General features: G+C 51.5%; 64 protein-coding genes and 4 pseudogenes (1 of these 68 only partly in view). 53 read left to right on the top strand and 15 right to left on the bottom strand.

The window, feature by feature from the left end; genetic code table 11:
* Both SD71_RS16990 and SD71_RS16985 read left to right on the top strand, forming a co-directional pair.
* Positions 1-528, top strand: partial view of a response regulator transcription factor gene (locus tag SD71_RS16990; RefSeq protein WP_041065771.1) — the 3' portion only. 177 nt of this gene lie to the left of the window's left edge; only the last 528 of its 705 coding nucleotides appear in the window; the start codon falls outside the window, past its left edge; its stop codon occupies positions 526-528.
* The gene (locus tag SD71_RS16985; RefSeq protein WP_041065768.1) at positions 525-1,904 is read left to right on the top strand and encodes a HAMP domain-containing sensor histidine kinase; all 1,380 of its coding nucleotides are present in this window, start codon (positions 525-527) and stop codon (positions 1,902-1,904) included. The genes SD71_RS16990 and SD71_RS16985 overlap by 4 nt, the downstream gene beginning before the upstream one ends.
* 73 nt (positions 1,905-1,977) lie before the next feature.
* Here the strand turns inward: SD71_RS16985 and SD71_RS16980 are convergent, their stop codons facing one another.
* Positions 1,978-2,469: a C40 family peptidase gene (locus tag SD71_RS16980; protein ID WP_041065765.1), complete on the bottom strand. Its 492-nt coding sequence runs from the start codon at positions 2,467-2,469 to the stop codon at positions 1,978-1,980.
* A 267-nt stretch (positions 2,470-2,736) separates the two neighbouring features.
* On the opposite strand from SD71_RS16980, the gene SD71_RS16975 reads away from it, so the two are divergent.
* The 4 genes from SD71_RS16975 to SD71_RS16960 are packed head-to-tail and all read left to right on the top strand — an operon-like array spanning position 2,737 to position 5,793.
* On the top strand, positions 2,737-3,591 hold the full coding sequence (locus tag SD71_RS16975) for a carbon-nitrogen hydrolase family protein (protein ID WP_041065762.1): 855 nt from the start codon (positions 2,737-2,739) through the stop codon (positions 3,589-3,591).
* A gap of 13 nt (positions 3,592-3,604) precedes the next feature.
* Positions 3,605-4,285, top strand: coding sequence for a GNAT family N-acetyltransferase (locus SD71_RS16970; protein ID WP_041065759.1), 681 nt, complete (start codon positions 3,605-3,607; stop codon positions 4,283-4,285).
* 24 nt (positions 4,286-4,309) lie between these two features.
* Positions 4,310-4,981, top strand: a complete 672-nt coding sequence (locus tag SD71_RS16965; protein WP_041065756.1) for a hypothetical protein — start codon at positions 4,310-4,312, stop codon at positions 4,979-4,981.
* A 38-nt stretch (positions 4,982-5,019) separates the two neighbouring features.
* A complete protein-coding gene (locus SD71_RS16960; protein ID WP_041065753.1) occupies positions 5,020-5,793 on the top strand; it encodes an MBL fold metallo-hydrolase in 774 nt (257 codons plus the stop codon).
* On the opposite strand, the gene SD71_RS26015 is transcribed toward SD71_RS16960, so the two are convergent.
* A complete protein-coding gene (locus SD71_RS26015; RefSeq protein WP_326998779.1) occupies positions 5,790-5,930 on the bottom strand; it encodes a hypothetical protein in 141 nt (46 codons plus the stop codon). The genes SD71_RS16960 and SD71_RS26015 overlap by 4 nt on opposite strands.
* Before the next feature lie 110 nt (positions 5,931-6,040).
* Positions 6,041-6,442, bottom strand: a complete 402-nt coding sequence (locus tag SD71_RS26010) for a thiamine diphosphokinase (RefSeq protein WP_326998770.1) — start codon at positions 6,440-6,442, stop codon at positions 6,041-6,043.
* A 178-nt stretch (positions 6,443-6,620) separates the two neighbouring features.
* On the opposite strand from SD71_RS26010, the gene SD71_RS16950 reads away from it, so the two are divergent.
* Genes SD71_RS16950 through SD71_RS16940 form a run of 3 tightly spaced genes read left to right on the top strand, consistent with a single transcriptional unit; the run spans position 6,621 to position 8,255 of the window.
* Positions 6,621-7,256 (top strand): trimeric intracellular cation channel family protein, encoded by a 636-nt coding sequence (locus SD71_RS16950; RefSeq protein WP_041065750.1) that lies wholly within the window; start codon positions 6,621-6,623, stop codon positions 7,254-7,256.
* Positions 7,257-7,258: 2 nt separating this feature from the next.
* Positions 7,259-7,735, top strand: coding sequence for a low molecular weight protein-tyrosine-phosphatase (locus tag SD71_RS16945; RefSeq protein WP_041065747.1), 477 nt, complete (start codon positions 7,259-7,261; stop codon positions 7,733-7,735).
* A complete protein-coding gene (locus tag SD71_RS16940; RefSeq protein WP_052476350.1) occupies positions 7,728-8,255 on the top strand; it encodes a hypothetical protein in 528 nt (175 codons plus the stop codon). Before SD71_RS16945 ends, SD71_RS16940 begins: the two co-directional genes overlap by 8 nt.
* A 54-nt stretch (positions 8,256-8,309) precedes the next feature.
* Here SD71_RS16940 and SD71_RS16935 read toward each other — a convergent pair whose 3' ends face one another.
* A complete protein-coding gene (locus SD71_RS16935) occupies positions 8,310-9,062 on the bottom strand; it encodes an alpha/beta hydrolase (protein WP_041065744.1) in 753 nt (250 codons plus the stop codon).
* Positions 9,063-9,309: 247 nt separating this feature from the next.
* On the opposite strand from SD71_RS16935, the pseudogene pdhA reads away from it, so the two are divergent.
* From pdhA to SD71_RS22450, 13 genes and pseudogenes are all read left to right on the top strand, one after another.
* A pseudogene (gene pdhA / locus SD71_RS16930) lies at positions 9,310-10,401 on the top strand (pyruvate dehydrogenase (acetyl-transferring) E1 component subunit alpha); the annotation flags it as partial.
* 42 nt (positions 10,402-10,443) lie between these two features.
* On the top strand, positions 10,444-11,421 hold the full coding sequence (locus tag SD71_RS23225) for an alpha-ketoacid dehydrogenase subunit beta (protein ID WP_082034323.1): 978 nt from the start codon (positions 10,444-10,446) through the stop codon (positions 11,419-11,421).
* Between the two features lie 17 nt (positions 11,422-11,438).
* Positions 11,439-12,778 (top strand): annotated as a pseudogene (locus tag SD71_RS16925) (dihydrolipoamide acetyltransferase family protein).
* 3 nt (positions 12,779-12,781) lie between these two features.
* Positions 12,782-14,203: a dihydrolipoyl dehydrogenase gene (gene lpdA, locus SD71_RS16920; RefSeq protein WP_041065741.1), complete on the top strand. Its 1,422-nt coding sequence runs from the start codon at positions 12,782-12,784 to the stop codon at positions 14,201-14,203.
* A 174-nt stretch (positions 14,204-14,377) separates the two neighbouring features.
* Positions 14,378-14,857: an acyl-CoA thioesterase gene (locus SD71_RS16915; protein WP_052476375.1), complete on the top strand. Its 480-nt coding sequence runs from the start codon at positions 14,378-14,380 to the stop codon at positions 14,855-14,857.
* Positions 14,858-14,899: 42 nt separating this feature from the next.
* Complete coding sequence (locus tag SD71_RS16910; protein ID WP_041065736.1) at positions 14,900-15,694, top strand: thymidylate synthase; 795 nt, start codon at positions 14,900-14,902, stop codon at positions 15,692-15,694.
* A 148-nt stretch (positions 15,695-15,842) separates the two neighbouring features.
* Positions 15,843-16,838 carry a COG4315 family predicted lipoprotein gene (locus SD71_RS22465; protein WP_052476349.1) on the top strand — a complete coding sequence of 332 codons (996 nt, stop codon included), beginning with the start codon at positions 15,843-15,845 and terminating at the stop codon, positions 16,836-16,838.
* The gene (locus SD71_RS22460; protein ID WP_052476348.1) at positions 16,835-17,482 is read left to right on the top strand and encodes a plastocyanin/azurin family copper-binding protein; all 648 of its coding nucleotides are present in this window, start codon (positions 16,835-16,837) and stop codon (positions 17,480-17,482) included. The genes SD71_RS22465 and SD71_RS22460 overlap by 4 nt, the downstream gene beginning before the upstream one ends.
* A 5-nt stretch (positions 17,483-17,487) precedes the next feature.
* Complete coding sequence (locus SD71_RS22455; RefSeq protein ID WP_161793411.1) at positions 17,488-18,435, top strand: anti-sigma factor domain-containing protein; 948 nt, start codon at positions 17,488-17,490, stop codon at positions 18,433-18,435.
* 68 nt (positions 18,436-18,503) lie between these two features.
* Positions 18,504-18,995: a dihydrofolate reductase gene (locus tag SD71_RS16890; protein WP_041065734.1), complete on the top strand. Its 492-nt coding sequence runs from the start codon at positions 18,504-18,506 to the stop codon at positions 18,993-18,995.
* A gap of 106 nt (positions 18,996-19,101) precedes the next feature.
* Positions 19,102-20,592, top strand: a complete 1,491-nt coding sequence (locus SD71_RS16885) for a glutamate synthase subunit beta (RefSeq protein ID WP_041065732.1) — start codon at positions 19,102-19,104, stop codon at positions 20,590-20,592.
* An 85-nt stretch (positions 20,593-20,677) separates the two neighbouring features.
* Positions 20,678-21,019 (top strand): hypothetical protein, encoded by a 342-nt coding sequence (locus tag SD71_RS16880; RefSeq protein ID WP_041065730.1) that lies wholly within the window; start codon positions 20,678-20,680, stop codon positions 21,017-21,019.
* Positions 21,020-21,112: 93 nt separating this feature from the next.
* Entirely contained in the window at positions 21,113-22,162 is a 1,050-nt protein-coding gene (locus SD71_RS22450) for a hypothetical protein (RefSeq protein ID WP_052476346.1), read from the top strand.
* A 53-nt stretch (positions 22,163-22,215) separates the two neighbouring features.
* Here the strand turns inward: SD71_RS22450 and SD71_RS16870 are convergent, their stop codons facing one another.
* Positions 22,216-22,968 carry an HAD family hydrolase gene (locus SD71_RS16870; RefSeq protein ID WP_041065728.1) on the bottom strand — a complete coding sequence of 251 codons (753 nt, stop codon included), beginning with the start codon at positions 22,966-22,968 and terminating at the stop codon, positions 22,216-22,218.
* A 191-nt stretch (positions 22,969-23,159) separates the two neighbouring features.
* Here SD71_RS16870 and SD71_RS24245 point away from each other — a divergent pair, with 191 nt between their 5' ends.
* Positions 23,160-23,297 carry a hypothetical protein gene (locus SD71_RS24245; protein WP_165418319.1) on the top strand — a complete coding sequence of 46 codons (138 nt, stop codon included), beginning with the start codon at positions 23,160-23,162 and terminating at the stop codon, positions 23,295-23,297.
* A gap of 39 nt (positions 23,298-23,336) precedes the next feature.
* Here SD71_RS24245 and SD71_RS16865 read toward each other — a convergent pair whose 3' ends face one another.
* Entirely contained in the window at positions 23,337-23,567 is a 231-nt protein-coding gene (locus tag SD71_RS16865; RefSeq protein WP_041065726.1) for a hypothetical protein, read from the bottom strand.
* A gap of 134 nt (positions 23,568-23,701) precedes the next feature.
* Here SD71_RS16865 and SD71_RS16860 point away from each other — a divergent pair, with 134 nt between their 5' ends.
* The 7 genes and pseudogenes from SD71_RS16860 (at position 23,702) to SD71_RS16835 (ending at position 30,192) form a co-directional block, all read left to right on the top strand.
* On the top strand, positions 23,702-24,430 hold the full coding sequence (locus SD71_RS16860) for a phosphonate ABC transporter ATP-binding protein (protein WP_041065723.1): 729 nt from the start codon (positions 23,702-23,704) through the stop codon (positions 24,428-24,430).
* Positions 24,431-24,447: 17 nt separating this feature from the next.
* Positions 24,448-25,104 (top strand): MOSC domain-containing protein, encoded by a 657-nt coding sequence (locus SD71_RS16855; protein ID WP_235427195.1) that lies wholly within the window; start codon positions 24,448-24,450, stop codon positions 25,102-25,104.
* Positions 25,105-25,452: 348 nt separating this feature from the next.
* Complete coding sequence (locus SD71_RS16850) at positions 25,453-26,088, top strand: ChbG/HpnK family deacetylase (protein ID WP_235427194.1); 636 nt, start codon at positions 25,453-25,455, stop codon at positions 26,086-26,088.
* The gene (locus tag SD71_RS25135) at positions 25,986-26,369 is read left to right on the top strand and encodes a ChbG/HpnK family deacetylase (protein ID WP_326998778.1); all 384 of its coding nucleotides are present in this window, start codon (positions 25,986-25,988) and stop codon (positions 26,367-26,369) included. The genes SD71_RS16850 and SD71_RS25135 overlap by 103 nt, the downstream gene beginning before the upstream one ends.
* 141 nt (positions 26,370-26,510) lie before the next feature.
* The gene (locus SD71_RS16845; RefSeq protein ID WP_041065721.1) at positions 26,511-27,515 is read left to right on the top strand and encodes a 2-oxoacid:acceptor oxidoreductase family protein; all 1,005 of its coding nucleotides are present in this window, start codon (positions 26,511-26,513) and stop codon (positions 27,513-27,515) included.
* A gap of 55 nt (positions 27,516-27,570) precedes the next feature.
* Positions 27,571-29,879, top strand: a pseudogene (locus SD71_RS16840) (thiamine pyrophosphate-dependent enzyme).
* A gap of 19 nt (positions 29,880-29,898) precedes the next feature.
* Positions 29,899-30,192, top strand: a complete 294-nt coding sequence (locus SD71_RS16835) for a hypothetical protein (protein ID WP_041065718.1) — start codon at positions 29,899-29,901, stop codon at positions 30,190-30,192.
* A 39-nt stretch (positions 30,193-30,231) separates the two neighbouring features.
* Here SD71_RS16835 and SD71_RS16830 read toward each other — a convergent pair whose 3' ends face one another.
* Together SD71_RS16830 and SD71_RS16825 are read right to left on the bottom strand one after the other, a co-directional pair.
* Positions 30,232-31,164, bottom strand: a complete 933-nt coding sequence (locus tag SD71_RS16830) for a serine hydrolase domain-containing protein (protein WP_052476345.1) — start codon at positions 31,162-31,164, stop codon at positions 30,232-30,234.
* A 25-nt stretch (positions 31,165-31,189) separates the two neighbouring features.
* Entirely contained in the window at positions 31,190-31,591 is a 402-nt protein-coding gene (locus SD71_RS16825) for a hypothetical protein (protein ID WP_052476344.1), read from the bottom strand.
* Between the two features lie 111 nt (positions 31,592-31,702).
* On the opposite strand from SD71_RS16825, the gene SD71_RS16820 reads away from it, so the two are divergent.
* The 10 genes from SD71_RS16820 to glpX all read left to right on the top strand — a co-directional run bounded on the left by SD71_RS16820 (position 31,703) and on the right by glpX (position 41,226).
* Positions 31,703-32,227 (top strand): hypothetical protein, encoded by a 525-nt coding sequence (locus tag SD71_RS16820; protein WP_041065715.1) that lies wholly within the window; start codon positions 31,703-31,705, stop codon positions 32,225-32,227.
* Positions 32,228-32,278: 51 nt separating this feature from the next.
* Positions 32,279-34,246, top strand: a complete 1,968-nt coding sequence (locus SD71_RS16815; RefSeq protein WP_041065712.1) for a tetratricopeptide repeat protein — start codon at positions 32,279-32,281, stop codon at positions 34,244-34,246.
* Between the two features lie 64 nt (positions 34,247-34,310).
* Positions 34,311-34,628 carry a YbjQ family protein gene (locus SD71_RS16810; RefSeq protein ID WP_041065709.1) on the top strand — a complete coding sequence of 106 codons (318 nt, stop codon included), beginning with the start codon at positions 34,311-34,313 and terminating at the stop codon, positions 34,626-34,628.
* A gap of 173 nt (positions 34,629-34,801) precedes the next feature.
* Positions 34,802-35,401, top strand: coding sequence for an ArsR/SmtB family transcription factor (locus SD71_RS16805; RefSeq protein ID WP_041065706.1), 600 nt, complete (start codon positions 34,802-34,804; stop codon positions 35,399-35,401).
* The gene (locus SD71_RS16800) at positions 35,398-35,619 is read left to right on the top strand and encodes a hypothetical protein (protein ID WP_041065701.1); all 222 of its coding nucleotides are present in this window, start codon (positions 35,398-35,400) and stop codon (positions 35,617-35,619) included. Before SD71_RS16805 ends, SD71_RS16800 begins: the two co-directional genes overlap by 4 nt.
* A gap of 17 nt (positions 35,620-35,636) precedes the next feature.
* Entirely contained in the window at positions 35,637-36,221 is a 585-nt protein-coding gene (gene clpP / locus SD71_RS16795; RefSeq protein ID WP_041065699.1) for an ATP-dependent Clp endopeptidase proteolytic subunit ClpP, read from the top strand.
* 55 nt (positions 36,222-36,276) lie between these two features.
* Entirely contained in the window at positions 36,277-36,732 is a 456-nt protein-coding gene (locus tag SD71_RS16790; protein WP_152619501.1) for a GNAT family N-acetyltransferase, read from the top strand.
* Positions 36,733-36,860: 128 nt separating this feature from the next.
* Positions 36,861-38,810 carry a copper amine oxidase N-terminal domain-containing protein gene (locus SD71_RS16785; RefSeq protein WP_052476343.1) on the top strand — a complete coding sequence of 650 codons (1,950 nt, stop codon included), beginning with the start codon at positions 36,861-36,863 and terminating at the stop codon, positions 38,808-38,810.
* A 134-nt stretch (positions 38,811-38,944) separates the two neighbouring features.
* Positions 38,945-40,096 carry a metallophosphoesterase gene (locus SD71_RS16780; protein WP_326998769.1) on the top strand — a complete coding sequence of 384 codons (1,152 nt, stop codon included), beginning with the start codon at positions 38,945-38,947 and terminating at the stop codon, positions 40,094-40,096.
* Between the two features lie 158 nt (positions 40,097-40,254).
* A complete protein-coding gene (gene glpX / locus SD71_RS16775; RefSeq protein ID WP_041065692.1) occupies positions 40,255-41,226 on the top strand; it encodes a class II fructose-bisphosphatase in 972 nt (323 codons plus the stop codon).
* Positions 41,227-41,289: 63 nt separating this feature from the next.
* On the opposite strand, the gene SD71_RS16770 is transcribed toward glpX, so the two are convergent.
* Together SD71_RS16770 and SD71_RS16765 are read right to left on the bottom strand one after the other, a co-directional pair.
* A complete protein-coding gene (locus SD71_RS16770) occupies positions 41,290-41,952 on the bottom strand; it encodes a flagellar brake protein (RefSeq protein WP_041065690.1) in 663 nt (220 codons plus the stop codon).
* Between the two features lie 352 nt (positions 41,953-42,304).
* Entirely contained in the window at positions 42,305-42,493 is a 189-nt protein-coding gene (locus SD71_RS16765; RefSeq protein ID WP_041065687.1) for a hypothetical protein, read from the bottom strand.
* Between the two features lie 134 nt (positions 42,494-42,627).
* Between SD71_RS16765 and SD71_RS25670 the strand changes: the two genes are divergently transcribed.
* The 6 genes from SD71_RS25670 to SD71_RS16740 all read left to right on the top strand — a co-directional run bounded on the left by SD71_RS25670 (position 42,628) and on the right by SD71_RS16740 (position 47,285).
* Positions 42,628-43,395, top strand: coding sequence for an SgrR family transcriptional regulator (locus SD71_RS25670; RefSeq protein WP_052476342.1), 768 nt, complete (start codon positions 42,628-42,630; stop codon positions 43,393-43,395).
* A 34-nt stretch (positions 43,396-43,429) separates the two neighbouring features.
* The gene (locus SD71_RS25665; protein ID WP_052476341.1) at positions 43,430-44,443 is read left to right on the top strand and encodes an ABC transporter substrate-binding protein; all 1,014 of its coding nucleotides are present in this window, start codon (positions 43,430-43,432) and stop codon (positions 44,441-44,443) included.
* A gap of 27 nt (positions 44,444-44,470) precedes the next feature.
* Entirely contained in the window at positions 44,471-45,787 is a 1,317-nt protein-coding gene (locus SD71_RS16755) for a deoxyguanosinetriphosphate triphosphohydrolase family protein (RefSeq protein WP_041066189.1), read from the top strand.
* Positions 45,788-45,862: 75 nt separating this feature from the next.
* Positions 45,863-46,195, top strand: a complete 333-nt coding sequence (locus tag SD71_RS23220; protein WP_082034303.1) for a four-helix bundle copper-binding protein — start codon at positions 45,863-45,865, stop codon at positions 46,193-46,195.
* A 32-nt stretch (positions 46,196-46,227) separates the two neighbouring features.
* The gene (locus tag SD71_RS16745; RefSeq protein WP_041065681.1) at positions 46,228-46,428 is read left to right on the top strand and encodes a copper ion binding protein; all 201 of its coding nucleotides are present in this window, start codon (positions 46,228-46,230) and stop codon (positions 46,426-46,428) included.
* A gap of 23 nt (positions 46,429-46,451) precedes the next feature.
* Positions 46,452-47,285 (top strand): pirin family protein, encoded by an 834-nt coding sequence (locus SD71_RS16740; RefSeq protein WP_041065678.1) that lies wholly within the window; start codon positions 46,452-46,454, stop codon positions 47,283-47,285.
* 2 nt (positions 47,286-47,287) lie between these two features.
* Here SD71_RS16740 and SD71_RS23715 read toward each other — a convergent pair whose 3' ends face one another.
* The 4 genes from SD71_RS23715 to cdaS all read right to left on the bottom strand — a co-directional run bounded on the left by SD71_RS23715 (position 47,288) and on the right by cdaS (position 49,176).
* Complete coding sequence (locus SD71_RS23715; protein ID WP_235427210.1) at positions 47,288-47,734, bottom strand: MFS transporter; 447 nt, start codon at positions 47,732-47,734, stop codon at positions 47,288-47,290.
* Positions 47,661-47,912 carry a hypothetical protein gene (locus tag SD71_RS25125; protein WP_235427223.1) on the bottom strand — a complete coding sequence of 84 codons (252 nt, stop codon included), beginning with the start codon at positions 47,910-47,912 and terminating at the stop codon, positions 47,661-47,663. The genes SD71_RS23715 and SD71_RS25125 overlap by 74 nt, the downstream gene beginning before the upstream one ends.
* Positions 47,913-47,937: 25 nt before the next feature.
* Positions 47,938-48,483 (bottom strand): MFS transporter, encoded by a 546-nt coding sequence (locus SD71_RS23710; protein WP_235427191.1) that lies wholly within the window; start codon positions 48,481-48,483, stop codon positions 47,938-47,940.
* A 72-nt stretch (positions 48,484-48,555) separates the two neighbouring features.
* Positions 48,556-49,176, bottom strand: coding sequence for a sporulation-specific diadenylate cyclase CdaS (cdaS, locus tag SD71_RS16730; protein WP_041065676.1), 621 nt, complete (start codon positions 49,174-49,176; stop codon positions 48,556-48,558).
* Between the two features lie 128 nt (positions 49,177-49,304).
* Here cdaS and SD71_RS16725 point away from each other — a divergent pair, with 128 nt between their 5' ends.
* Positions 49,305-50,141 (top strand): phytanoyl-CoA dioxygenase family protein, encoded by an 837-nt coding sequence (locus SD71_RS16725; RefSeq protein WP_235427189.1) that lies wholly within the window; start codon positions 49,305-49,307, stop codon positions 50,139-50,141.
* Between the two features lie 46 nt (positions 50,142-50,187).
* The gene (locus SD71_RS16720; protein WP_041066183.1) at positions 50,188-50,619 is read left to right on the top strand and encodes a GNAT family N-acetyltransferase; all 432 of its coding nucleotides are present in this window, start codon (positions 50,188-50,190) and stop codon (positions 50,617-50,619) included.
* Between the two features lie 45 nt (positions 50,620-50,664).
* Here SD71_RS16720 and SD71_RS16715 read toward each other — a convergent pair whose 3' ends face one another.
* Complete coding sequence (locus tag SD71_RS16715) at positions 50,665-51,222, bottom strand: CGNR zinc finger domain-containing protein (protein WP_041065674.1); 558 nt, start codon at positions 51,220-51,222, stop codon at positions 50,665-50,667.
* Positions 51,223-51,374: 152 nt separating this feature from the next.
* Here SD71_RS16715 and SD71_RS16710 point away from each other — a divergent pair, with 152 nt between their 5' ends.
* The 5 genes and pseudogenes from SD71_RS16710 to SD71_RS16690 all read left to right on the top strand — a co-directional run bounded on the left by SD71_RS16710 (position 51,375) and on the right by SD71_RS16690 (position 55,139).
* Positions 51,375-51,869, top strand: coding sequence for a DinB family protein (locus tag SD71_RS16710; RefSeq protein ID WP_041065671.1), 495 nt, complete (start codon positions 51,375-51,377; stop codon positions 51,867-51,869).
* Between the two features lie 136 nt (positions 51,870-52,005).
* Positions 52,006-53,545: pseudogene (locus tag SD71_RS16705) on the top strand (FAD-dependent oxidoreductase).
* A complete protein-coding gene (locus SD71_RS16700) occupies positions 53,538-53,768 on the top strand; it encodes a hypothetical protein (RefSeq protein WP_041065668.1) in 231 nt (76 codons plus the stop codon). Before SD71_RS16705 ends, SD71_RS16700 begins: the two are co-directional and overlap by 8 nt.
* A 115-nt stretch (positions 53,769-53,883) precedes the next feature.
* Positions 53,884-54,393, top strand: a complete 510-nt coding sequence (locus tag SD71_RS16695) for a hypothetical protein (RefSeq protein ID WP_041065666.1) — start codon at positions 53,884-53,886, stop codon at positions 54,391-54,393.
* 128 nt (positions 54,394-54,521) lie between these two features.
* Positions 54,522-55,139, top strand: coding sequence for a TraR/DksA C4-type zinc finger protein (locus SD71_RS16690; protein ID WP_082034302.1), 618 nt, complete (start codon positions 54,522-54,524; stop codon positions 55,137-55,139).
* The last annotated feature ends 199 nt before the right edge of the window (positions 55,140-55,338 follow it).

The following is a 55,338-nucleotide window of genomic DNA, read 5'->3' as shown; positions in this document are numbered from 1 at the left end:
CCTGAATTGAACGGAATAGAGGTCCTCCGGCGCTTAAGGCAGAACGATTCGGCCGTGCCTATTATTTTGCTGACCGCGAGAGATACGGTCCCTGATAAAGTCAGCGGCTTCGAGCACGGCGCCAACGACTATATCACGAAGCCTTTCGCAATGGAAGAACTGCTGGCGCGTGTCCGGAATTTGCTGAGAATTTTCAAGGCATCGCGGGAGGGGGAAAGCGATGATGTCCTTCGGATCGCAGACTTGTCGATCGAGCTGATGACCCGCAAAGTGTATCGGAAAGACCATTCCATCGACTTGACCCCTCGTGAGTTCGAGCTGCTGCTCTATTTGGCCCGCCACAAGAATATAGAAAAAACCCGCGACGAAATTTTGTCCGACGTGTGGGGCTACGAATACATCGGGGATACGAACGTGGTGGACGTTTACATCCGATACCTAAGGCAGAAGATGGACAAGGGCTATCGCCATAAGCTGCTTCACACCGTGCGGGGTGTCGGCTACATGCTGAGGGAGCCCGACGCATGACACTGCGATCCCGCTTCACTCTATTTACGGTTTTTTGGTTAATTTTTATTTTAATTTTGTATAACGTGTTCGTTTATTTTTTCGTTATTCGCGTTACGACTCGCGGAGAGACACAGCTTATCGCAAGCAAGGCCGATCTGGTAATCGAATCGCTGCGCAAGCAAGACATGCGCGGCTATGAAGATCCGAAGCTGCTGGCGGAGCTCTATAATCCTAACGAAATGATGCGAATCGTCACCGTTGACGGCAAGGTGGTCAATGCGGTTGGCGACGACAAGCTGCTGTTGTCGATCCAGCCGCAATCGCAGTCGCAATCGAGATCATTCCAATCGGAGACCAGGCAAGTCGAGGGACAGAGGATTATTTACTTGACGATGCCGTTCTACGATCAAGGGCACCTGATCGGTTCGGTGGAGGCTGCTCGAAGACTGACGATTCTGGACAGCTATTTGCAAATATTAGTATTCGCTCTAAGCATAACCAGTCTGGGAGCGATCGTGTTCGCGATTTTCGGCACGTATTGGTTCACTTCACGTCTAACCGGACCGATCGGCCAAATGGTGCAAACGATGAGGGAGATTGACCGGAGCGGAAAACTCCACAGGGTCAAGCTGCAGGGCCGGGAAGAGTCGGTGGAGCTTCAACAGATGGTCCGGGCATTCAATCAAATGATCGAACGGCTGGATCGGACGATCGAACACCAGAAGCATTTCGTGGCGGATGCCTCTCATGAACTGAAAACCCCGCTGACGGTCATTTCCAGCTATGCCGACATGCTGAAACGGTGGGGAAGAGACAATGCCGAAGTGCGGGATGAAGCGATAGAAGCGATCGGCAAAGAAACCGAGCGGCTGCAGAATTTGATCCGGTCTATGCTCACATTAGCGGAGGCGGAACAAGACGACTGGCTGAACATTGCCCGTTTCGACGTCTCCCAAGTGGTTAAAGAGCTGTCCGATGTGTTAGGGACGACTTTTCAACGGGAAATCCGCGTTCATATTAACGGTAACGCGGTCCAGATGAAAGGGGATAAGGATAAGATCCGTCAGCTGCTGCTTATCCTGATTGACAATGCCATCAAATATAGCAAAGAGCCGATCGATGTCCGGGTGCGCCCGGAGAAAAACGGAGTCAAGCTGGAAGTCACCGATTATGGAATAGGGGTGCCCGAAAGCGAAATTCCTTATATGTTCGAACGTTTCTATCGCGTGGATTCCGCTAGACATCGTTCGACGGGGGGAAGCGGACTAGGCTTGTCGATCGCCAAAAAAATCATCGATATGCATGAAGGAACGGTTGAAGTATTCAGCAAACCGGGGAGCGGCACAACAATCTCAATCCAATTCCCGCGTAACCTTAAATCTTCGCCTCAATAACGGCAAAAAAAACGGCAAGTTCGGTTTATCCGAATTTGCCGTTTACTATATTGAAGAAAAGGTTAAGTGTTTACTACAGCACCCGTCGTGCGGTTACATAATTTCTTTTCCAATAACCGGAATTGAGCGAGGAGTAGGTAACGCCACCTGCAGATCCATATGTATGCAAAATTTTGCCTCTACCCAGATATACTGCGACATGGCCGATTTTGCTGCCTGTACGCTTTGTTCTGAAGAAAACAAGATCGCCTCTTTTTAATTTGCCTTTCGTAACTTTGTAGCCTTTGGTTGCTTGCGTGCTGGACACACGCGGCAGCTTAATGCCGTTTTTACCGTAAATATACTGAACAAAGCTGGAACAGTCGAACGCCGAAGTAATGCCTGACGGTGCACCGAAGCGATATTTGACGCCTAAGTATTTTTTACCCAGCAAAATGATTTTGTCCGCTTTGCTCGTTGCGGCGGATGCGGAAGGGGCTTGTCCGAAGGCGAACCCTGTAAAACCAATGACAGCACAGAGGCTGACGGTTAATACTTTTCTCACGACTGTGTGGCTGAAGCTCATGGTGTTCGTTTTCCCTCCATCTTTCTTGGTTTTGCGGTGCCTAGTTAGTTAGCAACCTGGTAATGAGTATATCAGAAGGAAATTAGGCCAATATTTTCCACGAAGAATAAAAATCCCGGAATAATAAAGGTTTGCAGGACTTTGTTAGAAAAGCATGAAAATTTTCTCATAAGCTCGAAAATGGCCGAAGCATTGCTTGTCGGCCTGTTTGCGCTTGCTCCCTATCCCAACTGTAGATAATATGAAGTACAGAGAGGTGGAGTGGAGATGAAAATGAGAGTGTCCGCCGTCCAATTTCAGCTGAGAGACTGCGACAACATCCAGGAATTCAAGGAACAGGTCACCCATTATGTGCGCAACGCGGCGGAATACAAGTCGGATTTTGTTCTTTTCCCCGAGTTTATGACGACACCGCTTCTTTCCATCGGAGGAGCGGCCACAGGGCAGCCTATTCACCGGTTGGCCGAGTATACGGAGCAGTATACGGAGCTGTTCTCGGGTCTGGCGAAGGAATACGGAATGTACATCATCGGCGGCACCCACGTGACCGGCAATGCTCAGCAGCTGCGGAATACAGCCTTTCTGTTCGCTCCGGACGGTACATACCGAACGCAGGACAAGCTGCACATCACGCCTACCGAGAAAGAAGAATGGAAGGTGGAGGAAGGGGAAGGCGTTGCCGTTTTCCAGACACCTTTCGGGACAATCGGCCTTCTCACATGCTACGATATCGAATTTCCGGAGATCTTCCGTATGGTTAGGGCCAAAGGGGCCGACGTCATTTTTTGCCCGTCATGCACGGACGACCGTCATGGCTTTCACAGGGTTCGATATTGCTGTCATGCGCGGGCGATTGAGAATCAGGTTTATATTGTTACGACAGGTACTGTGGGTTCCCTTCAGAGAGTCGATTTCATGCGCGCAAACTATGGTCAGGCCGCTGTCATCACACCTAACGATATCCCGTTCCCGCCTAGAGGGATTATGTGCGAGGGTGAGGTTAACGAGGATATGCTGATTACCGCCGATTTGGATCTTTCATTGCTTGAGGATGTTCGAAAGGCAGGATCCGTAACGACTTGGCGCGATCGGCGCACGGATCTTTATCCCGACTGGAAATAAGGGGGGGAGCTGTATGTTCAAGCAATTGAACGTAACGGACGGGAAGCAGATGCTTCCCGCAACGATTCGGAGATATCATAAGAAAGATTTCGCTCAGCTCATTGATGTGCAGGCACAGAGCTTTCCGCCGCCATTTCCTTCCGGGCTGTGGTGGAATGAAGAGCAGCTGACGGAGCATATTACGCGATTCCCCGAAGGCGCCTTATGCGCAGAGATCGAAGGCATCGTTGTCGGCTCCATGACTTCGCTCCGGCTGAACTTGGACGAGCGCTCTCCTAATGACTGGGCGTCGGTGACGGACAACGGATACATCCGCAACCATAATCCTCAGGGTAAAACACTGTATGTGGTGGACATCTGCATAGCGCCTTCATACCGGAAATTCGGGTTGGGCCAATGGCTCATGCAGTCCATGTACGAAACGGTAGTGCACCTCAATTGCAGGCGGCTGCTCGGTGGAGGACGAATGCCGGGCTATGGCGCCCTCAAGGAAAGAATGACGCCTGAGGAGTATGTCGGGCGGGTGACCGCAGGAGAACTTACGGATCCCGTACTGACATTTCTGCTACGCTGCGGACGATTACCGATAGGGGTTGCAGCGGATTATTTGGAAGACGAGCATTCTGCCAACTATGCGGCTTTAATGGAATGGCGAAACCCTTTTACCAGGATGGATCACACACAGGACTATTGACATTGCCGCCGGAGGGAAATCGACATGCAATATATTCGAGTACAATCTATCGAGAATGAGTATTTTAAAGGGATGCATCGGCTGTTGGGCACAATATTCCCGCCTGAGGAAGTGCTGGCATTCGAGTTATGGAAAGACCCGATTCAGGATCCGGACATCCATGTCTACGTTGCGGTACATAACGGGGAAGTTGTGGGTGCGACGGAATACCGTTATTATCCGGAACTGCGTGTTGCGATGACGGATTTTACAATCATCGGTGCCATGGAGCTTGGCGTAGGACGTTTCCTGTACGTGGAACGGGAAAAGGATCTTCTGCGTCTGCAGCAGCAATCCGGATCGGCTTCGATGGGGATGTTCGCGGAGATCTATAACCCGCAGTCCATTACAGGCTTCGCTTTCGGCGATGTTCCGGCGATGCACCCCGTTGTTAGACGGGAAGTGCTCTCGCACATCGGATACCGCAAGCTTGATCTGCGGTATGTCCATCCGTCATGGGACCATGAGGGAAAAGCGGTTACCGAGCTGGATCTGGGATTCCGTCCCGCCGACGAGGATACCGAAAGTATACACGCGGCACTTGTGGTAAAGTTTCTTCGGCAGTACTATGCCGCCCTTCCGAATAAACCGAAGGAATGGACGGAAATGGTGAGCGGGCTGGAAAGCCGCGATCGGGTAGAGTTGCTTCCTCTATAAATCAGGGTACGACCCTGAGCGCGCTAAGGAGTTAAGGCATGAGAATCAAGTTTCTAGGCAACGGCGACTCTATGGGAACACCAAGAGTTTATTGCGATTGCCCTGTATGCGGAGAAGCCCGGACCACCGGAGCAAACCGCCGGATGCGTTCCTCCCTGCTGCTGCGGACGGAAGCCGCGCGCCCTTTGCTTCTCGATTGCGGACCGGACTTTCGGGCGCAAATGGAAGCGGCCGGTTTGCGTCATGTGTCGCACGGGTTACTGACACATGCTCATATGGATCATATCGGAGGATTGACGGATTGGGCGGACGGATGCCGCTGGCGGAAGGAGACGGCTGAAGTGTTTGCCCCGTCCGAAGTGCTGACCGACGTGCGAGACCGCTTTCCCTGGATCGAGAACCATTTGAGATTGCTCGCGAACGACGACGGAACACAGTATGGGGATTGGCGCGTACGCCCTTGGAAAGTGAACCATGGGAAGAATGGTTACTCCTACGCTTATCGATTCGACAATACCTTGAATGGGAAAGCATGGGCTTATTGCTCGGATTCGATCGATCTTACGGAACACCAAAAAGCACCTCTGAGCGGCTTGGCGCTCCTGGTGCTCGGCACGAGCTTTGTCAGGGAACCGTTCCCGATGGAGACGCGTTCCGTATACGATATGGAGGAAGGCCTGCAGCTGGCTGCGGAGGTCAAGCCGCACTCCGTCATTTTCACGCATCTGTCCCATGACGTTGACGTAAACTCAGATTACGGACTGCCTCCCAACGTCACACTTGCTGCCACCGGTATGGAAATCACGATCTAATCGCGGCTCCGTATGACGAGCAGCATCCCTGAAGTCACGGAAATGCTGCCGACCGGCGCTTCCAGGACATTGCTAATTCCTAACGACCAGCCGAGCTTCAGCGTTGCTTCACGCAACGGGTAACGGAATCCTTCCAGCGTGACGCCGGCGGCTTCCGTGCTGAGCGGTAGTAGGGATACATAGGGATAACGGCTGTTCGCCTCTAACCGGAGTCTGTCGGTGCAGAGGCGAATTTCGTTATGGGCGTCTATAAGAACGAGTTCACAGCATGATCATCGGCTTGCCTAAGCAAGTGCACATTCCCTAAGCTGTGATCGAATCGGGTACCCAGCCCCCCCAGAATGACGATGTGCCGGAATCCTCGCTGCAACGCTTCCCGGAACGCGAGCTCCGTGTCGGTGAAGTCTTTGTCATAGGAATCGCAGGTGAGCAGTTCAAGCGCAGTGTCGGTTATTTGCAGCATTTCGTCCGATGAAACGGAGTCGAAATCCCCCACTGCCAAATGCGGCGCATAGCCGGAGCTGATCAGAAATTGCGCCCCCCGATCTGCGCCGATCAGAAAGTCGTCCGGCGACACGTGAGAGAGGGCCCACCCCCCGAGGCTGCCTCCCGTAAAGATGAGAGCGCGGGAATGATGAGAGAATGACATGTATGAGAAGCCTCCTAGTGCGTAGCGTAACTCGGTCAGTTCTTCCAGTATAACCGGAAAAAGAACGTTGCGGAACTATTCGCCTTCCCGCTACAATGGGAGTTGATGCCGCGGATCGACATATTCTGCGGAAGCTGTATTCGCCCGGGACGGGGAGAACACGGAGGAGGAGACATCGTTGGAATGGCACGTTTTTGATATTTTCAGCTTGATCGGGACGATCGCGTTCGCAGTCAGCGGCGCCATTGTGGCGATGGAAGAAGAATACGATATTCTAGGCGTGTTCGTCTTGGGTCTGGCCACCGCTTTCGCCGGAGGGGTCATACGAAACTTGCTGATCGGCATACCTGTCACTACTTTGTGGAATCAAGGCCCGCTGTTGACAACGGCGGGAATCGCCATTCTCATTGTGTTCTTGCTTCCTGTCCATTGGATTCATCGTTGGAAAAGAAGCGAGGCGTTCTTCGACGCGATCGGATTGTCCGCATTTGCGATTCAAGGCGCTCTTTTCGCGGCAGAGGCGAGCTTGCCGTTAAGTGCCGTTATGGTCGCGGCGATGCTGACGGGAATCGGCGGCGGAATGATCCGTGATATCATGGCCGGCCGCAAACCGCTTGTGCTGAGAGACGAGATTTATGCGGTATGGGCAATCCTGGCGGGCGTGGCAGTGGGATTGAGCGATCTTCGCAAGCCATGGGAGCTGCTCACTCTGTTCGTGTTCGTCGTATTGTTCCGAATGCTTTCCGTGCACTATAAATGGAAACTTCCCCGCCGTTCGCTGCCGGCGGCGGAACGTAACGATATCGGAGGCTGACGATGAGTTATTCCGTCTTGTTCGTTTGTTTGGGCAACATATGCCGCTCGCCGATGGCCGAAGCGGTGTTCCGCGATCTCATTCGGCGGGAAGGCTTGGAGGATCGGGTAACGGTGGATTCCGCAGGGACGGGCGATTGGCATATCGGCCATCCGCCGCATGAAGGGACCAGGCTGCTGCTCGACCGCTATGACATCGCTTATGGCGGAATGACTGCACGAAAGCTGGCCGCGGAAGACGGCGGACGATTCGACCTGATTGTCGCCATGGATACCCGCAACGAGCGGGATATAAGAGAGATGCTGGGCGCTTCTTCGCAAGCTCGGGTAATCCGGTTCTTGTCGCTGCTGCCTGAAAAAGGGATGGACGATGTGCCGGATCCTTATTATTCGGGGAACTTCGACGAAGTGTATGAACTGGTGAAGGAAGGGTGCATCCGTCTACTGGGTCGCGTGAAGGAGGAACTCAAGCATGAATGATGATCGTATAAATCCGTCTGCGCCATTGCCCGTCTCTTTTACACAGCTTCGGCTGGTGTCTCAGGACGAGCTTAATCGACGTCTGGAGACGGTCAAAGTGTTACAGGACAACGACACTGAAATGTATCGCCTGGCGAAGGATACGGAAACCGGCGAACATTATGTTCATTATGCCGTCTATCATCTGAATGTTGCCGGAGGCGCAGTGGAAGAGGAATATCACCACCTGCTTCCGTTGGAGCATGATGATGTCATCGCATTGGCGCTCGGCGCGGACTTGTACGTCTATCCGCAGCATTGGGCGCGGGCTTACTTGCGGAACGGACCGAACGGCGGATTTGTCTGGTATGACCCGGCAGGCGCAGCGGCGGAAGAGCAAACTTACGATGAAGCTGCCGCTTATATTCGTGAGAAGCTGCTGACGTTCCGCAGTCAAGGAGGAGCGCACAGCGAAGAAGATATCAAGCGGCTGCTGGACGAGATGGACAAAGGGCTTCCGCCGCGCGGAGATGCAGAATAATAGTAAGGGCCTTAATGCCGGAGCCGTGCGTGCTCCAGGCAATAAGGCCTTTTTTTATCGTGTGAAAATCGGCGAGGGGCCGAGGAACGAAGCAAGCGCATCCGGTAACTCATTTTGCCAGAATCCCCATTTGTGCTCACCGTCTTTTTCCTCGTAATGCAGATCCGCTCCTTTTTGCTCCATCAAAGCCCGTGCTTGACGATTCAATTCCACAAAGTTGAACGTTCCTCGATCGGATTCGAAAGCTGTTTCCTGAAGTCCGACGATCATCCAGATTTGCAGATCCGCAAGTGACTCTTGCTGCAGCAGCTGCTTATAAGAGGCATCATAGTAGGCGCCGGACAGAGAAATCATTCTTCGGAATAAAGCCGGGAAGGCGAGACAGAGGGAAAGCGACACGGCTGCGCCCAGTGAATCGCCCGCGAGCAGCCTCTCATTCGGCTCGGTTCTCACCGGATAACGGGATTCCACCCAAGGCAGCAGTTCTTCTGCGAAAAATCGGGTATATAAAGGATGACGCTCTCCATCCGCAGCATATTCGGACGTGCGCAGTTTTTTGTTCACCTCGACACCGACAATGATAAACGGATTCCAATCTTCATCCAGAATGAGCTTCTGGGCATGCGTAGCGATTCGGCCGAAATTGAAAAAATCTTCACCGTCCTGGCAGTAAACGACCGGGTAGCTGATCCATTCCTGAAACCCTGGCGGCAGATAGACGCGAATGGACCGGCTGCCTTCAGGCAGATACCGGCTGGGTATTTCATGCTTCACAATCGTTCTTTTGAAAAGATGGCTGTCGTTCATTCGAATTACCTCCTTTTACGTATGGGAAATCCCGGGCGGGGGAAAACCAAATGAAGGCTAATTTTGCCTGATTGTATTATCTTGTTATACCACAATTATATCTCTGTTATATAAACATAAAACAGATGGAAGCTAGATAAATCAAGGACTATTAGGTATTTTTCTTTGACCAATCCGGTTAAACAGGGATATAATAATTCTATAACAGAAAGCCCTCTTCCACAATTCAAGACGAGGTGAGAACCTAATGGCTAAAGTAACAACGGATGCTCCGGTAAGGAAAGCCGGTGCGCCATCGTATGAGGTTAGGTCGGAGGATATCGCTCCGCTGCAGGTATTGTCTCCGGAAGGTGAAGTGATCAATTCCGAGCGCATGCCGAAGCTGTCGGACGAACAGCTGAAAGAAATCATGTACCGCATGGTATTCACACGTACTTGGGACGATCGTGCCGTGAACTTGGGACGCCAAGGCCGTCTCGGATTCTATGCTCCGGTATCCGGTCAGGAAGCGACCATGGTCGGAAGCGAGTATGCCATTACGAAGGAAGATTTCGTTTGCCCGGGCTACCGTGATATGCCGCAGCTCGTATGGCACGGACTTCCGCTGTATCAAGCATTCTTGTATTCCCGCGGCCATCAGCATGGCGGCCAGATTCCCGAGGGAGTCAATGTCTTGATGCCGCAAATCATTATCGGCGCGCAGATTTTGCACGCTACCGGCATTGCGATGGGATTCAAGCTTAAGAATGAGAAGCGTGTAGCGATCACATATACCGGTGACGGCGGTTCCTCGGAAGGCGATTTCTATGAAGGTTTGAATTTTGCAGGGGCATTTAAGCTGCCGGCTATTTATTTCGTTCAAAATAACGGCTACGCGATCACGACTCCTTTTGCCAAGCAAACCGGTGCGCAATCCATAGCCCACAAAGCATTGGCAGCCGGTATTCGCGGTGTGCAAGTAGATGGAATGGATGTTCTTGCCGTGATTGCCGCAACGCAGGAAGCTGCGGAAATCGCCCGCAACGGCGGAGGCGCGACATTAATCGAAGGTTTGACTTACCGGTTCCGTCCGCACTCCATGGCCGATGATGCGTCCAAATATCGTACCAAAGAAGAAGAGCACGAATGGAGCATTAAAGATCCGCTCGTTCGTTTCGGTAAATACTTGGAGAAAAAAGGGCTGTGGTCCGAAGAAGATACGGCGCGTGTAAAAGAAGAAGCCAAAAACACAGTGAACGAGCAAATCAAGAAGGCAGAGCAAACAGAGAAAATGACTGTCGCGGGCCTGATCGATTCCATGTTCGAACACACGCCGGCTCACCTTGAAGAGCAAAAAAGCCGAATTTCAATAAAGATTTCTCGTAGACGGGAGAGTTACAGCATGGCTCAAATGAATATGAAAGAAGCAATTCGAGACGCAATGCGCGTTGAGCTGAAAAGAGACCCAAGCGTGCTGCTCTTCGGCGAAGACGTCGGCAAAGTGGGCGGCGTATTCCGTGCAACCGAAGGCTTGCAAGCCGAGTTTGGGGAGAATCGGGTTTTTGATACCCCTTTGGCCGAGGCGGCCATCGGTGGTCTCGCAGTCGGTCTGGGAACTCAGGGTTTCCGTCCGATCGCGGAAATCCAATTTATCGGGTTTATTTTCGAAGCATTGGATCAGATGTTCGTGCAGGCGGCGCGTATGCGTTACCGTTCCGGCGGACGTTACAATGCGCCGATCGTCTTTCGGACGCCATTCGGAGGCGGAGTAAAAGCAGCGGAATTGCATACGGAATCTCTTGAAGGTTTGGCGATTCAAACTCCGGGCATGAAGGTTATTATTCCATCTAACCCTTATGACGCGAAAGGCTTGTTGATTTCGGCCATTCGCGATAATGACCCTGTATTTTTCATGGAGCATCTGAATTTGTATCACGCATTCCGCGACGAAGTGCCGGAAGGCGATTACACGGTTCCGATCGGTAAGGCGAAAGTGGTCCGCGAAGGTAAAGACGTTACGATTATTGCCTATGGACTGATGGTTCACACCGCTATGAAAGCTGCGGAAGAGCTGGAGAAAAACGGTGTACATGCGGAAGTTATCGACCTGCGTACACTGATGCCTCTCGATATCGATACGATCGTGGCATCCATTCAGAAAACGAATCGCGCCATTGTTGTTCAGGAAGCTCAACGGACAGCCGGTGTAGCTGCGGAAGTCATCGCTCAGATCAACGAAAAGGCCATCCTCCATCTGGAGGCTCCTGTTCTTCGCTGCGCGGGTCCTGATACGGTATATCCGTTTGCGCAAATCGAGGATGCATGGCTGCCGACAACGGGCCGGATCGTTAAAACCGTTAATCAGGTGCTTCAGTTCTAAACGGAGGAGGATGACACGTGGCCAGATTTGAATATCGGTTCCCGGAGCTGGGCGAAGGGCTGCATGAAGGCGAAATCGTCAAAATGCACATCGCACCGGGCCAGACAGTAACGGACGAAGATATCGTCATGGAAGTTCAGAACGACAAGGCGATCGTGGAAGTACCTTGCCCTGTAAACGGCAAGGTACTTGAAGTGATGGCCAAAGACGGACAAGTCATGCGTGTCGGCGAAGTTGTTGCCATCATTGAAGCGGAGGGTGAAATTCCCGAACAGGCACCTGCGGCGGAAAGTCATGGTCAAGCGGCCGGCGGAGCTTCCGGCAATGCTGCCGTCGGCGGCGCCGAAACGAAGGACCAGCCTGCGCAGCAGCCTGCCAAGGAAAACGCGCCTGCGGCTGCAGCACCTGCACCGGCGGCAACTACGGCAGCGGCTCCTGCGGGCGGCATGGTACTTGCGACCCCAAGCATCCGCAAACTTGCTCGTGAGAAAGGCGTCAACATCAGCGAAGTAGCCGGCACCGGCAAGAAACGGACGGATTACACGCGACGATGTACTCGGATTTACTGCCGGCGGCGCCGCACCAGCGGCAGCACCGGCACAGATGGCCGGCGCGTGCTCCTGCAGCAGCAGCGGTTGTAACCGCAGGAGCAGGCGGAACGGAAGAGCGCGTTCCGTTCAAGGGAATCCGCAAGGCGATTGCGAACGCGATGGTCAAATCCGTCTACACCGCTCCTCACGTTACATTGATGGACGAAGTCGATGTAACCGGGCTCGTCGCTTTACGTACGCGGGCTAAACCGGTTGCTGAGAAAAAAGGCGTCAAGCTGACGTATCTGCCGTTCATCGTCAAAGCCCTTGTTGCGGCGTGCCGCGAATTCCCGGCTTTGAATGCGATGATCGACGAAGCGGCCAACGAGATCGTCTACAAAAAGTACTACAACATCGGGATTGCAACCGATACGGATAACGGACTGCTTGTACCCGTCGTGTTCGACGCCGACCGCAAAAATGTATGGAGCATCGCGAATGAAATCCGCGACCTCGCAACACGCGGCCGGGATGGGAAGCTTGCTCCGAACGAGATTAAAGGCAGCACGATTACAATTACGAATATCGGTTCCGCCGGCGGCATGTTCTTTACTCCGGTCATCAACTTCCCGGAAGTCGCCATCCTCGGAACAGGACGTATTTCAGAAAAAGCGGTCGTGAAGAACGGCGAAATCGTTATCGCGCCTGTGATGGCCTTGTCGCTCAGCTTTGACCACCGCATTATCGACGGCGCAACGGCGCAAAATTTCTTGAATTACATTAAACAGCTGCTCAGCGATCCTGAGCTGCTAGTCATGGAGGTGTAATCCATGGTTGTAGGTGACGCTTCACTAGATATCGACCTGTTGGTTATCGGTGCGGGACCGGGCGGCTATGTAGCCGCCATCCGCGCCGCTCAGCTTGGCCAAAAAGTCATCATCGCCGATAAAGCGAAAGTCGGCGGCGTTTGCTTGAATGTCGGATGTATTCCTTCCAAAGCATTGATCAATGCCGCTCATCATTACGAGTCCATGCAGCATGCCGCTGATTACGGTTTGTCTGCGGACAACGTCGGCGTGAATTTCGGAAAAGTGCAGGAGTATAAATCTTCGGTCGTGAACAAAATGACCGGCGGCGTGGAAATGCTTCTGAAGGCGAACAAAGTGCAAATCTTCAATGGCGAAGCGATGTTTATCAACGACACGGAAGCCCGTTTGTTCAACGAGCAGGAATCTCCGCGTTACCGTTTCAAAAACTGCATCATCGCCACAGGTTCCCGCCCGATCGAACTCAAGCCTTTCCCGTTCGGCGGACGCATTCTGTCCTCCACCGAAGCACTGTCGCTGCCGGAGGTACCGAAAAGCCTCGTGGTCATCGGAGGCGGCTATATCGGGATCGAGCTCGGTCAAATGTACTCGAAATTCGGAACAAAGGTTACGGTTCTGGAGGGTGCCGACACTATCCTGCCCGGCTTTGACAAAGACATGAGCCAGCTTGTAGCGAAGAAAATGAAAAAAGCGAACGTCGAAATCGTTACCGGTGCTATGGCCAAGGGTGCGGAACAAACGGACAAAGACGTGACGGTGACGTATGAAGCCGGTGGAGAGCAAAAGTCGGTAACTGCAGATTATCTGCTCGTGACCGTTGGCCGCCGTCCGAATACGGATGGAGAACTCGGACTGGATCTCATCGACATGAAAGTCAACGAGAGAGGGCTTATCGAGGTCGACGACCAATGTCGTACGAGTATCCCGCATATTTACGCAATCGGTGATATCGTTCCCGGTGCGGCGCTTGCCCACAAAGCTTCTTACGAAGCCAAGGTCGCTGCTGAAGCGATTGCCGGAATGCCGTCCAAAGTCGATTACAAATGTATCCCGGCTGTGGCGTTCTCGGATCCCGAATGTGCGAGCGTCGGCTATACGGAGACAGAAGCGAAGGAAAAAGGACTTAAAGTGAAGTCCAGCAAATTCCCTTTCGGCGGCAACGGCCGCGCGGTTACGCTCGGTGGAGCGGACGGCTTTATGAAGCTCATTCATGAAGCGGATACCGGCTTGGTTGTCGGCGCGCAAATCGCCGGCGTGGAAGCCTCCAACATGATCGCCGAGATTGGACTGGCGATCGAGATGGGCGCCACTGTCGAAGATATTGCGCTTACCATTCACGCGCATCCGACACTGGCTGAAATTACGATGGATGCGGCAGAGCTTGCTATCGGCCATCCTATTCACACGATCGCTCCAAAAGCATAATAATAACCGGTGCACCTTTATGACGAATATGCTCACAACCCGTGGGTCTCGCATAAAGGTGCCTTTTTATTATGGGTTGATGTATGATCTGATCAGAGACAGGCTTTCAAAGCCGAAAGGGGCAAAATCGCAGTGAGCGACGAAATAAGACCGGTAAGCCGTTCCCGAACGATCATGACGGAGCTTGTGCTTCCGACGGATACCAATGTGCATGGAACGATGTTCGGCGGGGCGCTCATGCATTATATCGATAAAATTTCAGCCATCGCGGCCATGAGACATGCAAATAAACCCGTGGTTACAGCATCAACGGACAGCCTCGATTTTCTGTCGCCGATCCGGATGGGGGAAGCCGTGGAGCTGGAGGCTTTCGTGACATGGACCCGCCGCAGCTCAATGGAGGTCTATGTGGTAGTTCGTGCCGAGAATCTGTTTACCGGGGAGCGTCGCGTGACGGTTACGGCATTCTCTACTTTTGTCGCCTTGAATGATCAGGGCAAGCCGACAGCGGTTCCCACAGTGCAGCCCGAGAACGATGCGGAGCGCAAGCTGCATGAAACCGCCCCCGAGCGATATGAGCAGCGCATGAAAAGGCGTGCTACCCGTTATTCACCCACCAACCGACAATCATCGACAGACACACAAACGGAATGATACAATAAATTTCAAATAAATTTCGGCAAAGGTGTGTTCTCGTTGCGCAATTATTTGGATTTATTGCAGGATGTTCTGGATAACGGAACCGTGAAACAAGATCGCACCGGCACGGGCACAGTGTCCGTATTCGGCCGGCAGCTGAGGTTTGACTTGTCCCAAGGATTCCCGCTCGTCACGACCAAAAGGATTCATCTTAAATCCGTCGTCCATGAACTGCTTTGGTTCCTGAGAGGCGATACCAATATTCAGTACCTGAAAGAAAACGGAGTATCCATCTGGAATGAATGGGCTGACGAGAACGGCGATCTGGGTCCTGTCTACGGTTCTCAGTGGCGCGCATGGGAAACGCCGGACGGAGGAACCATCGATCAGATTCAGCAGGTCGTCGAATCGATTAAGCGCAATCCCGATTCGCGGCGGCATCTGGTAAGCGCCTGGAACGTTGCCGTTATTGACCGCATGAAGCTGCCGCCTTGCCACTTCGTTTTCCAGTTTTATGTGGCCGGCGGTAAACTGTCCTGTATGCTCACGATGCGTTCGGTGGATACTTTTTTGGGTCTGCCGTTCAATATCGCATCCTATTCCTTACTCACCCATATGATGGCTCAGCAATGCGGCTTGGAACCCGGTGAATTCATCTTCTCCGGAGGCGACGTTCACATTTACAGCAATCACTTGGAGCAGGTGAAGCTGCAGCTTTCCAGAGAACCTCTGCCGCTGCCGACGCTGCTCATCAAGCGTACTCCCGACTCCATATTCGACTATACTTATGAAGATTTCGAATTTGTCGGCTATGAGCATCATCCCGCCATTAAAGCTCCGGTAGCCGTGTAAACGAAAAGGCTGACGACTCTTATAGCTAGACCTTTCCTGATACGGAAGGGTCTTTTTTTATTGATTTTTAAATTTGCTTCAAACCGTATCGTGGATGCTCCCGTTAGCTTAGGTGAAGATCTTAAATTCAGAAGGGAAATGATCGCGGATGAGAAAAGGGAGCAAATGGTTATTATCTGCAGGCTTGGCGATGGTCATGGCGTTATCGCCTATAGCCGTGCTCGCGGCAGGAGAGCAGCAGGTGGGGAACGCGACGGTGAGTCCGGCTAAAACGACGACAGCCGCAGAAGCCGTTACGAAGCTTGGCGTATTGCGTGGAGACGGCCAAGGTGTTACGGATGCTTATCTGGCCAAAACGTCCACTCGGATGCAAGCGGCGATTCTATACCTTCGGTTGATGGGCAAAGAGCAGGAAGCACTCAGCCACACCGGACTGGTAAACTTCGCCGACGCAGACACTGCGGGCAAAACGATGGCGCCTGTACTGGCGTATCTCAAAAGCCACCCTGAACTTGGATGGAACGGAACGCCGGGCGGCAAATTCGAACCGAACGCAGCCATTACCTCGCAGCAGCTGTACAAAGTGATGCTCGAATCGCTTCGTTTCAAATCCGGATCGGACTTCGCGTACAAAGACACACTGTCGTTCGCATCCTCCCAAGGTCTGTTCCGTGCAGCAGCAGCTGCGCCGTTCACTAACCGCGATTTGGCCGTTGCATTGACCGAAACTCTGCAAACGAAGCCGAAAAGCGGCAGCGATACGCTCCTCAAAGAGCTGGTGAACATGAAGGTTGTCACCGCTGATAATGCGGCGGTGCTGGACGGTGCACGCGCTGATATCCGCAAATTGGCGGACGGCTCACTTTATATGACTGACGGCAAAGGCATGGCGCTTTACTTATTTACAACGGATGTATTCGACATGAGTTCCTGCCAAGGCAAGTGTATCGAATTTTGGCCGCTCTTTAATTCGGAAGCGAATCTTCTGATCGACAACTCGTTAAAGGCCGACGACTTTGGCGTATTTACACGTAAGGAAGGAGCTAAACAGCTGACATATAAAGGCTGGCCATTATATTATTTTGCAAACGATAAAAACCCGGCGATGCCAAAGGGGAAAGCGTCAAAAACTGGTACCTCATGAAACAACCTTTCTATACCATTACCATCGGTACGGATACAGATCAATTTCGCCAGCTGGCCAATTACCTCGTTGATTCCATGGGCCGCACACTATACTACTTTGACAAAGATCCTATGGGCTCCAGCGTATGCGAAGGAAATTGCTTGGTGAATTGGCCTGCATTCCACGTCGATTCCATCGTCGTTCCAAGCTCTTTAAACAAGTCGGACTTCGGTGAGATCACAAGGGCTGACGGAACAAAGTTCACAACGTTCAAGGGTTATCCGCTTTATTACTTCAAACCGGACACTACCCGCGGGGAAGTGAAGGGTCAAAACGTTAACAACGTATGGTTCGTCGTGGATCCCGCGAAATTTGACGGCACCACGACCGGCAAGGCTGCTCCTGCGAAAGTAACGATTGAGATGAAGAACTACGCCTTCACAATCCCTAACATCACGGTTAAGCCTGGAACGGCTATCGAATTCATCAACCGGGATGAACTTATGTCTCATAACGCTGTGGCAGTGAACGGTGCTTTTAAGACAGCAATGCTGGAAACGGGCAAATCCGCAACGATCACTCTCGACAAAGAAGGAGTCTACGAATATTACTGTGAGCCACACTCCAAATCGATGAAAGGCACGATTACGGTTAAACCATGAGACAGATGAAAAAAGCACTGAAAATTGCGCTGATGCTGGCCATGGTGTTGATGGCGCTATCCGCGTGCGGTTCCAATAATATGGACAACACGGCCTCTCAAGGCAACGGATCGTCCCCATCCGCTGCGGCGTCACAACCGTCCGCCACGCCGTCGGAATCAGCAAAACCATCTGTAAAACCGTCGCCGTCACCGTCCAAAGCACCGGAGCCTTCTGACTCGAAATCTTCATCCACGCCTTCACCGACACCGGATGACAAGCCGAAAACGGAGTTCGTTGTGGAAATCAAAGATTTCGCATTTTCCCCGGCTAATCTGACGGTCCCTAAAGGCAGCACGGTCAAGTTCATCAATCGTGATAAAGTGAAGCATTCCGCGGTCGCAGACGGCGGAGAGTTCGATACCGGCCTTCTTGCACTTGATGACTCCGCAAGCGTCAAATTCAACGATGAGGGTACGTTCAGCTACTATTGCGGTCCGCATCAGAATATGACTGCCAAACCGAATTTGTATGACACTTCAATCGCACAGTCGGCTCCGACAAAGATCGAGACGCTTTTTCATCTGACGGCATCTAGGGATACCGGTAAGTTCACCGATCACCCGCGCGCTTACGGTGTCGCCTGTCTGGTACGTTCAGAACGGCAGGACCAGTTCGTCGTCTACGTCTTCGGCACACCTCAAACGGAAGGCTCAGAGGCATATCAAGTATGGGTATGGAACGAGGGCCAACGCCACAGCGCAGGCACGTTCACCGTTGATGCCTCCGGCATCGGCATCATGACGATCCCTGTCACGGAGAAGACACCGGCGATTGAGTATGTCTCCGTATCGCTCGAGCCCGATCAGTTTTCCGACGAGCCCAAAGGGACGCGAATGTTCGAAGCCGAAGAACGTTATAGTGCAGGCCAGGGGCTGCAATTGGCAACAATTCGTTCACATCTGCTTGGGTAGGCAGTGGCAACCGGGTATGGTATGATTGAAAAAACCGCAGCGTTCATGCGGGCAAAGGAACAACTACGATGAGCGTAACTTTGATTGCCGCTGTCGCCTCGAACGGCGTCATCGGTTCGAATAATGGCCTTCCATGGAAGCTGCCTGCAGACATGGCTTTTTTCAGGCGGCAAACGATCGGCAAGCCGGTCTTAATGGGACGCAAAACTTTTGAATCTTTGGGCAAGCCCCTGAAAGATCGCATCAACATCATTTTGTCGCGAAATTTGTCGCAAGCACCAGAAGGCTGCCTGCTGGTGCGCTCCATTTCGGAAGCTTTGGCGCAATTCGGGGACCAAGAGTTAATGGTGATAGGCGGGGCTGAAATTTATACGCAAATGATGGGAGCAGCCGACCGCTTGGTGCTGACGGAGATCGGGCAACCTTTCGACGGAGATGCGTATTTTCCGAAATTCGACCGCAATGCTTGGTCTCTTGTATCCCGGGTTCCGGGCATTCAAGATGATCGGAACACGGTTCCTTACGCTTTTTGCGTATATGAACGGACTGTGTCCGGATAATGCAAACAATTCTAGATAAAGTCCATTCTGAGGCCGTCGTCTCTTTGATAGGATGGTCTATTATTGCTATCTGGAATATGAACTCACTCTTATGGGGGAAATGAAGATGTCGACACCTACGGGATTTATGGAATATCAGCGGGAGCTTCCCGCCGACCGCGATCCTTTGGAACGCATCAAGGACTGGAAAGAATTCCACCGGATGTTCTCTGAAGATCAGCTGCGCACGCAAGGCGCACGCTGTATGGATTGCGGAACCCCATATTGCCATACCGGAATGGAGCTGGCGGGAAGTGCGTCCGGCTGCCCGATCAACAATCTGATTCCGGAGTGGAATAACCTGATTTACCGGGGACTCTGGAAAGAAGCTTACGAACGGCTGATGAAAACGAACAATTTCCCGGAATTTACCGGGCGGGTGTGTCCCGCGCCTTGTGAAGGCTCTTGTACGGTCGGTCTCATTGGAGAAGCCGTAACGATCAAAACCATTGAACAAGCCATTATCGACCGCGCCTTCGAAGAGGGCTGGGTTGTTCCCGAACCTCCGAAGACACGTACCGGCAAGAAGATTGCCGTTGTCGGTTCCGGGCCTGCGGGACTTGCGGCTGCCGCCCAGTTGAACAAAGCGGGCCACACGGTCACCGTTTATGAGAGAGCGGATCGCATCGGAGGCCTTCTCACTTACGGCATTCCGACGATGAAGCTCGAGAAAGACATCGTGCAGCGCCGTGTCGATCTGCTGGCTGCAGAAGGCGTGCAATTCGTGACGAACACAGAAATCGGCAAGGATATTTCATCGGAGAAGCTCGTTGCCGATTATGATTCGGTCGTCCTTTGCGGCGGAGCGACGAAAGCTCGTCCGATCGGAACAATGGAAGGCCACAATCTCAAAGGGATTTACCCGGCAATGGAATATCTCAACAGCACGATCAAGAGCTATTTGGATCATGGATTGGAAGAAGGCACTTATATTTCCGGTAAAAATAAGCATGTTATCGTTATCGGCGGCGGCGATACGGGTACAGATTGTGTAGCAACCGCGCTGCGCCATGGATGCGCAAGCATCACCCAATTCGGAACGCATGCCAAAGCGCCGCTGCAGAGAGATCCTTTAGCGAACCCTTGGCCGGAGTTTCCGAACGTTTATACGCTTGATTACGCGCATGAAGAAGCGAAAGCTTTGTATGGCGAAGATCCGCGCGCGTTTTCAGTACTCACCAAGAAGTTCGTGGGCGACGAGAACGGTAACGTAAAAGAACTGCATACGGTTCAAATACGCCGTTATATCGACGAGCAGGGCCGTAAAATTTATGAAGAAATACCCGGGACGGAGAAAATCTGGCCGGCAGATATCGTGCTCGTAGCCGTCGGCTTTGAAGGTCCGGAGACGACGATCATCGATCAGCTGGGGTTGGAAACCGACCGCCGCACGAATGTAAAAGCTCGTTACGGCAAATACACGACCAATGTCGATAAAGTGTTTGCAGCCGGTGACATGAGACGCGGACAAAGCCTTATCGTCTGGGCCATCAATGAAGGGCGCGAAGCAGCCCGCGAGGTTGATAAGTATTTGATGGGCAGCACCATGCTGCCATAAGCAAGCTGCAATTATCATATACAGGAGGTTGTTCCGACAGACTTGGGACAACCTCTTTTTATACAAAAGAAAAGGTGGCGCGGCTATGATTCGCTATGGGGATGAAAGCTGGACGGAGCTTAAATTCATGAAGTTTCTGTATCAAGTCGAACGGCGGGACAGCCAATGGGTTGACGTCACATTGCGCGTTGAAGTATCGGATCAGACGCCGTTGCCCGACGATTTGATCGACTTTACGGTTATGGTTATTTGCACCCATCAAGGCGATCCTATTCAGCTCGTCACCTTGGACGAGGGCTGCGACTGTGAATACCAGCTGACAGCAGGGGAGAAGGAGCAAATCGTGACGTTTATCGAAAGTAATGAAGTCCGTAACGCCATTCTCAAAGCCGCTTCCTCCGATAACAAAAATATACGCCGCTTTTGAACGAAAGCTGTTCGTGACTGGGTCGTAAGACACGCTTCCCCCAAAACTTTCCTCCATGTTACACTGGTGTGAGATGTGCGGGGGAGGATTGGCATGAGCGGCGCGGCGTTGTTATCACCGACAGACATTCACGTCATCAGACGGTATGTACATACCAAATACGCTCCTCTGCCGGGGCATCGCCAAGCGGAAATCGTGGCGGATGCCATTCGCCGTACTTTACAGCAAAGGCTGCCGAACCTGCCGGTCGATTTCAAACACCGATTGGTAGAAGAGCTTATAACTCGCTGTCTCGTTAGCGAACAAAGAGAAGTTATACCCGAAGATGTTCTAGATATTTGTGCCGAGCTGGACGACAAGCCGATCGATCACAAGGATGAATTAATAGAGCCGATTCTGAGCTGGCTGAACGAACGTTCTCCGGGAGGCTGGAGTGCGGAACAATTAGCTTCGCGGTTGGTAAGAGGAAGCATTCATTCTGCCGCTCCGATTGCTGTACCGATTGCAAGTATTGCCGATGCCGGATTAGCCGGGCCTGAAGCTCTTCCGAATCTTCCAAGAATACGGCTGCCGGCCGCCGGTTGGGCGCTGTTAGCGGGTGTCGTTGTCTGCGCAGTTGCGACGGGCCTGTTCACAGCAAACCCATTCGCGAAACAACCTGTCGCGAATCCGCCTGTCATTGCCACACCGCTCAAAGCGGACATCGGCATGCCGGATCGTCTGAAATATACCGACATAGATACGGCCGCGCTCAAAAGCTATCTGAAGAGCAGAGAGTCTATGCTGGCCGCAGAGCCTTATTTCGGAGCAATCGTGGAAGCTGCCAAAGTACATAATGTACACCCATTGCTTCTGTTCGCCATAACCGGCCAAGAGCAGGGTTTTGTTCCAAAGTCCAACAAAAATGCGCACAAAATCGCCAATAATCCCTTTAACGTCTTTCACAGCTGGCAGGATTACAATACGACGATCCATAAATCCGCGGGCATTGCGGGAAGGACGATCGCTCGGCGCGCTCAAAAACGTCCGGAAGGCTATGAGCCTTTTGCCTGGCTTAATGAAACCTATGCGGAAGATCCTTTGTGGCAGGACGGCGTAAGACAAATCTTCGACAAGCTGAACAGCCTTACTATGACCCCATAAAAAAATAAAGCCGAGTGAGCTGCGATCGCGCAGTCCCGCTCGGCTTTCTCGGTTTATACAGGTTCTTTCAGTCCCGCAGACGCCAAATAATTGTGGATGGCGGAAGGAACCTGGGATAGTGCGGTCAAAGTGACGAAAGCTCCGGTCGGTGAGGCGTCGATCGGAATCAGATTGTATGCCCATTCCTGTTCGTGCTTCAAATATACGGCATGAATTCCGCATTCCAGAGCAGGGAGGACATCCGTCCGCAACGAATTGCCGATCATCCACGTATTGGCTCGGTCGAAGCCGCCGTCCGAAAGAATTTGCTCCATTGCCGGCGTGTTCTTGAGCTGTCTGACATAGATGCGGTCATGGAAGTATCGTTCTAGCTTCAATTGTTCGATCTTCCGTCGCTGAATGAGGGCATCTCCGCCTGTGTACAGATGCAGTTCATGTCCCTTGCGCCTCAAAGCTTCGAGGGCTTCCTCCATCATGGGATACGGCTCCACCTCTTGCTCATAGACGCTGAGCCCCAGCTTCCACAGATTCTCTTCTTCCAGCGGGGAGCCGGCTCGTCCGGTCATGCTCTGGAAGTATCGGTAGGTGTCTACGAACGATTGAGGAAAATGCTCGCTCTTGAAGCCCAGCTGCTTGACGCCGGCGATATCGAGCTCGGTATGCTTCACGATAATGGTCTCCTTGGAAATTCCGGCAGGGCCGAACCAGGTCGTCATTTCATCCGTAAATTGCTCTAGAATAAAGTTGAAATACTTGTTGCAGTGAGCTAATGTATCGTCAAGATCAAACAGGATTCTTTGTTTCATGCCGTAATATACTCCTTTATTTGCAGCGAAACCGTACTTGGTAGTATCTCCAGATTTCGGAATTAACTTGCTCGGCGAAGATGACGGTCGTATTCATCCATTATGGCTTGTATGCCCGGGTTTGTAAATGATAGGAAAGTGGCAAGCTAAAAAGAAAACTCCTCTGAGCGGAGGGTGCGGGGGTGATAAAAATGCCGAGAAATAAAAGCACCAAGACGGATGACCAGAACAACATGTCCCGGTTTAAGTCTAAGGCGCAAGCTTTGAAACTGGACAAAATGGCGCGTTATCCGGCCAGTCTGAACGGGATCAATAAAAACTTACCATAAACAAGCGCCTTGGCTGCATCCGTCTTGCCGATCGTCCGTTCACGCATATTGGGATATCTTGGCATAGAGGTTGCGTTTAATGAAGTTAATGCGCTGACGAACATAGAAATCGTAGCTGCCCCCGCTCAACTCGCGGGGGTTCATTGTATTTCCTGTGTCGTTATCAATGATGACGAGCTTACCGTCGGTGAAAAATTTGAAGGTTAAGTCCCTAGACGGTCTGGAACCTCGGGAAGGTTCCAGGTAACGGAGATGTTCGCAATTCACCATCCATTATCCCACCCTTAGAACAATTTCGGAACGTATGTTCTTGTTTTCCATTATAGCAAACATTTGTTCGTATGGAAAGGTGTTCCTTAATGAAATACACTAGAAACATATCGGACCGAAGGAGTTTGACAGCAATGATCGAAATCTCAGGATTGACCCGAAAAATTCCGGACGGAAAAATCATACTGGATCATATACATGCCCGGCTCACGCCCGGAACTTTCGTTGCGGTCGTAGGCGCAAGCGGCAGCGGAAAATCTGCGCTGCTTAGAGCGTTAGCTTTGCGGGAGCAGTGGACCTCCGGTGAATATAAAGTGGACGGCGTCAATTTGTTGGACGCCGGTCTTTTCGCGAAAATGAGCTATCGCAGACAGGTTGCCTTTTTAGAACAAAAACCGATTTTGCTAGAGAAAAAGACAGCTCTTAAAAACGTGCTGATAGGCGCCGCGGAACAAACGCCATTATGGCGGCGGGTAACCGGCATGATCCGGAACGACGACTACATGGGCGGAATGGACATGCTCGAAGACGTCGGACTGCTGGACAAAGGACGGCAAACTGCAGAAAAGCTGAGCGGCGGGGAGCGCCAGCGTGTGGCAATCGCTCGCGCACTGGTCCATGGCGCTCGACTTGTGCTGGCGGATGAGCCGGTCTCCGGTCTGGATCCCCACACGTCCGAAGAAATGATGCAGCTGCTGAAGAAGCTCTGCCGGGAGAAAGGCGCCACTATCGTTGCAGCACTTCACCGGTTGGAGCTCGCCGAGAAGTTTGCCGATGAAATTTGGGGCATGCAGGACGGCCGCCTCGTGTTGGAAGTGAGAGGAAGAAGGCTGACAGCTGCGGAGAAGTTAAAGTTGTCGTAGGAGAGGCGGTTGTTCGTTTGGATCAGGATGGACGTTTGTGCTTTCATTTGCTGTCCTTAAACATCGGGGGAATAAAGTCAAATACATATAAGGGCAAAGAGGTCCGATCGGGAATTGAAAAGGAATCCGTATTGGGAAAGGTGACGCTGAGCGAACTTGGCTTCGCCGGTGACGCGCAAGCGGATCTTGTGCATCACGGAGGGCCGGACAAGGCGGTCTGCTTATACAGTCACAATCATTACCCTCATTGGGAGCATGTACTCAATCGTCAATTGCCGTTTGGATCATTCGGAGAAAATTTTACGCTGCGCGGTGTGAGTGAAGCTGAGGTTTACATCGGTGATGAGTTTCAAGCGGGCACCTCAGTCGTTCAAATCAGCCAGCCCCGCCAACCTTGCTGGAAGCTGGCAATGCGGTGGGGTTTGGAGCAATTACCTTTGCTTATTACGGAATCCGGCGCGACCGGCTTCTACTTTAGGGTTATACAGCCGGGGGAAGTTCAGGCGGGCGATGAACTCAGGTTGACGAGACGCCATCCGGACCGTGTCACAGTAGCTGAAGCGAATCGCGTAATGTATACGGATAAACACGATCAGGATTCAATCCGGCGGTTGCTCGCAGTCAATGCTCTCTCCGCCAGCTGGGTGGCGACGTTGGAAAAAAAGGTTGACTAAGTTAGAAAGTAAATAGAGTACCGAAACACTACGGGACTAATCGGCGTTTTATATGCTGGTTAGTCTTGTTTCATTTAAAGGATCAGCCGCTTTGCAGGCGGAAAGAACAGTGGAAGCATGATGTGTAGGGCGGCTCAGCCGCTTTGCAGGAACGCGAATCCTTGCTTGCGATCGCTTGAAGGCCGGTGGCGGACTTGCACGGGCAAAACAGAGACGCACGAGGTGCTGCAAGTCCGGCCACCGGACTTGCAGTGGACAAACCAGAGACAAGCGAAGCAACCCATCACACATTCAAAGAGCAAGCAAGCCGCCGCCCGTCATACAATAGATGAAGGGAGGCGGTGCGCGATGAATACGACAGAACGTTTGGGTTACGGAAAAAGTGCACGTTTATTGATCGTAAACGCCGATGACTTCGGGCTTTGCCGCAGTGTCAATGAGGGTGTGCTGCAGCTGTTATCGGAGAATGCGGTAAGCTCCGCCACAATCATGATGACCTGCTCGTGGTCTGCGCATGCGGCTGCGATCATTAAACAACATGCTCCGAATGCGGACATCGGCGTCCACTGGACTTTAACGAGCGAATGGCCGCGCTACAAATGGGGACCGATCGGACGCAGCCGTTCGATGTCCACTTTGGCAGAGGCGGACGGTTGGTTTCCGGCGACGATCGTGGATGTGGAGGAACATTCGGACCCGGAAGAAGTGAGAGTAGAGCTCATCTCACAGGTCGAAGCGGCGCTTCATTCGGGTTTGACACTGACTCATGCGGATAATCATATGGGCAGTCTTTACGGCTTGCTCACGGGGAGAGATTTGCTGCTCGTCGCTTTTGACGTGTGTGAGCAGTACGGTTTGCCGTTCCGTCTGCCGCGCTATCTATTGCCGATCGACGGCATGCCCATTCCGCCGGAACTGCAGAAGCTGGCCGACATCAGGGTGAAACAAGCGGACGATCAGGCATTGTGCTGCCGGATTATGTGACGGGATTTGATTTTAGAATGGCGGTCGGAGACACGTACGAGCTTATGAAAGCGGAAGGCATCCGTATGATTCGGGACCTGCGGCCGGGCGTAACAGAGTGGATCGCGCATCCTTCCGTCGTCACAGACGAGCTGAAGGCTTTCCATGAGCAATGGGAGAAACGGGGCTGGGAGAGGGCATTCTGGAACGATGTTCAAGTGAAGGCGGTTTTGGCCGGAGAGAAAATTCATATGATCGGGTGGAAAGATCTGCAGCAGCTGCAAACCGGGCTTTCCCCATGACCTGGCGGTCTTGCGGCAATTGCCGATATTTAGTGTTCATGGAAGGATTTTAGTAAAATAGCGCGAAATTATAAATGTTTAAAGTTTACGCAATATTCTGCATTATCCTCCACATCTAGCGAAAGGGGATTAAACGGAATAATGGTCACTCTGCCTAAAGTGAATGAGCTCGGCTTTTTTGAACTTCGATTGGAATCCATCGGCGGACTTGGAGCAAATCTCGCGGGAAAAATGTTGGCGGAGGCCGGCGTCATGGGCGTCGGGTTGAACGGTGTCAGTTTCAGTTCATACGGCTCCGAGAAGAAGGGGTCAGCCGTTAAGGCCCATATTCGCTTTTGCGAAACCAACGCGCAGATCCGCGATACTTCTCCGGTCGAGAAGCCGCATGTGATCGGTATTTTTCATGAAAATCTATCCAAAACGATCAATGTCATTTCCGGTATGTACGAAGACAGCATCGTGCTCGTAAACTCCAAGAAATCGCCTGAGCAGCTGAAGGAGCAATTGAAGTTAAAAGGCGGTGTTATCGCAGTTGTGGATGCGACCGGCATCGCCATGCAAGAGAACAACCGCGTGAACATGGCAATGCTGGGCGGGCTCTTCAGGCTCTGTACATTTTTGGATGCGGAATTCATGAAGGGCGTCATCCGCAAATCTCTCGAGAAAAAGTACCCCGGTGCCGTTCAGCCGGCTCTCCATACTTTTCAACGCGGTTATGACGAAGTGAAGTTTCAAACCTTCCAGCTGCTCGAAGGAGATGCGATGCCGGCTTATGTTCGAATGGACACGCCGGTGCTGGGTTACGAAACACAGCCGATCGGCGGAATGATCACGAATCCCGGCAACAGTATACTGAAAGACCTCAGCATTTCCCGCGCTGGCATGATGCCCCATTTTCATGACGACAAATGCATTCACTGCGCGGCGTGCGACAATGTATGCCCCGATTTCTGCTTCGTGTGGGAAGAGCAGGAGGACAAGAAAGGCCGTCCGCAGATGTTCTTGCAGGGTATCGACTATCAATATTGCAAAGGCTGCTTGAAGTGTGTGCAGGCATGTCCGACCGATGCGCTTTCGAGCGCGCTGGAGGAAGAAGGCTACGCGGAAGTCAACCGGGTTCCGCATAAATTTCATTTGGCGAAATAGGCCTTCTCTATAATTTCGCAACAACGAGAAAAAGATAGGAAAGGTGGAGTCCGCATTGTCGATCGACATTCGCAAAGAAACGGGACTGACCGGCACCGTCGAGCAACGAATCGTCTATGAATCCGGCAACGAAATGGCAGCATACGCCGCTCACCAGATCAACTATCATATTATGGGTTATTTTCCCATATCGCCTTCAACGGAAGTGGCGCAATTTCTCGATTTGATGAAAGCGAACGGGCAGCACGATATCGTATTGATTCCTGCAGACGGAGAGCACGGTTCCGCAGGCGTCTGTTATGGAGCGTCCACGGCCGGGGGCAGGGTCTTTAATGCAACCAGCGCCAACGGGTATTTGTATATGCTGGAGCAAATGCCGGTTCAGTCGGGGACGCGATTTCCGATGGTCATGAATCTGGTATGCCGCTCGGTATCGGGACCGCTGGATATTCATGGCGATCATTCCGACCTGTACTTCGCCCTGAATACGGGATGGCCGATTGTGCTGTGCCGTGATCCGCAAGCGGTATATGACATGAACATCATCGCACTAAAGCTGGCGGAAGATCCGGACGTGCGCTTGCCGGTACTGGTGGCGTCTGACGGATACTTCACAAGTCACCAGAAGCGGAGAGTGATGACTTTCGCACACCGCGAAGATGTGCAGAAGTTCGTCGGGGAGCATCCGCCTGAAGGCTTCCAGCATGTGCTTGACCGCAACAATCCGATTACCGTCGGGCCGTACATGAACGAGCCTGATTATATCAACAACTGCTATCAGCAAAGTATGGCCATGTACCGGGCGGAAGCGGTGTTCGACCGGATTCGCAAGGAGTACGCCGAACTGACCGGAAGAGATTATCCGATTCTTGATCTGTACCGGATGGAGGATGCGGAAGTCGCGGTATTCTTGCTGAATTCGTCAGCTGAAATTATTAAAGATGTGGTCGATCAACTGCGTTCCCAGGGAATTAAAGCGGCTCCATTTCGCCTAATATCATTCGTCCGTTCCCGGCGAAGGCAATCGCAGAGGCGCTGAGGAACGTGAAGGCCGTCACGGTCGGAGACCGGTCGGACTCGTTTGGAGGCCACGGCGGCAATATGGTGCTGGAAATCAAGGCTGCGCTGCAAACATACGGAAATCATACGACGATGGTCATCAGCCGGATTTATGGTTTGGGCGGTAAAGATTTTTATGCAGAAGACGGTTTGAAAATGTTCGAATTTGCTATCGATGCTTCGGAAAAAGGGTTTGTAGAGAAACCGTTCGACTATCATGGACACACGGCCGGCGATCCAAGCAAAGCTCCTAAGAAAGTGCTTGAGCCGATGAAGTACGAGGATCTGAAAACCGGACTGATCACTGTGACACCTGATGAAACAACGGGCAAGATCAATGTCCGCATACCGCCTCTCCGTTCTTTGACGAAGAAGCCGAAACGAATCGCCCCAGGTCACGGAGCGTGTCCCGGCTGCGGCATTTTCTCAGGGCTGGAATTGTTCTTCAAAGGCATAGAGGGAGATATCGTCGCATTGTTCCATACCGGCTGCGCAATGGTCGTGACGACGGGATATCCGTATTCCGCGCACAAAGCGACCTATATTCACAATCTGTTCCAGAACGGTGCGGCTACATTATCCGGCGTCGTTGAAATGTTCCATGAGCGCAAACGCCGCGGAGAACTGGATCATCTCGGACTGCAGGATGATTTCACATTCGTGATGATTACTGGCGACGGCGGGATGGACATCGGGATGGGGCCCGCGATCGGGGCAGCGCTGCGCAACCACCGCATGATTATTCTCGAGTACGATAATGAAGGTTATATGAACACCGGAGCTCAGCTGTCGTATTCGACCCCGATGGGACACCGTACTTCAACATCTAATGTCGGCAAGCAGCAGGGCGGCAAGGTGTTCCACCATAAGGACACCGCGCAAATCATGGCCGCAACGAACATTCCTTATGTTTTCACGGGAAGTGAAGCAAGTCCTCAGGATTTGGTGAGGAAGGCAGCCAAAGCGCAATGGTACGCCCAGAACGTAGGTATGGTATACGGTAAAATCCTCATTACCTGCCCGCTTAACTGGTTATCGGAGGACAAGGACGGCTCGACCATTATCGACCAAGCGGTGAACACATGCTTCTTCCCTCTCTATGAGGTTGAGAAGGGGATTACAACCATCACCTACAATCCGGAAGAGAAGGGCAAGCGTGTGCCCGTAGGCGATTGGCTGAAAATGATGGGCAAGACGAAGCATCTTTCGAAGCCGGAGTACGCCGAGACACTGCGGGAATTCGAAGGAGAAATCGAACGTCGTTGGAATATGCTTAAGGCGAAGCACGACAATCCTTACTTATAAGAATGGGGCGCACACGCCAATGCCTTATGTATTGAAACATGCGCCGACAGGCACGATACTCGCTTGTGTTCAGAGGAACGGTTACGAGCTCGCGTACTACGGGGTTCTCCTTTGGGAGCAGCCGCCGACTGCTGCGCAGATGCCGGAAGCGTTGGCGGAAGCGGGAATTGCGCCGGATGAAGTAGCTGGCAAGGTGCAGGATTGGGAGCCGCTCGTACTGACCGAACATGACGTGAAAATGGCCAATGTGAAGCTGCGTAACGATCCTCGCAGAGTGCTAGTCTATCGCAACGGTTCTCTGCATGCACAGTGAAACAAGCATCCACGGGTTGATCCCGGGGATGCTTGTTTGTTATAAAATGAGCTCTTTAAAAAGCCGATAGGTGTGGAAAGTGTCTTTGTACAAGTTGGCGGCAAAGGTTACGACGCACTCATGTTCCGGTACGATATAGATGTTCTGGCCGCCGTAACCCATCGCAAAGTACGTATAAGGCTCCGACGGATGCAGGTCGTCGTCACTCATGACCCACCAGTGATAGGCATAGGAACCGATGTGGCTGTAGGTGTGATAACGTGGAAGTGTCGACATTTCCACCCAGTTTTCCGAAACGATCTGTGCGTTATTCCAGCGCCCTTTGTCAAGCATGAGCCGTCCAAGCTTTAGCAAATCAGCCGAGTCCAGCTCGAGGCCGAACCCGCCGATGTTAATTCCATCCGGATCGGCCGGCCAATAATAATCCGCGATTCCGAGCGGGCCGAACAAATGACGCTCCGCGTATTCCGCGGCCTTTAACCCTGTCGCCTGTTGCAGGATGGCGCTGAGCAGGTGAGAACAACCGGAATTGTAGATCATGAGCGTTCCGGGCGGATCAATCGTGGGACGGGTGAGAACGAATTCCACCCAATCCTCACTGTTCATCATCGGGTAAGGCTTGCCTCCCCAATCGCCCATTTCCAGCCATTCGATTCCCGGGGTCATCGTCAGCAAATGTTCAAGCGTCAGCGAATCTTTGGCGTATTTCCGTGCACCGGGCAGAAACTCGGCAATGGACGTATGCACAGTGCCCAGTTCTCCGCGATCCATCGCAATGCCAATCAATAGAGACAGCACGCTTTTGGTAATGGAGTTCATTTTGTGGAGTTCAACGGCAGAGCCGGGATGACGCGAGTGTGTAAAAAGCACTTCACCTCGCTGATAGACTTGGCAGTATTCGATATTGGCTTTCTCGACCTGCCGCTTAAATTTAGCGAGCTTGGTCGACGATAATGGAAATGTCGAGTTCATAGTTAAGGCTCCAATGATGCGATTTTTAGATGCTTGGCAGAATGGAGGCAGCTTTATCTCCGTGCGTAACCATCAATTGAGTGATTTTCTGCAGCCTCAAACACTCATGAGGCTTCAGCTCCAGCTGGAAGTATCCGTATAAATAGGAGGCATCGGCAAACTCCAGTGCGGGATAACACACGACCTGCTGCGGCACAAAAGGATTGTCGATTAACACCTGCCATTCACCATCGCGAACTTCAGCTGGAATGCGGTACAGCACTTTATTCTTTGCCGTATATATACCCTCAAATTCATTCCATAATTCGTTCCAGGAGGGGCTGAATAGTCCCGGCTTGGGGAACAGCCTCCGGGCGCGTTCCAGGCAATCGCGCAATCGGGGGATGTCCGCATCGGAGTAACCTTTCAATTCCGCGCGAAACTGCACAATCTTCGAATATTATACCGCAACCGTTCGCGTCACGCCGCCCGCTTTTTGTGATATAATGGGAAACAATTCGCAAGTAACGCACAAAGCTTCCCGGGAGGTAAAGAACCAATGAGTCGGCGTTTTGTCATTGAGGCGGTAATGATCGCCATTTACGGCCAACTGCTTCTGCCGAAACGTCCTGTCGAATATAGGATCCCCTATACGACGATCATGGAGCTGTATGACATGAAAGACAGCCCGGATCCGCTGATGCCGGAAGCTGAGGACGACGCCTATGTAAAAATAAAGATCGGCGAAATGATTTCATTTTTCGAGGATCCGTTTAATAAAAAGAAGTTAGAACGTGCGCTGCTGGCTCCTTGGCGTGAAAGTCCTCCGCTGCCGATCAATGACAAGGTAACGATGGTCATCGTGAATGCGTCGGAGAACATGCAGTACGGAGAGGTTCTGGACCCGATCGAGACCGAAGTCATTCTGACGTCGCTTCGCCTGCAATGTCCGATTCTTACCGATCAGATCGAATTCCAGGAGAAGGTCGTACAGAACGGTATTCCCGTGCAGCTCTACGACATTGATGACTTTGAATTTGCCGTCGAGGAAGGAATCGATACGACGGACAGGTACTCACAATAAACAAGCTGCCGGGTGTCTCGGCAGCTTTTGCGTCAATTGGAGGGGATGAACTTGAGCGGAAGATTTACCCGATGGATGGCAAAATGGCTGCTGAAGCGTCAGCAATGGCGCCACTCTCTCCGTTGGCATCAAAGATGGGGCATCGACCGGATGACGCCCGAAAAGCAGGTCGGTTATGCCGAATTGTTGTACGACAACGGGCAAGCCGATGAAGCGATCAAGCTGTTATCGAAGCTTTTGTCGCGTACGCCGCTTCCGCAAGCGTATGAATGCCGGGCTCATATGTACAATGAGCAAGGAAAGGAAGAGGAAGCGATCGCGGATTTAGACGAAGCGATCCGTTTGGATCCCGGTCCGTATCTCTATTGGTATTCGCGGGCCATCGCCCACCATGACCGCGGTGAATACCGTCTCGCTGTGCGGGATTTCCAAGAAGCATTGAAACGCAAGGCAGATTCTGAAAAGGCTTCGACCTTTTACGAGTTAGGCAATGTTTATATGAAAATGGGACTTTTTCACGAGGCCGAGTACAGCTACCGTCAAGCGGCAGCGAACCCGGATAAAGCGATTCCGCACTATTATTACAGACTTGCGCAATCATTGGAGAAATTGAATCGCAGCGATGAGGCGCTGAAAACACTGCAGGAAGGCATCAAGCTGCAGGAGCGTTGGTTCAATTCAAGCGATCGGGGAGCGGGCATGCTGAAGGAAAGAACGAATTATTCCGAAGCAGCCGTCGACAGCTTGATGAAGGGAGCACAAGAGGAGTGCGGATTCAGGCTTTACGAATCGCGATTGTTGGAGAACATGGGGGACCTCGAACAAGCGCTCGTATCGATTCAGAAGGCGCAGCAGTGTGACGCTGCGTCCGCCGAGCTGCTGCTGCGTAAAGGCATGCTGCTCCGTCAGTTAGACCGTTATGAGGAATCCCGGACGATTCTTAAAGATTTAATAGAGAAGAATCCTCTTTGGCTGCATGGCTACATGGAGCTAAGCACCACGTATCGACTGCAAGGTAAACATAACGAAGCGGTCGCAACGCTCCAGATCGCCAAGCAGCATTTTCCGGACAACATGGTCGTCCGTTATTGGCTCGCCGACGCTTACCGGGAAGCGGATCGGCTGCAAGAGGCGCTGGAGGAAAACAAGGTGCTGACCGACCGCGAACCGGATGACCCTTTGAATTGGAAGCAGCGCGCAGAACTGGCCATCGACATGGATCGCTACAACGAAGCGGATGAGGCTTATACGGAAGCCTTGAAGTTCGAAGCGTCCGCCGATTACTACATGCGCCGCAGCTTTGTCAGGTTCATGGCCGATCGTTACGAGGAAGCCATGATGGATATTCAAGCTGCCGTTAAGCTGGATGAAAGCTTGATGTCGCAAAGCAAAACGGCTTACGCGCTGGGCGAGCTTTACGCGGGTATGGAGAACTGGGAGCTTGCGGAAACCGAATTTTCCCGGGCTATCGCGCTTGAACCGGATAACCCGCAGATGTACGACCGCCGGGCAAGGTGCAGGTTTGCCGCCGGACGTCTCCAGGAAGCGCTGGACGACTGCAACAGAGCGTTGCTGCTGGACGGGACGAATGCCAGGTTGATTTGGCTTAGAGGATTTATCCACTACCGGTTGGATGAATACAACGCGGCCTTGATGGACTCGCTGACCTATGCCCGGATGCTGCCTGAAGATCCGCAGGGACATTACAATCTGGGCTTGGTATACAAACAGCTGGATCGCTATGATGATGCCATCGCCTCGTATTCCAAAGTGCTTGAGTTGAATCCTTTTGAAGCCCAAGCGTATCTGGAACGTGCGTCCATCATGTATCATCATGCGTTTGACCGTTCGCGTGCCGCTCATGATCTGGCGCAATGGCTTTTGTATGCCGGCGGAGAGAAACAGGAAGGCGACCGTTTCGCCCTGCTTAACGAGCTTCGCGGCTTCGACGACGAGATGCGGGAACGCGCCAAAGAGCAATTTATAAATTCTTACGGGACCATGCGTTATTTGTCATAACCGTATTCGCAGGCGTCCTCCCTTATGTTAAAATATGGTTGATCTGAATAGAGGAGGGCTATGAATGCTCGTTACGACAACGCCGAATGTGGAAGGTTACCGTATCACCTCATACTATGGTCTTGTAACAGGGGAAACGATTATGGGTGCGAATATTTTCCGCGATTTTCTAGCTTCCATTACTGACGTCGTCGGAGGCCGGTCCGGTACATACGAGAGCAAGCTGAAGGAAGCGCGCGATATCGCCGTTTCGGATATGGTCAGTCAAGCCCAGCGTCTCGGTGCCAATGCGGTCGTCGGCGTGGATGTGGATTATGAAGTGATCAGGGACGGTATGCTGATGGTGGCGGTCAGCGGCACGGCCGTTCACGTCGAGGCGTAAGAAGGTCGCGGGGAATCCCGTTTCGTTCCGATATCACTCCTATTGCACGAAGCAGAAGCCCGATTGATTTCCTGAGGGAAAAAAACGGGCTTTTTTTGTTTGTGAGAATATTGACATTGGAGATCAATCATAATAAGATTAGTTTACGTAAAATTAATTTTTAGGAGACAAACATGGCAGAATTCCGAATACAAGAGGTCTACAGGTTGGAAAGCCCGGAACAGGCGCTCGCCTTGCTGAATCCGCTTCGGGCGGAAATTCTGCGTATGATGAACGAACCGTCTTCCGCCACGGAAGTCGGCAGGCAGCTCGGTGAATCTCCGCAAAAAATCAATTATCATCTCAAGTCGCTGGAGAAGGTGGGATTGCTGCGGCGAAGCGGCACACGTCAGGTCAAAAACCTGATTGAGGTGCTGTACCAGGCAGTCGCCAGAACCTTTATCATCCCGGAATCCTTCGGTTGGTCGGAAGACACCGTAGAACGAATGAAGGACCAAGGGGCGCTGCGCCACCTGATTACGGTTTCGGAACGTATGCGCAGCGATGCCATGCGGTTGATGGAAGCGTCGGACGAAGCCGCGGAAATTGCCAGCGCAGCTCTCGAGACGGATGTGTATTTGCCGGCTGAGGCAGACCGTGAAGCTTTCATACGCGATTACGCCGAGGCCATGAAGAAGCTTGCTCAGAAATATCGTACAGACGACAAAGACAATGGTTATCGGGTGCTGATGGCCGTATATCCGGATCCGGATCAAGGAGGAAAAAGACAATGAATAAGACTGAGGAACTGACGAGCCGGCCGATATTGGTGTGGGAAAATTCGAACTCAAGCAGCGGCGGGGAAGCATCGGTACGGGAAATTCGGACCGGATCCGGCGTAGAAACGACAATGCCAGTTATCCGTGTCATTTCTTCAGGATTCGGAGCGCCGCAAGCTGTTAAAGCTAAAGCCGCCGATTCAACGAACAAGCAGCTCCGCTGCGCGGCATAAGGAAGGGGATGACAGCGATGAGCTTTGTACCTATGGTTGTAGAGCAAAGCCGCAACGGCGAGCGGTCCTATGACATCTATTCGCGGTTGCTTAAGGATCGTATTATTTTTCTGGGATCTGCCATCGACGATAACACGGCGAACGCGGTAATCGCGCAAATGCTGTTCCTTGCTGCAGACGATCCCGATAAAGATATTCATATGTATATCAACTCTCCGGGCGGATCCACGACTTCCGGCTTTGCGATTTACGACACCATGCAGTTCGTCAAGCCGGATGTATCTACGATTTGCGTTGGAATGGCCGCCTCATATGCCGCCGTCCTGCTTGCTGCGGGGGCACCGGGCAAAAGGCTTGCATTACCGAACGCGGAAGTGATGATTCATCAGCCTTGGGTGGGAGGCGGCGGAATCAAAGGGCAGGCGACCGATATCGCCATACATGCCAAGAATGTGCTGAACACCCGGAAGCGGCTTAATCAAATTCTCGCAGAGAGATCCGGCCAGCCTTTCGAGAAAGTCGAGAAGGATACGGACCGCGACTACTATATGTCTGCGGAGGAAACCCTTCAATACGGATTGATTGACCGGATCTGCGGATAGTGCGTTGCGTCTCGCTGCCTCTCAGGCTATCATAGAGGAATCCTACATGAAAGTGATGGCCGCTGAGATGAAGTGTCTGCACATAACGACAGATGATCTTTTAAGAGAAGCTTTAAACATACGCATGAAGGTTTTTGTGGAAGAGCAAGGCGTGCCGCCGGATCTGGAGCTCGATGAGTATGATGAATCACCGACTTCCTGCCGGCACTTTATTGTGCTCGACGATAACCGGCCGATCGCGACCGGAAGATGGAAGCCGTACGAACCCGGAGTTGCCAAAATGCAGCGGATCGCCGTTCTAAAGTCATATCGCGGCACGGGCGTGGGCAGGCTTCTATTGCAAGGCATGGAGGATGACGCTCGTCAGTGCGGCTGCGCCGAGTCATTGCTGGACGCGCAGTGTACGGCGGAAGACTTCTACCGGAAGCTCGGCTATGTCACGGAATCTATAGAACCTTTTCTCGATGCAGATATCCTGCATGTGCGCATGCGCAAAAATCTTAGGTCTTGAGAGCCCCCTCTCAAGACTTATTTTTTTCATTAATTCTAAAAAAATAGCAACCTTTGACTGGTCTTGCCGTTTAACTCTATGTTTTAATTAATAGATCTGTAATTAAAGAGATAAAGGAGCACGGTATTTTGAAACGATTTTCTCTGTCAGTCCTCGCAATTTTGATGCTGTTCGCCATGTCTGTTCCTGTTTTCGCCGAAGAAACCTCGGGCGGGGAAGAGCAGTTGGCTGTCTTTCAAGGCTCCAAGAAAATGATACATAACGGCAGAACGGTGCTGGCTACACAACCGCTTACGGCAGTTAAAGGCGTTACTTATATTTCAGCGCGTTCGTTCATGAATGAAATCTATGGAACAATCTCGTATAACACGAAGACCAAGCAGTATGTTCTGGCGAATGGAATAGCTGAACTGCGTTTCAACACAGGCCGCACTCCATACTTACTGAATGGAACTTCCCAGAAGGGAATCGGAGCTCCTTACGTGCTCAAAGGGACGCTGATGGTACCTCTTCGCACGGTCAGCCAGCATTTCGGAATGACGTTCACCTTTGTTCCCGCACAAAAGAAAATTGAGCTCGCTTGGACAGCCAAGCCGGTCGCCAAATTCGAGATGTCATCACTGAACCCTTACGCAGGGCAAACGGAAGTCTTTTATACGGACTTATCCTATCATCCGCGCGGCTTGAAAATCGTAGATGAACGCTGGGAAAATAACGACACGTTGTTTGAGCAGCAAGGTACCGTTACGGTAACGCATTGGGTACAAGATGAATCCGGAGTTTGGAGCGATCCGTACTCGCTGACGATTACGGTGAAAGCCCCGAACCAGCCGCCGGTGGCCGGTTTCGTAACGGATAAGGATACTTATAAAATGGGTGAATATATCACCTATACGGACCAAAGCTACGATGACGAGAACCTGATTAACGAGCGGGTCTGGACGAATGACGAAAAAGGGTTTTTCGAGCCGGTCGAGAAGACGATTACACTGAAAGTAACGGACGTCAACGGCGCGGTTAATGAATTTTCCAAAACGATCACCATCTTAAATGAAACTCTATACACGAAAGAGGAATTTAACCTGGTGTATACGGAGGCAGGCGAGAAATTCGAGATCAGCGGGCCCGAAGTGTTGAATTTGCCGAAAATGCATTATTTCATCGACCCGCAAGAGCAGACGCTGATCCGGGCCAACAGCCCAGAGACGATCCAAGATGAAGGGATTTACTACGAGGATGTCGTGTCCGGCGATGTCAGATTCCTGGTTCACAATTACAACGGGCGTTCGACACCGGCCAAAGTATACATTATCGCCACGAATGAGAACGCGGTGGACGCTAACGTCGGCATGGGCCCTGTAGGAATCGGCGGCCCTAATCCTTACGTCACTACGGTTGGCCGCGCAGCAACCGCAAGGTTCCTGGAATCGCGGATGGTAAACCGATGGACGAATGTGCAAATCCCTGCAGGCCAAACCCGGGTCATCGTTTCGCAATTCAGTGAAAAAACGATGAAGCCCGGTGACGTACTTTCCATGTACGCCGATGTCAAAATGGATCAGCCGCTGCGGGTGAAAGTTGTTGTCGTTAACGCAGACCGCAACGTGATGACTTATCTTCCGTACCTGCAGCTCTTGCCAAGCCACGATCGTCACATTCGCGGAACGTTCGAGCAAGCGGACAGAGTGATGATCGTCAATCAGACGATCGGCGATGTGAAAAGCCGGATGGTGCTGACGGACAACGTGTCCGATGTGGTGCTGCCGGGCATTGACAAAACCACGCAAACAGAGGTTAAAAACGCCGGAAACTACGGTACGATGTACACCATTCGATTGAATAACGTTCAGCCGCGAACGGCCATTGTCGTGAATCCCCGCGGCGGACATTACGCCGGCGCGTTTAACGTCAACGGCAAGCTTGTATACGCGACGAACAACAGCATTCTTTTGAATCCGAATGAAGTGGGAGTACTGTATAAGACCGGAGATTCGGTAGAAACGGTGACAATCATCTTTACGCCGGCGAATGGCAGTATGCTGCCTATTAATCTACTATTTATGCCGATGCCTAGATAATAGAATAAGCGAGCTTTGCCGGAAGCCCGGGCCATTGCGGTCCGGGTTTTTTTGTTAGTCATTTAGGAATAATGCTTGTATGCTATAATTTTGATAGTAACTACAACTTGGTTAATGGGGAGATAATAGAAGCAATGAAAATGCAACCTCGCATGATCGCCATGTTCTTATTCATTTTGCTCATATACTCTGCGATGAATTACTATATTGGATGGCATGTAACGGGGTGGATGGATGACACCGGAATTTCATATCAGCCTGAGATTTTCTGGCCGCTGCTCGCGCTCGCGGCATTCGGATTTCTCATTGGACGCATTCGTGTGAACCGGCCTCTGCAGCCTCTGTTCCGTTTTATTAAAGTCCTCGGATCCTATTATATTTTCGTATTTGAATATTCGTTTGTGTTGTTTGCGCTTATGGATATTGTACGTGCAGCACTTATTCCGTTCGGGATACCGCTGCAAGAGTATGATGTCTATGCGGGAGCGGCGGTGCTGATCGTGCTGGGAACTGCACTGCTGATCGGGTCGCGGAACGCCTGGAACCCTATTGTGCGTAAGCATGTGCTGGATGTGGACAAGAGTGCGGTTACGGCGAAAGAGTGGACAATCGCCGCCGCATCGGATATCCATCTGGGCAACTTGGTCGGGAACCGGCATTTAAGGCGGCTGGTCAGCCGTGTGAACCGTATGAATCCGGATTTGATATTGCTGCCGGGCGATGTGATCGACGATACGATCGAACCTTTCATCCGTAATCGGATGAGCCGCACATTGGGGCAATTGAAAGCCAAGCATGGCGTGTATGCGGTGCTCGGCAATCATGAGTATTACGGCGGACATATTGAACAATATATTGAGCAAATGCGGTCTATCGGCATTACCGTTCTTCGCGATGATAAGCTGCTTATAGCCGATTCGTTATACGTTGCCGGGAGAAAAGATAAAACAGCGGAGACGGCGGAGCCTGAAGGAAGGCTGAGCGCAGGGGAGCTGTTAGCCGGTCTGGATAAGGCGAAGCCGGTCATTCTGATGGATCATCAGCCGACCAAGTTTCAGCAGGCAGCGGACGCTGGAGCGGATCTGCTGCTATGCGGTCACACGCATCGCGGGCAATTCGCGCCCAACCATTTATTTACACGGAGACTGTTCGAGCTTGATTGGGGTTATATGATGAAAGAGGCGATGCACGTTATCGTATCCTCCGGCTTCGGCTCTTGGGGGCCTCCGATCCGCATCGGCAGCCGGTCAGAGATTATACAAATCACTCTCCGGTTGAAATCATAAAAAAAGGCGCTACCAAAACCGTCCGAATGATATCCGGACGGTATTTTTGTGCTATCTATCTATGACGCATTAAATTGATTTTTGATTAAATATATTGTGACATATATATTTATTTGTTATACAATAACTTATAAATATTCCTGAACGGAGGAATCGATATGGAAAGAGAATTAGCTTTGGAGTTAGTACGCGTCACGGAACTCGCGGCGTTGGCTTCAGCGCCTTGGATGGGGCGGGGAGATAAAATCAACGCCGACGGAGCCGCGACCTCCGCGATGCGGGCAATGTTCGATTCCGTATCCATTCGGGGAACCGTAGTGATCGGTGAAGGCGAAATGGATGAAGCTCCGATGCTGTATATCGGAGAGCAGGTGGGGAGCATGAACGGACCGGAAGTAGATGTGGCCGTCGATCCGCTGGAGGGAACGGAAATTGTAGCGAAAGGCTTGAACAATGCGATGTCGGTATTGGCTGTGGCGAACAGAGGCAACCTGCTTCACGCTCCGGATATGTATATGGAGAAGCTTGCGGTAGGGCCGGAGCTGGTCGGCAAGCTCAAACTGACGGAGCCGATGGAGCTGACGCTGGAGAAAGCAGCTGAAACACTAAACAAGAACGTAGCTGAACTAACGGTAATGATCCTGGACCGGATCCGGCATGAGTCGCTGATCAAAACGCTCCGAAAAGTCGGGGTCAGAATCAAGTTTCTGTCCGACGGTGATGTGGCGGGGGCGATGGCCCCGGCTTTCCCGGAAGCCGGAATCGATTTGTACGTCGGTTCGGGTGGCGCTCCGGAGGGAGTTCTCGCCGCCGCCGCGCTGAAATGTTTGGGAGGCGAAATACAAGGGCGTCTGATGCCTTCGGATGCGAACGAATATGCAAGATGCTTGCAGATGGGGATCGAGGATCCGTACAAAGTTCTGAGCATGGAAGACATGGTCGGTACGGATGATGTCATATTTGCGGCTACGGGAGTAACCCCGGGAGAATTTCTGGGCGGTGTCCGCTATTTGCCGGATGATCGGGCCGAAACCCATTCCATAGTCATGCGCGCGAAGACAAAGACGATCCGCTTCATTACATCGCGGCACTATTTGCCTAATAAGGCTATTTTGCACAGAACCTTATAAGTAACGAAAAATGGAGTGCGCACACTGTCAGCAGTTGCGGCACTCCATTATTATTAGGATCTTTTACTTTCGCATGGCCAGGTGTTCGCCGAGAATCCTGCGCATCTCCAGCTGTCTCGTTATGCAATATTGAATGATATCGTCTCGGTGATTTTCTTTGATCCGGGTAAAATTCAAAGCGATTTTGGGACGGGAGTCGACATCTTTGCGGATCGTTACAATCTTGGCGCGAAAGAGAATTTCTGTTTTTCCTAATTTCTTAGGGAGATAGAGACGTCCTCCGACAACGTCGTTCATGTTGAACATTTCCGTATTCAGGCTGTAAAAACTGACTCCGCCGCCGCTTACATCATATGTAGTAAAGTTAAAGCTGCCTGTCTCTTCAATATCCAGAGATAAACTAAGCGAGGCTGTGACACGGAAAAACTGCCTTCTTTGAATTTTATTAAGGGATGCGGCATCCGGTTTGACAAAGCATAGCTCATTATTATCAAACTTTAGAACCGTCTCAAATACATACCCTTCTTTTTGGTCGTTGTAGATTTTCATTTCGACACGTTTACCTGAGGCTTGATTGAGCGGCTGCCGATTTTCATTGACGGGGTGGACAATTATGACTGAATTGTCGGTTACTTTAACAATGCGAGTATAGTATGTCATTCTGTCTTCCGTCTCGAGAATGAGCATTTGATTGACCCAGAACAATGCATTGGGATTAGAGACCATAACTTTTATCTCCTCTTGCCGATGAATTTCACGAGATGATTAATAGCATATGTATTTAATAATATAATGAAAATCCAGTAAGTTCCATGAAAATTTTAGGGGAAAGATAATAGGGGAGCATTCCGGGGCTTGCGGGGATAGAGTGGAAAGGAGAGGGGGGCGATTTGTATATGCTGTATGTGAACAAATCCGCCCGGTATGGTGCTGTGAAAATACGTTAGACAAACGAAGCAGTTGGATGAACTGGTAAGGCGGCTTAGCCGCTTTGGACGTGCTACATGCCTCACTTCGGTGGCTGCAGAGCGGCTGAGCCGCTTTGCACGGCAGCATGGCAGCGGCCCGCGATTTATCTTTAAACGTTTTGTTGTGAACACAGCTGACCGGACGGACACAATGAAGAAGAGGGACGCGCATCGTCTGCGCTTCTTTTTTTCGGCTTCCGTTGAGCATCATCCCATTCGGCGCGGATCCGGACATGCTTTTCCAGTTCGGCGCTTCGATAAGAGGCTACTTTCTCCAACGCATAATGATTGAGCAGCATTTCATTTCCTCCTTGCTATCGTTGATGAGATTTATTATGCTGTACCAAAAAGGGGAAAAAAAGAGAACTGTTTCCTCCACGCACTTCCCCTTTTAATCAACAATCATTTAGCAACAGCTGGAAGGAGGCATCGTATGTATCCTGCCGTTGAAAGATACTTGACGCTCCATAACACGTTCGGCGGCACCGAGGTGAAATGCCCGGAAGCCGAAGTGAGTATTGACGAGCTTTCCAGAACTTTGTTCTGTACGACACGTAACGTCAAAATCATTCTGCACAAGCTGGTGGAGGAAGGCTTGATCGAATGGCAAGCCGGACGAGGCCGCGGCAATCGCTCACGCATTAAGTTCTTGGCGGATCGCGATCCGCTGTTGTTGGAGTGGGCGAAACAAATGGCGGAGAAAGGCGAATATAAGCAGGCGTTTGAGCTTCTCCAAACCTACAGTGAAGGGACGGCGGTCAAAGAGCGTTTCGTTCAATGGTTGAACGGCCATTTCGGTTATGAATCGGAGCAGACGGAAGGAAGCGCGCAGATGGATATGCTTCGTATTCCGGTTTATCGAACGATCACGACACTCGACCCTGCCGAGGTGAATTATGCTTTTGAGGCGCAGATGATCCGGCAAATTTTCGATCGGCTTGTCGGATATGATACCTCGGAGAACCGTTATGTGCCGGGATTGGCTCATGCTTGGGATTCAAACGCAGACGCAACCGAGTGGACTTTTTATCTGCGCAAAGGTGTTCGTTTCCATCACGGCCGGGAACTCACTTCAGAAGATGTGCGGTTTACGTTGGAACGTCTGAATGGGGACAAGCTGCACAGCTGGATGGTTCGATCGGTGATTCGGGTAGACTGTCCCGGGCCGCGCATCGTTCGCGTTTTTTTTAAGCAAGCCTAATCGTCTGTTTCTCCGCTATTTGTGTTCTGCCGGCATGTCCATCGTTCCGAAGGAGCTGAACCATCAGGATGAAAGCCGATTCTGGGCTCATCCGACGGGGACGGGACCGTTCCGCATCGTTCAATGGACGGAAGACCGGTTGGAGCTTGCGGCGCACACCGATTACTATTTGGGGCGGGCTCATCTCGACCGTGTGGTCATCGCGACAATGCCGGAGGATACTGCTGATGCTTCCGAAACTGCGAAATGGCAGCACCTGATTACGGACCATAACCAAATGGGGAACAAGCCGGCAAAGGATTGGAAAACAATCGAACAGCTGTACAAGGGCTGCACAATGCTGACATGGAACTTAGGCAAAGACGGACCTCAACACTCGGAAAAATTCCGGTGCGCCGTTAACTTGCTCATCCATCGCAAGGCTATGATCCGGCAGTTAGGGGAAGACCGGGCATATGCGGCTCGCGGATTTCGTCCGACCGAGCAAACGCCCTTTCTGAATGACGGCTATGATCCGGATGAAGCGCTGACTTTGCTCAAAGAGGGAGAATACGACGGCACGCCCTTGACCTTAGGCACATGTGTGAATTTTATAACCGATGCGGAGTGGATCAAACAACGCTGCGCACATTTCGGAATCGCTGTAGACATCGTACGCGTCGATTTATGCAACGCGTTTCAAGCGCCTGACGTGCTCAAGAGTGTGGATTGTATTTTGTACAGTGTCATATTTACGGAAGATGAAGTGTGTGAAATCGAGAACTACCACCAGCAAGGGAACTATTTGAGAGAATGCCTGCATCCTGAGATGCTTCAATGGGCTGAACAACAGATTAACCTCGCTCTGGCAGCCGAGCGGCCCGATGAACGCCGGCAGCTGCTGAACGCGATAGAAAAGCGGCTTTACGACGAAGGGCATGTACTGTTTCTGCTGCACAAAAAAATAAATACGTATATTCACCCGAACGTCAAAGGTGTCGGTTTAAATTCGCTCGGTTGGATGGATTTTAAAGATATATGGTTGGAAGCCCGCGTGCCGGGAACCTGAACTTAGGCGGGAAGGTTGCTGTACATCATGAATGTGCGGAATATGAGGCTATACGATACGGAAAACGTTCATTCCGGCGATGACCGGGATGAATTTGAGAAGGATTATGCCCGATTGATTCAGTCGCCCGCATTGCGCAGGCTGCAGGGGAAATCCCAGGTATTCGGCGCAGGATCCGGGGATTACTATCGCACGCGGTTGACGCACTCGCTTGAGGTGTCCCAAATCGCGAGAGAGGTCGCCAGACGTCTCGGCAAAAGTTATCCCTTTTTGTCGGCAAAGGCACATCCCGGACTTATGATCGATCCTGAGGTGGTGGAGTGCGCCGCATTGGCTCATGATTTCGGCCATCCCCCGTTCGGTCACAAAGGGGAAGAAGTGTTAAACCGGCTTCTTTGGAATGAGCATGGCCTGAAATATGAAGGGAACGCCCAAAACTTTCGGATCCTCATGTTTCTGGAGAAGCGGGCCGGCAGCGACAGCGGCTTGGACTTGACGGCTGCCGTTCTGCTCGGCATTAACAAATATCCGTTCTGTGTCGATGAACCCGGCCGTATCAAAGGCGTCTACCGGATGGAGTGGGAAGGCATCGAGTTTCTTCGGCAGACATGGGGGATGCCCGAGAATTGCGCGACACTGGAAGCCCAGCTCATGGATCTGTGCGATGATATCGCATATTCGACACATGATCTTGAGGATGGGATTCGTGCAGGCAAAATTCCGATGAACCGCAGCTTGTTTGAAGATGATCGCATTGTGGCCAGTCTCATCCAGGAGATTACAGATGATCCCGGATTTACGGAGGCGAATTGGCTGCAAGTCGATATGCCCGCAATGGTGAAGCAAGTTCTCGGCCAATATCTGGAGCTGTGGGAAACGATCTATGCGCAATGCGATCGCGATCCGTCGCGTACGAGAAGGGAAATGAAGGCGCGATGGGTTCGCATATTCGCAAATGAGGTCGGGATCATCGATGATCCGGATACAGGATGGAAGAAGGTGACTTTCGTGCGGGACGGGGTAGAAGACATGGACCTGCTCCGCACGATGGAGATCCTCAAGAAGCTCGCTTGGGTGACCTTAATCAAGGATTTTCGGGTTCAGCGGCTTCACAAGCGGAGCGAAGTCATGATCGAACGGCTTTGGGACAGCTTCAAAAACGAAGAGACCGGCCGGTTGATTATCCCGCCCGATTGGCTGAACAATTATGAGCGGCAGAGCGGCAGCTGGGACTGGCAAAGGCTTGCGGCCGATTATATCTCGGGGATGACGGACGCCTATGCCGAGAAAGTGTATCTCGAATTTTTCGCGAGCCGTTCGGGGTCGATCTATGAGCGGGATTGATCCCGTATCAGATGTGTGGCCTCTCCTGTGAACGGGTAAAGAAACTCATTACCTGATCTGAGGAGGCTGTATTCCGTGTCGCATGAACAGTTTCAGAGCTGCATCGATGAATGTATCCGGAGTATGAAGGCTTGCAATTACTGTTATGACTCTTGCTTGAGTGAAGAGCATTCGATGAATATGAAAGTCTGTATCCGCTTGACCCGCGAATGTGCGCAAATCTGCGCATTCACGGCTGAGGCTTTGTCTTTGAACGCGTCCTACGCGCTGGATTTGTGCGAAATATGTGCGGAAGTGTGCGAATCGTGCGCGACAGAATGCGTGCGCCATCGCAACGAGCACTGCCAGCGCTGCGCGGAAGCCTGTTTTTCTTGCGCGCAGGCGTGCAAAGCACTCATCGTGCATTGAACTGATGAAAAGATGAGATGGAGGATAGATCAATGGAAAAAACGACTCTTAAGGTGCAGGGAATGTCTTGTAATCATTGCGTGAACTCGGTAGAGGGCGCAGTAAAGAGCTTGGGGGCGTCCGCTACAGTCGATCTGGCCTCGAATTCCGTGTCGGTAGAGTTTGATGAATCCCGTGTTTCGCTGGAAGCGATTAAAGCAGCTATACAAGATCAAGGCTACGACGTTGTGTGAATGTATAGGAGGTAAAAGGCAGAATGGCATATCAACGCGATATCAAGCAAGTATGGTCTAACGGAGTTAATCACATTAGCCCGACACATCAAAACCGGTTCATCCTTGAGCCGGGCAAATGGTCGGATTACGATCCTTTTCTATTCCTTGCCGAAGATTGGTTCCATAAGGGTTCCTTCGACGTTCATCCGCACCGCGGCATCGAGACGGTGACCTACGTGCTGTCAGGCAAACTTGAACACTTCGATAACAAGACGCACACGCAGGATGTGCTCGAGGGCGGGGACGCCCAGTGGATGACGGCCGGACGCGGCGTTATTCATAAAGAGGATCCGGCGGAAGGCGAAGTCGTTCATTCCCTGCAGCTGTGGGTCAACTTGCCGAGTGAGCATAAAATGACCGAACCGCGCTACCAAAATTTAAGGAGCGCAAATATGCCGGTCAGGGAGGAAGAGGGCGCAAGAATCATCGTATTCTCAGGATCCTCTGCAGGGGTTCGCGCCGAAACGAAAAATTTTGTTCCCGTCACGATGGTAGAGTTCAATATGGAACCGGGAGTTACAGTCAAGCAGGATCTGCCCGGCTCGTATAACGGCTTTCTGTATGTACTGGATGGAGAAGGTCAATTCGGCCGCGACAAGATGGCGGCAGGGAAAGAAAAAGTGCTGCTGCTTGGATCCGCGGAAGGGAATGCGGAAAGTGAACTCGAAATTACTGCTGTAAGCCGGCTGCGTGTGCTGCTATACGCAGGTGAACCTTTGCGTGAACCGATCGTTGCCCGCGGGCCGTTCGTCATGAACACCCAGGAACAGATCGTTCAGGCATATGAAGATTACAGGAACGGCAAATTTGTATGATATCAGCCCGCTTCCCTAGCGCCCGGCCGAATTGCACAAGCGGTAATGACCGCCGCGGTGAGTGCGGTTGCTGCACTTACGTAGAACGGCAAAGACATGGAATTCTTCATCAGTAAAGCGCCGATCGGCGGTCCGATGGCCACCCCGATGAAACGCATACTGCTGTACAACGAGGTGACAGTACCTCGTTGTTTTTTTTCGATGCCTTCGGTAATCAGCGCGTCGAGACTGGGCAAAGCGGCGCCGATGCCGGCAAGGGCCACGGATAAAAGCAGCACCAGCAGCATCATGCTGTCGGGTACGATCATGCCGAGCAGGAGCAAGCTGACGGCGGTCACGGCCATTGCGGTCAAGCTGGTCCATTTCATGCGTAATTTATTTTCGCCGATCCATTTTCCGCCCAAATACGAAATAAGGCACAGGCAGGCGAGGGGCACAGCGAGCACCAACCCTTTGGTGATGGGCTTGATCCCTCGGATCTCCAATAGCTCGGACAAATAAAAAAAGACTTGAGAAGATGATGAACATCGTAATGCCGCCGATCGCAAAAATCGCATACAGCCATTTTTTGGCTTTAAGCAGTCCGGTAATGGAGACCAGAAATCTTCTCGGGCTGATGTTCTCCACCTCTTGCGACTGCTTGGGAGGCGTCTTAAGCAAAAACAAAACCATAAAAAAAAGAGAGCAGGCTGACCACAGGAATAGCGAAAAACGGTATGTACCAAGTCCAAAGCGCAAGAGCGGAGCCGATCATCGGGCTCAGTACCTTGCCGAATGTGTTCGCCGTTTCCACCAACCCCAAGCCTTTGCTCACTTCTTCGTCCTTTTTGAACAAATCGCCCACCAGCGGGAGTACGACGGGAAAGCAGCCGGCCGAACCTAAGCCTTGAACCAAACGGGCCAAAAGAATAGTTCGATACGAATTTTCCGCCCATAATGCTGCGAAGCCGGCCCAGGCACCGGCAGCCGAAACAAGAAGGAGACCTGTAAGCATAACCGCCTTGCGGCTGTACCGGTCTGACAAGTATCCGGCAATAGGGATGAATATGATAGCAATTAAGGCATAGGAGGTTATGATCAAGCTCGCTTGAAAAGGAGTAATTCCGAGCGCCTTTTGCATGGCCGGTAAATGGGGATCAGCATGGAATTGGCCAGTGTCATGGTGAGCGGAATTGTGGCAATCGATAATAAATCCCATTTCTTGCGAGCCGCCATTTCGGTCCTCCTGTGCTTAGATTGCGTATGGGCTGATCCCGCCCCGGTACGGGTGCTAAGGGGTAATGACAGGATAAAGCCTCCCCAATCTTGAGAACGAAGCTTTGCCTGTTTCTTCGGATACGACAAGCACGATGGCGTCGCTTCTCTCGGTTAAGCCGAGAGCCGCTCTGTGGCGGGTTCCGGTCTTCTGTTCCGGGTTGTGGCCGCCGGTGAGGGGAAGGATGTTTCTCGCCGAGACGATCTCGTTACCCCGGATCAGCACTGCGCCGTCATGCAGCGGATTGCCGGGATAGAAAATCGACTCCAGCAGCGAATGGGTGACCGGAGCGCCGATGGCGATGCCGGGCTGGATCAGGTTATCCAGAGGGTCCTTACGTTCAACCGCTATCAATCCGCCGTGCCGGTGTTCAGATAAACTTTGAATGCACACCGATAAGTCCATATACCGATCCGTATGAGGCGAAAGGTAACAATTCAAATAAAAGGTCGCTGCGCGCGACTCGATATTCATGAAGTTCTTTTTAATTTTCTCGAATTCGCCCAGCTGACAATAATCTTCGTTATCGAGCATTTGAAGGAGCTCGCCCATACTCTCGGCCAACTGCCGCAAATCTTCTTTGATCAATTGCTTCATCGGCGAGAAATCGCAATTCTGCGCCGTGGTTGTCGACATGGTTCGCTCACATCCATTTTCAATATCATGTAATAGCATGCAGACTTAGGATTCGTTGTATTCACAGAGCGCTAATTACTGCTATATTAACGTTAGAGCGGTTTCCACTGTGATGGAGGAGGATACACGTGACATTGCATGACAACCTTGATTCATTGCCAAGCTTAAATGAGAACTACGAACTGAGCTTAGAGCAAATCAGCAGTTATCAGCGAAACGGTCATATTCTGCTCCGCGGAGTGGCGGACCAAGAAGAGATAGCCGTATACGAGCCGATCATCAGCGATTGGGTACAAAAGTTGAACGGTCACGATAAGCCTGTCGAAGAGCGGGATACTTACGGCAAAGCATTCATTCAGGTGGGCAATTTGTGGGAGAAGAGCGAAGCGGCGGCGCGGTTTACGCTGGCCAAGCGATTCGCGAAGATCGCGGCGGATTTAATGGGCGTAGACGGGGTTAGACTTTATCATGACCAGGCGTTGTTCAAGGAGCCGGGAGGCGGTCACACCCCTTGGCATCAGGACCAGATTTATTGGCCTTTTGATACGGACAAAACGATCACCCTGTGGATGCCGCTTGTGCCGATATCCGAACAAGTAGGCTCAATGACGTTCGCATCGGAATCCCAGAAGATCGGTTACATTAATAAAATGGTTATTTCGGATGAGTCGCACAGAACGCTTGGGCAATACATCGAAGGTAAAGGGTTTGAGAAGATGAATTATGGCGCCATGGCTGCAGGAGATGTCACGTTCCACTCCGGATGGACTCTTCACAGCGCGCCCGGAAATCCAACGGAAACCATGCGCAAAGTGATGACCATCATCTATTTCGCCGACGGAATCCGCATTGCGGAACCGGACAGTAATGCCAGAAAAGCGGATTTAGCGGCATGGCTGCCGGGTCAGAGTCCGGGAGATGCTGCGGGAAGCCGCTTGAATCCGCTGCTGTACAGCCGTGTTTAAATGAAAATGCCATTATCGATTTGGAATTGGAGAGATAACAGTGTTGATGGATATTAAAGACAAGCTGGATGATAACCCGATAAGACAGTTAATAGGGTTAATCGTTTATGACGATCCTGAACGGACCGAGGAAGCGATGAAGGAATATAAGGATCGGCCCGATCTGGAAATCATGGGCTATTATGCGGATAAGAATCTGATCGGTCTCGTCGGCTTCCGAATCGATAGCGAGAACGTGCTGGAGCTGAGGCACATTGCCGTTCTGCCTGAAGAACAAGGGTTGGGGTATGGAAGAGGTATGATCCTTGAAATGCTGCATTTAAAAAATCCTCAGGCCATTGTGGCGGAAACCGATGAGGAGACGGTTGATTTTTATAGAAGCATCGGTTTTACGATCGAAAGTCTGGGCGAGCAATACCCGGGTGTCGAAAGGTTCAAGTGCACCTATGTAACGGATATCGACAGAGTTCAAGCGTAAACAGAACAACCGCCGAATGATTTCGGCGGTTGTTTCCGTCTGCGGTCATGTAGGTTTGCGAGCGGCGGCCTTTTGTCGTGCGCGAAAACGCCGCACCTTCATCAGATTGCCGCAGCACTTATCATCGCAATATTTTTTCGATCGATTGCGGGTGTCGTCATAATAGACCCATAAGCAATCCGGATTATCGCAGATGCGAATGCGGGACGCGTCGGCGTCAACAAGCACATGGGCGAACGAAGCGGCGATTTCGGCCATGACCTGCCGCCAGTTATGATCAACAGGGGTTAACGCTATGTTATACAGCCGATCCGCCATGGTTAACCGGCGAATGACCGCACCGCCTTTCATAATCTTGTTAAGTTCAGTGAGATCCTCAGCGCGCATTTCTAACTCTGCCACAATATCTTTGACCATCCGCTGCAGCAGCAAACGCAATTGCTTCAGGGCTGCCAACTCATCCGACGATGGCGCGGCATCCACTGAGAGGCGGTGGCGTTCAAGCCAATCATTCAGCCATTCCGGCTTGTCCAGCCGATCCTCCGACTTCCCGCTCCCGCGCCAATCGTGCCATTCACTGTTCATAAAGTCGTCCCACAGCATACAAAATCCCCGCTTTTTTTACGAATTATTGTAACACCTTAAAACTATTATTACTAGTTACTTGAAAACCGATAAGGCACATGTTAAGTTTATTTTTGTAACTGGTAATAATATTTTAGGTGGTTACATATTTCGAATAAGGAGGACTGTCAATGACCGCTGTTGAATTGCTGTCGTACCAATGGGATCGCTGCTATGATGGGCAAGAGGACTGGTATCCCCCGTTAGCGGACGCTCTCAAAGACGTTACAGCCGAGCAGGCCCACTGGCGGCCGGCAGGAGAGAAGGTAAACACAATCTGGGAAAATGTGAATCATCTCGTTTATTACAAAGAACGGTTTCTAAAACGATTGAACGGTGAAGAGTCGTCGTACCCGCCAGGCGTAACCAATGATGACACTTTTGCGGTACCAAGCACCGCGCCGTCGGATTGGACCGAAACGCTGGCGCGTTTGAGGAGCGTTCATTATGGGATACGGGATCATATCGCGGCCATGGATGAAAAGGATTTCGACCGTCTCGTTCCGACAAACTCAGTCGGGATGTGGCTCTCCGGCCTCATTATGCACGATGCTTACCATACCGGACAAATCATCATGCTTAGGAAGCTGCAAGGCTCTTGGCCGTCACACCGATCATTCGAATAGTTGAATATCGCCGTATTCCGAACCGCGAGAGATCGCGGTTTTTTATTTGGGTTGACATTAAATTTCAATCAAAGAGGCAATAAATGTTTAATAGTGTGTGTATTGAAATTGGCATCCGAGGGGGCTCAAGCCGAGTATGAATGATTCGTACAGAACCGATGCGGGCATGCCTCAGCAGCCGGAATCGTGTTGGTTAGCGTCGACCGAACAACGCGCTTTCGATAAGTTGTCGGGCGACCTCAAGGTCAATATAGCCGTGGTTGGTGCGGGCATAACGGGGATTACCACCGCTTATTTGCTCGCCAAAGCGGGGAAAGAAGTCGTTCTGCTGGAAGCGGGTAAAGTCCTGAACGGCACAACAGGATATACAACGGCCAAAGTAACCGCGCAGCATCACCTGATCTACGACGAGTTCATCAGCCATTTCGGGGAAGAGAACACCCGGCTGTATTATGAAGCGAATCGAGACGGATTGAATTTTATCAAGGATATGGTTGCCGAACATGCCATCGAATGCGATTGGACCGAAGAAGATGCTTACGTGTACACGGCAGCAGAGGATAAAGTGCAAGCCATCCGCAACGAATTCAAAGCTTACGAGAAGCTTGGAATACCAGGGGCGTACATGGACAGCATTCCCTTACCGATACCCGCGCGTGCGGCAGTTGTGATGAAAAATCAGGCGCGCTTTCATCCGATTCCGTACCTGCTCCGGCTGCTCGATGAATTCGTTCGCCTCGGGGGACGCGTGTATGAACAGACGACCGTCCAGAAAGTTGAAGAAGGCATCCCGAATTTCATAACAACGGATGCAGGACACCGGATTGAGTGCTTGGATGTCGTATCCTGCAGCCATTTCCCTGTATTCGAAGGGGGAATGTATTATGCCAAAATGCATGCGGACAGTTCCTATGCACTGGCAGTGAAATCGGATCTCGAGTATCCCGGCGGCATGTACATCAGCGCCGAAAATCCTAAGCGATCGATCCGGGCCGTCGACTATAACGGGGAGAAGCTTCTGCTAATCGGCGGTGAAAGCCATAAAACCGGGCAAGGAATAGACACGATAAAGCACTACGAAGCGTTAAAATCGTTTGCCGAGCAAAATTTCTCGGTTCGGGAAATCGCCTACCGATGGTCGACCAATGACTACGGCACATTGGATAAAATGCCTTACATCGGCATGAACTCCAACAATACACCTAACTCGTTCGTAGCAACAGGTTATCGCAAATGGGGGATGACAACGGGCACGATAGCCGCGGTTATTTTAAGAGACATGATGTTTGGCAAACAACCGCTATGAGAAGCTGTTTGATCCTAACAGATTCAATACCGATCCCAGCGTGAAAAAATTCGTTAAAGAGAATGCAAATGCAGCCAAACATTATGTTGCCGGCAAGCTCGAGTGGACCCGGACGAAACCGGAGGATCTCGGTAATGACGAAGCGGCTCACGTGCGCATAAAGGGCCGCAAAACAGGGGCGTACCGCGACCTAAACGGACAGTTATATTTGGTCGACACAACCTGCACGCATATGGGCTGCGAAGTGGAGTGGAACGACGGCGACAGGACATGGGATTGTCCTTGCCACGGATCACGTTTCCACTACGACGGATCAGTCATAGAAGGACCGGCGACACAACCTTTGAAGGAGGTCGAGCACCATGGCTGACCATAACGAAGAAATACGTGAACAAAAGATTCATCGAAGCGGAAACCGGGATCACCCCGAGCAATATCCGACCGAGAACGAAAGCCTGTTCGATATGTGGGAAAGCGAGCAGAACGTAGACCCGATCCCTGTGGAAGATTTGAACATGGAGCAGAAGGAAGAACAGCGCAAAGAGGAAACGAAACATTCCTCATCGACTGAGAATAAATACAAGATTCCTTAAATATTTATAATAATAATCGGCCCATAGGGTCGATTTTTGTTTTGATTTGCGGCGCATTGGATAAGTACGAGGTATAGGCAGATTACAGCTACAAGACTAAGGAGAGATCGGGAATATGCAAAAGGTGCTTCTCAGCTTGGCCGTTGTGTTGTTGGGTCTCCTCCCGTTCAGCTTTGTTGAAGCCAATCACAATGACTACACGCCGGTTACACAGAGTTCGGAAACGCACCCTGCATATATCGACAGGATCTTTACCGCGGATGGTAAGACTTACATTGCCGCAGATTTCATCGAATGGTATGAAGGCGAAGAGGCGGATCGGGTATTTCGCGAACGAGAGCAAGATCCGGAAATGACGGAAGCTCCGGACGGCTATTACATCGTGAATGATGTAAGCGAGCTGCAAACTTTCGAACTGTCGCCGGACGCTGAGGTGTTCATGCAGCTTTACAACCGTAACGGCAATATCGATGAAGCGGATCCTGTCTGGAACGAGAAGATTGACGTTACTAAATTCGTCTCTTTATTCGGCCCGAACGAAGAAATGAATATGAAAGATTTCCCTTACCACTTAGTCATTGAAAATAATAAGATCGTGAAGATCACCCAGCAATTTATTCCTTAACAGATGGAATGAAGCCGACGCCGAGGCTTAGGCGTTGGCTTTTTGCGGCGTGTTAGACGTGATGCTAATGGGTAAGTAAGGTGACAGAGTCCGTATGGGCTCTAGTACCTTGTGACGGGGTGGTTTCTATGGAACGATTACAAGCTTCTCAGATAGAATTGTTAAAAACGAGGTTGGCAGAGGAAAAAGAGGAGTTGGAAAGACATTTTACCGTAAATGAAACAGCGGCCGGCAAGGAGACGATCAGCAGCTCTACCGGGGAGCTGTCTGCGTACGATAATCATCCGGCGGACATCGCTACGGAAGTTTTCGAACGGGAAAGAGATATGGTCATCGACGACACGATAGAAAAAAGGCTGCAAGAGACCAATGAAGCGCTTGATCGAATTGCAGATGGTTCTTATGGACAGTGCGTCGTTTGCGAAGAACCCATACCATTCGAGAGACTTGAAGCTCTTCCATGGACATCTACATGCGTAGAACATAGTCACACCTCTGCGATTGTCTCAGACCGCCCGATCGAAGAGCAGGTCATGACACCGCCTCCTTCAGGAGCCGGTGAGCGCCGGCAAGCCGACAGCGGGCATTTCGATGAGGCCGATGCCTGGAAAATGGCGGAAAGCCATGGCAGCTCCGATTCACCGGCCATGGCAGCCGAGAGGGATGTCGGCAGCTATGAGCAATTGTCGACAGATAAAGCGGATGAAAATACCGACAACGAGGAACTGCATATCCGGGAACTGTAACAGCTGAGGTCCTCAAGGCTGTTCCAAGCCGAGCAGATGAGTTTGGAACAGCCTTTTTCAATCAAAAGGATCTGAAAAATAAGACTTTTTTAATCTATACTGTTACTGCTAGCGCATAATGCCCAGCAGATGACGGCATAAGTTGTCCAGCATTAGTCGGATAAGCTGTCCGCATCCGGATAAAAACCGGGGAGAATCA

This window comes from Cohnella kolymensis, assembly GCF_000829465.1.
Classification (GTDB): Bacteria; Bacillota; Bacilli; order Paenibacillales; family Paenibacillaceae; genus Cohnella; species Cohnella kolymensis.
This window is presented reverse-complemented; position numbering and strand designations above follow the sequence as displayed.

What these genes read in the sequence shown, in the direction of transcription:
- SD71_RS16985 (WP_041065768.1), top strand. Translation starts at nt 525, where the DNA reads ATGACACTGCGATCCCGCTTCACTCTATTTACGGTTTTTTGGTTAATT.
- SD71_RS16980 (WP_041065765.1), bottom strand. Translation starts at nt 2,469, where the DNA reads ATGAGCTTCAGCCACACAGTCGTGAGAAAAGTATTAACCGTCAGCCTC.
- SD71_RS16975 (WP_041065762.1), top strand. Translation starts at nt 2,737, where the DNA reads ATGAAAATGAGAGTGTCCGCCGTCCAATTTCAGCTGAGAGACTGCGAC.
- SD71_RS16970 (WP_041065759.1), top strand. Translation starts at nt 3,605, where the DNA reads ATGTTCAAGCAATTGAACGTAACGGACGGGAAGCAGATGCTTCCCGCA.
- SD71_RS16965 (WP_041065756.1), top strand. Translation starts at nt 4,310, where the DNA reads ATGCAATATATTCGAGTACAATCTATCGAGAATGAGTATTTTAAAGGG.
- SD71_RS16960 (WP_041065753.1), top strand. Translation starts at nt 5,020, where the DNA reads ATGAGAATCAAGTTTCTAGGCAACGGCGACTCTATGGGAACACCAAGA.
- SD71_RS26010 (WP_326998770.1), bottom strand. Translation starts at nt 6,442, where the DNA reads ATGTCATTCTCTCATCATTCCCGCGCTCTCATCTTTACGGGAGGCAGC.
- SD71_RS16945 (WP_041065747.1), top strand. Translation starts at nt 7,259, where the DNA reads ATGAGTTATTCCGTCTTGTTCGTTTGTTTGGGCAACATATGCCGCTCG.
- SD71_RS16940 (WP_052476350.1), top strand. Translation starts at nt 7,728, where the DNA reads ATGAATGATGATCGTATAAATCCGTCTGCGCCATTGCCCGTCTCTTTT.
- SD71_RS16935 (WP_041065744.1), bottom strand. Translation starts at nt 9,062, where the DNA reads ATGAACGACAGCCATCTTTTCAAAAGAACGATTGTGAAGCATGAAATA.
- SD71_RS23225 (WP_082034323.1), top strand. Translation starts at nt 10,444, where the DNA reads ATGGCTCAAATGAATATGAAAGAAGCAATTCGAGACGCAATGCGCGTT.
- lpdA (WP_041065741.1), top strand. Translation starts at nt 12,782, where the DNA reads ATGGTTGTAGGTGACGCTTCACTAGATATCGACCTGTTGGTTATCGGT.
- SD71_RS16915 (WP_052476375.1), top strand. Translation starts at nt 14,378, where the DNA reads ATGACGGAGCTTGTGCTTCCGACGGATACCAATGTGCATGGAACGATG.
- SD71_RS22465 (WP_052476349.1), top strand. Translation starts at nt 15,843, where the DNA reads ATGAGAAAAGGGAGCAAATGGTTATTATCTGCAGGCTTGGCGATGGTC.
- SD71_RS22460 (WP_052476348.1), top strand. Translation starts at nt 16,835, where the DNA reads ATGAAACAACCTTTCTATACCATTACCATCGGTACGGATACAGATCAA.
- SD71_RS22455 (WP_161793411.1), top strand. Translation starts at nt 17,488, where the DNA reads ATGAAAAAAGCACTGAAAATTGCGCTGATGCTGGCCATGGTGTTGATG.
- SD71_RS16890 (WP_041065734.1), top strand. Translation starts at nt 18,504, where the DNA reads ATGAGCGTAACTTTGATTGCCGCTGTCGCCTCGAACGGCGTCATCGGT.
- SD71_RS16885 (WP_041065732.1), top strand. Translation starts at nt 19,102, where the DNA reads ATGTCGACACCTACGGGATTTATGGAATATCAGCGGGAGCTTCCCGCC.
- SD71_RS16880 (WP_041065730.1), top strand. Translation starts at nt 20,678, where the DNA reads ATGATTCGCTATGGGGATGAAAGCTGGACGGAGCTTAAATTCATGAAG.
- SD71_RS22450 (WP_052476346.1), top strand. Translation starts at nt 21,113, where the DNA reads ATGAGCGGCGCGGCGTTGTTATCACCGACAGACATTCACGTCATCAGA.
- SD71_RS16870 (WP_041065728.1), bottom strand. Translation starts at nt 22,968, where the DNA reads ATGAAACAAAGAATCCTGTTTGATCTTGACGATACATTAGCTCACTGC.
- SD71_RS24245 (WP_165418319.1), top strand. Translation starts at nt 23,160, where the DNA reads ATGCCGAGAAATAAAAGCACCAAGACGGATGACCAGAACAACATGTCC.
- SD71_RS16865 (WP_041065726.1), bottom strand. Translation starts at nt 23,567, where the DNA reads ATGGTGAATTGCGAACATCTCCGTTACCTGGAACCTTCCCGAGGTTCC.
- SD71_RS16860 (WP_041065723.1), top strand. Translation starts at nt 23,702, where the DNA reads ATGATCGAAATCTCAGGATTGACCCGAAAAATTCCGGACGGAAAAATC.
- SD71_RS16850 (WP_235427194.1), top strand. Translation starts at nt 25,453, where the DNA reads ATGAATACGACAGAACGTTTGGGTTACGGAAAAAGTGCACGTTTATTG.
- SD71_RS16845 (WP_041065721.1), top strand. Translation starts at nt 26,511, where the DNA reads ATGGTCACTCTGCCTAAAGTGAATGAGCTCGGCTTTTTTGAACTTCGA.
- SD71_RS16835 (WP_041065718.1), top strand. Translation starts at nt 29,899, where the DNA reads ATGCCTTATGTATTGAAACATGCGCCGACAGGCACGATACTCGCTTGT.
- SD71_RS16830 (WP_052476345.1), bottom strand. Translation starts at nt 31,164, where the DNA reads ATGAACTCGACATTTCCATTATCGTCGACCAAGCTCGCTAAATTTAAG.
- SD71_RS16820 (WP_041065715.1), top strand. Translation starts at nt 31,703, where the DNA reads ATGAGTCGGCGTTTTGTCATTGAGGCGGTAATGATCGCCATTTACGGC.
- SD71_RS16810 (WP_041065709.1), top strand. Translation starts at nt 34,311, where the DNA reads ATGCTCGTTACGACAACGCCGAATGTGGAAGGTTACCGTATCACCTCA.
- SD71_RS16805 (WP_041065706.1), top strand. Translation starts at nt 34,802, where the DNA reads ATGGCAGAATTCCGAATACAAGAGGTCTACAGGTTGGAAAGCCCGGAA.
- SD71_RS16800 (WP_041065701.1), top strand. Translation starts at nt 35,398, where the DNA reads ATGAATAAGACTGAGGAACTGACGAGCCGGCCGATATTGGTGTGGGAA.
- clpP (WP_041065699.1), top strand. Translation starts at nt 35,637, where the DNA reads ATGAGCTTTGTACCTATGGTTGTAGAGCAAAGCCGCAACGGCGAGCGG.
- SD71_RS16790 (WP_152619501.1), top strand. Translation starts at nt 36,277, where the DNA reads ATGGCCGCTGAGATGAAGTGTCTGCACATAACGACAGATGATCTTTTA.
- SD71_RS16780 (WP_326998769.1), top strand. Translation starts at nt 38,945, where the DNA reads ATGAAAATGCAACCTCGCATGATCGCCATGTTCTTATTCATTTTGCTC.
- glpX (WP_041065692.1), top strand. Translation starts at nt 40,255, where the DNA reads ATGGAAAGAGAATTAGCTTTGGAGTTAGTACGCGTCACGGAACTCGCG.
- SD71_RS16770 (WP_041065690.1), bottom strand. Translation starts at nt 41,952, where the DNA reads ATGGTCTCTAATCCCAATGCATTGTTCTGGGTCAATCAAATGCTCATT.
- SD71_RS16765 (WP_041065687.1), bottom strand. Translation starts at nt 42,493, where the DNA reads ATGCTGCTCAATCATTATGCGTTGGAGAAAGTAGCCTCTTATCGAAGC.
- SD71_RS25670 (WP_052476342.1), top strand. Translation starts at nt 42,628, where the DNA reads ATGTATCCTGCCGTTGAAAGATACTTGACGCTCCATAACACGTTCGGC.
- SD71_RS25665 (WP_052476341.1), top strand. Translation starts at nt 43,430, where the DNA reads ATGTCCATCGTTCCGAAGGAGCTGAACCATCAGGATGAAAGCCGATTC.
- SD71_RS16755 (WP_041066189.1), top strand. Translation starts at nt 44,471, where the DNA reads ATGAATGTGCGGAATATGAGGCTATACGATACGGAAAACGTTCATTCC.
- SD71_RS16745 (WP_041065681.1), top strand. Translation starts at nt 46,228, where the DNA reads ATGGAAAAAACGACTCTTAAGGTGCAGGGAATGTCTTGTAATCATTGC.
- SD71_RS16740 (WP_041065678.1), top strand. Translation starts at nt 46,452, where the DNA reads ATGGCATATCAACGCGATATCAAGCAAGTATGGTCTAACGGAGTTAAT.
- SD71_RS23710 (WP_235427191.1), bottom strand. Translation starts at nt 48,483, where the DNA reads ATGGGATTTATTATCGATTGCCACAATTCCGCTCACCATGACACTGGC.
- cdaS (WP_041065676.1), bottom strand. Translation starts at nt 49,176, where the DNA reads ATGTCGACAACCACGGCGCAGAATTGCGATTTCTCGCCGATGAAGCAA.
- SD71_RS16720 (WP_041066183.1), top strand. Translation starts at nt 50,188, where the DNA reads ATGGATATTAAAGACAAGCTGGATGATAACCCGATAAGACAGTTAATA.
- SD71_RS16715 (WP_041065674.1), bottom strand. Translation starts at nt 51,222, where the DNA reads ATGCTGTGGGACGACTTTATGAACAGTGAATGGCACGATTGGCGCGGG.
- SD71_RS16710 (WP_041065671.1), top strand. Translation starts at nt 51,375, where the DNA reads ATGACCGCTGTTGAATTGCTGTCGTACCAATGGGATCGCTGCTATGAT.
- SD71_RS16700 (WP_041065668.1), top strand. Translation starts at nt 53,538, where the DNA reads ATGGCTGACCATAACGAAGAAATACGTGAACAAAAGATTCATCGAAGC.
- SD71_RS16695 (WP_041065666.1), top strand. Translation starts at nt 53,884, where the DNA reads ATGCAAAAGGTGCTTCTCAGCTTGGCCGTTGTGTTGTTGGGTCTCCTC.
- SD71_RS16690 (WP_082034302.1), top strand. Translation starts at nt 54,522, where the DNA reads ATGGAACGATTACAAGCTTCTCAGATAGAATTGTTAAAAACGAGGTTG.